This is a genomic window from Rhodococcus sp. Leaf247 (genome assembly GCF_001426185.1).
Taxonomy (GTDB): domain Bacteria; phylum Actinomycetota; class Actinomycetes; order Mycobacteriales; family Mycobacteriaceae; genus Rhodococcoides.
Genome location: NZ_LMRP01000002.1, coordinates 1 through 57,671 on the forward strand (window position 1 = coordinate 1; position 57,671 = coordinate 57,671).

The 57,671-nt window shown below is 67.2% G+C and carries 56 protein-coding genes and 1 tRNA gene (1 of these 57 running past the window's edge); 15 read left to right on the top strand and 42 right to left on the bottom strand.

Annotated elements, in window-relative coordinates; genetic code table 11:
- Nucleotides 1-425 precede the first annotated feature (425 nt).
- Nucleotides 426-1,127, bottom strand: a complete 702-nt coding sequence (locus tag ASG64_RS09460) for a pyridoxamine 5'-phosphate oxidase family protein (protein ID WP_200933453.1) — start codon at nt 1,125-1,127, stop codon at nt 426-428.
- 92 nt (nt 1,128-1,219) lie between these two features.
- Between ASG64_RS09460 and pdxR the strand changes: the two genes are divergently transcribed.
- Nucleotides 1,220-2,635: a MocR-like pyridoxine biosynthesis transcription factor PdxR gene (gene pdxR / locus ASG64_RS09465; RefSeq protein ID WP_056073055.1), complete on the top strand. Its 1,416-nt coding sequence runs from the start codon at nt 1,220-1,222 to the stop codon at nt 2,633-2,635.
- A 25-nt stretch (nt 2,636-2,660) separates the two neighbouring features.
- Here the strand turns inward: pdxR and murA are convergent, their stop codons facing one another.
- On the bottom strand, nt 2,661-3,914 hold the full coding sequence (gene murA, locus ASG64_RS09470) for a UDP-N-acetylglucosamine 1-carboxyvinyltransferase (RefSeq protein ID WP_056073058.1): 1,254 nt from the start codon (nt 3,912-3,914) through the stop codon (nt 2,661-2,663).
- Nucleotides 3,915-3,979: 65 nt separating this feature from the next.
- Between murA and ASG64_RS09475 the strand changes: the two genes are divergently transcribed.
- The gene (locus ASG64_RS09475; protein ID WP_056073061.1) at nt 3,980-4,564 is read left to right on the top strand and encodes a cob(I)yrinic acid a,c-diamide adenosyltransferase; all 585 of its coding nucleotides are present in this window, start codon (nt 3,980-3,982) and stop codon (nt 4,562-4,564) included.
- A 9-nt stretch (nt 4,565-4,573) separates the two neighbouring features.
- Here the strand turns inward: ASG64_RS09475 and ASG64_RS09480 are convergent, their stop codons facing one another.
- The 20 genes from ASG64_RS09480 to argS form a co-directional block, all read right to left on the bottom strand.
- Nucleotides 4,574-5,011 carry a DUF2550 domain-containing protein gene (locus ASG64_RS09480; protein WP_235579553.1) on the bottom strand — a complete coding sequence of 146 codons (438 nt, stop codon included), beginning with the start codon at nt 5,009-5,011 and terminating at the stop codon, nt 4,574-4,576.
- A 45-nt stretch (nt 5,012-5,056) separates the two neighbouring features.
- On the bottom strand, nt 5,057-5,425 hold the full coding sequence (locus ASG64_RS09485) for a F0F1 ATP synthase subunit epsilon (protein ID WP_042575504.1): 369 nt from the start codon (nt 5,423-5,425) through the stop codon (nt 5,057-5,059).
- A 6-nt stretch (nt 5,426-5,431) separates the two neighbouring features.
- Entirely contained in the window at nt 5,432-6,883 is a 1,452-nt protein-coding gene (atpD, locus tag ASG64_RS09490) for a F0F1 ATP synthase subunit beta (RefSeq protein ID WP_042575505.1), read from the bottom strand.
- Between the two features lie 2 nt (nt 6,884-6,885).
- On the bottom strand, nt 6,886-7,860 hold the full coding sequence (locus tag ASG64_RS09495; protein ID WP_042575506.1) for a F0F1 ATP synthase subunit gamma: 975 nt from the start codon (nt 7,858-7,860) through the stop codon (nt 6,886-6,888).
- 35 nt (nt 7,861-7,895) lie between these two features.
- A complete protein-coding gene (gene atpA / locus ASG64_RS09500; protein ID WP_056073066.1) occupies nt 7,896-9,539 on the bottom strand; it encodes a F0F1 ATP synthase subunit alpha in 1,644 nt (547 codons plus the stop codon).
- 112 nt (nt 9,540-9,651) lie between these two features.
- Nucleotides 9,652-10,482, bottom strand: a complete 831-nt coding sequence (locus tag ASG64_RS09505; protein WP_197074790.1) for a F0F1 ATP synthase subunit delta — start codon at nt 10,480-10,482, stop codon at nt 9,652-9,654.
- Nucleotides 10,479-11,042: a F0F1 ATP synthase subunit B gene (locus ASG64_RS09510; RefSeq protein WP_042575508.1), complete on the bottom strand. Its 564-nt coding sequence runs from the start codon at nt 11,040-11,042 to the stop codon at nt 10,479-10,481. The genes ASG64_RS09505 and ASG64_RS09510 overlap by 4 nt, the downstream gene beginning before the upstream one ends.
- Nucleotides 11,043-11,047: 5 nt before the next feature.
- A complete protein-coding gene (locus ASG64_RS09515) occupies nt 11,048-11,290 on the bottom strand; it encodes an ATP synthase F0 subunit C (RefSeq protein WP_042575509.1) in 243 nt (80 codons plus the stop codon).
- A gap of 71 nt (nt 11,291-11,361) precedes the next feature.
- Nucleotides 11,362-12,048 carry a F0F1 ATP synthase subunit A gene (gene atpB / locus ASG64_RS09520; RefSeq protein ID WP_442970542.1) on the bottom strand — a complete coding sequence of 229 codons (687 nt, stop codon included), beginning with the start codon at nt 12,046-12,048 and terminating at the stop codon, nt 11,362-11,364.
- Between the two features lie 515 nt (nt 12,049-12,563).
- Nucleotides 12,564-13,016: a hypothetical protein gene (locus tag ASG64_RS09525; RefSeq protein ID WP_042575510.1), complete on the bottom strand. Its 453-nt coding sequence runs from the start codon at nt 13,014-13,016 to the stop codon at nt 12,564-12,566.
- 10 nt (nt 13,017-13,026) lie between these two features.
- Nucleotides 13,027-14,202: a glycosyltransferase family 4 protein gene (locus ASG64_RS09530; RefSeq protein ID WP_042575618.1), complete on the bottom strand. Its 1,176-nt coding sequence runs from the start codon at nt 14,200-14,202 to the stop codon at nt 13,027-13,029.
- A gap of 32 nt (nt 14,203-14,234) precedes the next feature.
- Nucleotides 14,235-14,897, bottom strand: coding sequence for an L-threonylcarbamoyladenylate synthase (locus ASG64_RS09535; protein WP_042575619.1), 663 nt, complete (start codon nt 14,895-14,897; stop codon nt 14,235-14,237).
- Nucleotides 14,898-14,968: 71 nt separating this feature from the next.
- Nucleotides 14,969-15,850 (bottom strand): peptide chain release factor N(5)-glutamine methyltransferase, encoded by an 882-nt coding sequence (gene prmC / locus ASG64_RS09540; protein ID WP_056074271.1) that lies wholly within the window; start codon nt 15,848-15,850, stop codon nt 14,969-14,971.
- A gap of 22 nt (nt 15,851-15,872) precedes the next feature.
- Nucleotides 15,873-16,952, bottom strand: coding sequence for a peptide chain release factor 1 (gene prfA, locus ASG64_RS09545; RefSeq protein ID WP_042575511.1), 1,080 nt, complete (start codon nt 16,950-16,952; stop codon nt 15,873-15,875).
- 103 nt (nt 16,953-17,055) lie between these two features.
- Nucleotides 17,056-17,289, bottom strand: coding sequence for a 50S ribosomal protein L31 (gene rpmE / locus ASG64_RS09550; protein WP_042575512.1), 234 nt, complete (start codon nt 17,287-17,289; stop codon nt 17,056-17,058).
- Between the two features lie 160 nt (nt 17,290-17,449).
- Nucleotides 17,450-19,678: a transcription termination factor Rho gene (gene rho, locus ASG64_RS09555; RefSeq protein ID WP_442971132.1), complete on the bottom strand. Its 2,229-nt coding sequence runs from the start codon at nt 19,676-19,678 to the stop codon at nt 17,450-17,452.
- A 291-nt stretch (nt 19,679-19,969) separates the two neighbouring features.
- Nucleotides 19,970-20,902, bottom strand: a complete 933-nt coding sequence (thrB, locus tag ASG64_RS09560) for a homoserine kinase (RefSeq protein ID WP_056074273.1) — start codon at nt 20,900-20,902, stop codon at nt 19,970-19,972.
- A 61-nt stretch (nt 20,903-20,963) separates the two neighbouring features.
- On the bottom strand, nt 20,964-22,271 hold the full coding sequence (locus ASG64_RS09565) for a homoserine dehydrogenase (protein WP_082518456.1): 1,308 nt from the start codon (nt 22,269-22,271) through the stop codon (nt 20,964-20,966).
- 59 nt (nt 22,272-22,330) lie between these two features.
- Nucleotides 22,331-23,752 carry a diaminopimelate decarboxylase gene (gene lysA / locus ASG64_RS09570; protein WP_056073069.1) on the bottom strand — a complete coding sequence of 474 codons (1,422 nt, stop codon included), beginning with the start codon at nt 23,750-23,752 and terminating at the stop codon, nt 22,331-22,333.
- Nucleotides 23,749-25,401, bottom strand: a complete 1,653-nt coding sequence (gene argS, locus ASG64_RS09575; RefSeq protein ID WP_056073072.1) for an arginine--tRNA ligase — start codon at nt 25,399-25,401, stop codon at nt 23,749-23,751. Before argS ends, lysA begins: the two co-directional genes overlap by 4 nt.
- A gap of 156 nt (nt 25,402-25,557) precedes the next feature.
- On the opposite strand from argS, the gene ASG64_RS09580 reads away from it, so the two are divergent.
- The 3 genes from ASG64_RS09580 to ASG64_RS09590 all read left to right on the top strand — a co-directional run bounded on the left by ASG64_RS09580 (nt 25,558) and on the right by ASG64_RS09590 (nt 27,271).
- Nucleotides 25,558-26,448 (top strand): DUF3105 domain-containing protein, encoded by an 891-nt coding sequence (locus ASG64_RS09580; RefSeq protein WP_056073075.1) that lies wholly within the window; start codon nt 25,558-25,560, stop codon nt 26,446-26,448.
- A complete protein-coding gene (locus tag ASG64_RS09585) occupies nt 26,445-27,137 on the top strand; it encodes a DUF305 domain-containing protein (protein ID WP_056073078.1) in 693 nt (230 codons plus the stop codon). Before ASG64_RS09580 ends, ASG64_RS09585 begins: the two co-directional genes overlap by 4 nt.
- A gap of 58 nt (nt 27,138-27,195) precedes the next feature.
- Nucleotides 27,196-27,271: transfer RNA gene (locus ASG64_RS09590), tRNA-Arg, on the top strand.
- On the opposite strand, the gene ASG64_RS09595 is transcribed toward ASG64_RS09590, so the two are convergent.
- Nucleotides 27,272-27,907 carry an alpha/beta hydrolase family protein gene (locus ASG64_RS09595; protein ID WP_056073080.1) on the bottom strand — a complete coding sequence of 212 codons (636 nt, stop codon included), beginning with the start codon at nt 27,905-27,907 and terminating at the stop codon, nt 27,272-27,274.
- A 69-nt stretch (nt 27,908-27,976) separates the two neighbouring features.
- The gene (locus ASG64_RS09600; RefSeq protein ID WP_056073083.1) at nt 27,977-28,786 is read right to left on the bottom strand and encodes a hypothetical protein; all 810 of its coding nucleotides are present in this window, start codon (nt 28,784-28,786) and stop codon (nt 27,977-27,979) included.
- Nucleotides 28,787-28,984: 198 nt separating this feature from the next.
- Here ASG64_RS09600 and ASG64_RS09605 point away from each other — a divergent pair, with 198 nt between their 5' ends.
- Nucleotides 28,985-29,515, top strand: a complete 531-nt coding sequence (locus ASG64_RS09605; RefSeq protein WP_042575519.1) for a MarR family winged helix-turn-helix transcriptional regulator — start codon at nt 28,985-28,987, stop codon at nt 29,513-29,515.
- Between the two features lie 70 nt (nt 29,516-29,585).
- Here the strand turns inward: ASG64_RS09605 and ASG64_RS09610 are convergent, their stop codons facing one another.
- The 7 genes from ASG64_RS09610 to ASG64_RS09640 all read right to left on the bottom strand — a co-directional run bounded on the left by ASG64_RS09610 (nt 29,586) and on the right by ASG64_RS09640 (nt 38,677).
- Nucleotides 29,586-30,371 carry an enoyl-CoA hydratase gene (locus ASG64_RS09610; RefSeq protein ID WP_056073086.1) on the bottom strand — a complete coding sequence of 262 codons (786 nt, stop codon included), beginning with the start codon at nt 30,369-30,371 and terminating at the stop codon, nt 29,586-29,588.
- Nucleotides 30,368-31,264 (bottom strand): 3-hydroxyisobutyrate dehydrogenase, encoded by an 897-nt coding sequence (gene mmsB, locus ASG64_RS09615; RefSeq protein ID WP_442971144.1) that lies wholly within the window; start codon nt 31,262-31,264, stop codon nt 30,368-30,370. Before mmsB ends, ASG64_RS09610 begins: the two co-directional genes overlap by 4 nt.
- Complete coding sequence (locus ASG64_RS09620; RefSeq protein ID WP_056073089.1) at nt 31,258-32,343, bottom strand: enoyl-CoA hydratase/isomerase family protein; 1,086 nt, start codon at nt 32,341-32,343, stop codon at nt 31,258-31,260. The genes mmsB and ASG64_RS09620 overlap by 7 nt, the downstream gene beginning before the upstream one ends.
- The gene (locus ASG64_RS09625; RefSeq protein ID WP_056074276.1) at nt 32,340-33,479 is read right to left on the bottom strand and encodes an acyl-CoA dehydrogenase family protein; all 1,140 of its coding nucleotides are present in this window, start codon (nt 33,477-33,479) and stop codon (nt 32,340-32,342) included. Before ASG64_RS09625 ends, ASG64_RS09620 begins: the two co-directional genes overlap by 4 nt.
- An 11-nt stretch (nt 33,480-33,490) precedes the next feature.
- Nucleotides 33,491-34,999 (bottom strand): CoA-acylating methylmalonate-semialdehyde dehydrogenase, encoded by a 1,509-nt coding sequence (locus ASG64_RS09630; RefSeq protein WP_056073092.1) that lies wholly within the window; start codon nt 34,997-34,999, stop codon nt 33,491-33,493.
- A 69-nt stretch (nt 35,000-35,068) separates the two neighbouring features.
- Entirely contained in the window at nt 35,069-35,830 is a 762-nt protein-coding gene (locus tag ASG64_RS09635) for an SWIM zinc finger family protein (RefSeq protein ID WP_056073095.1), read from the bottom strand.
- Nucleotides 35,831-38,677, bottom strand: a complete 2,847-nt coding sequence (locus tag ASG64_RS09640; protein ID WP_056073098.1) for a DEAD/DEAH box helicase — start codon at nt 38,675-38,677, stop codon at nt 35,831-35,833.
- A gap of 76 nt (nt 38,678-38,753) precedes the next feature.
- Between ASG64_RS09640 and ASG64_RS09645 the strand changes: the two genes are divergently transcribed.
- The gene (locus ASG64_RS09645; protein WP_442971133.1) at nt 38,754-39,476 is read left to right on the top strand and encodes an HNH endonuclease family protein; all 723 of its coding nucleotides are present in this window, start codon (nt 38,754-38,756) and stop codon (nt 39,474-39,476) included.
- Between the two features lie 18 nt (nt 39,477-39,494).
- The gene (locus ASG64_RS09650; protein WP_056073101.1) at nt 39,495-40,313 is read left to right on the top strand and encodes a shikimate 5-dehydrogenase; all 819 of its coding nucleotides are present in this window, start codon (nt 39,495-39,497) and stop codon (nt 40,311-40,313) included.
- A gap of 3 nt (nt 40,314-40,316) precedes the next feature.
- Here ASG64_RS09650 and ASG64_RS09655 read toward each other — a convergent pair whose 3' ends face one another.
- From ASG64_RS09655 to ASG64_RS09670, 4 genes are read right to left on the bottom strand one after another with little or no spacing between them, the layout of a single operon-like run.
- Entirely contained in the window at nt 40,317-41,120 is an 804-nt protein-coding gene (locus ASG64_RS09655; protein ID WP_042575526.1) for an SDR family NAD(P)-dependent oxidoreductase, read from the bottom strand.
- Nucleotides 41,121-41,152: 32 nt separating this feature from the next.
- A complete protein-coding gene (gene nagB / locus ASG64_RS09660; protein ID WP_056073104.1) occupies nt 41,153-41,932 on the bottom strand; it encodes a glucosamine-6-phosphate deaminase in 780 nt (259 codons plus the stop codon).
- Nucleotides 41,913-43,085, bottom strand: a complete 1,173-nt coding sequence (locus ASG64_RS09665) for an N-acetylglucosamine-6-phosphate deacetylase (RefSeq protein WP_082518370.1) — start codon at nt 43,083-43,085, stop codon at nt 41,913-41,915. Before ASG64_RS09665 ends, nagB begins: the two co-directional genes overlap by 20 nt.
- Nucleotides 43,082-44,308 carry a PTS transporter subunit EIIC gene (locus ASG64_RS09670; RefSeq protein ID WP_235579600.1) on the bottom strand — a complete coding sequence of 409 codons (1,227 nt, stop codon included), beginning with the start codon at nt 44,306-44,308 and terminating at the stop codon, nt 43,082-43,084. The genes ASG64_RS09665 and ASG64_RS09670 overlap by 4 nt, the downstream gene beginning before the upstream one ends.
- A 245-nt stretch (nt 44,309-44,553) precedes the next feature.
- Between ASG64_RS09670 and ASG64_RS09675 the strand changes: the two genes are divergently transcribed.
- Nucleotides 44,554-44,784 (top strand): glucose PTS transporter subunit EIIB, encoded by a 231-nt coding sequence (locus tag ASG64_RS09675; RefSeq protein ID WP_042575529.1) that lies wholly within the window; start codon nt 44,554-44,556, stop codon nt 44,782-44,784.
- On the top strand, nt 44,781-45,239 hold the full coding sequence (locus ASG64_RS09680) for a PTS sugar transporter subunit IIA (RefSeq protein ID WP_056073107.1): 459 nt from the start codon (nt 44,781-44,783) through the stop codon (nt 45,237-45,239). The genes ASG64_RS09675 and ASG64_RS09680 overlap by 4 nt, the downstream gene beginning before the upstream one ends.
- Nucleotides 45,240-45,286: 47 nt before the next feature.
- Here the strand turns inward: ASG64_RS09680 and ASG64_RS09685 are convergent, their stop codons facing one another.
- On the bottom strand, nt 45,287-46,132 hold the full coding sequence (locus ASG64_RS09685; protein WP_235579554.1) for an SDR family NAD(P)-dependent oxidoreductase: 846 nt from the start codon (nt 46,130-46,132) through the stop codon (nt 45,287-45,289).
- Nucleotides 46,133-46,187: 55 nt separating this feature from the next.
- Nucleotides 46,188-46,931 carry a GntR family transcriptional regulator gene (locus ASG64_RS09690; RefSeq protein WP_042575629.1) on the bottom strand — a complete coding sequence of 248 codons (744 nt, stop codon included), beginning with the start codon at nt 46,929-46,931 and terminating at the stop codon, nt 46,188-46,190.
- Nucleotides 46,932-47,068: 137 nt separating this feature from the next.
- Between ASG64_RS09690 and ASG64_RS09695 the strand changes: the two genes are divergently transcribed.
- Both ASG64_RS09695 and ASG64_RS09700 read left to right on the top strand, forming a co-directional pair.
- Nucleotides 47,069-47,509, top strand: a complete 441-nt coding sequence (locus ASG64_RS09695) for an acyl-CoA thioesterase (protein ID WP_056073110.1) — start codon at nt 47,069-47,071, stop codon at nt 47,507-47,509.
- Nucleotides 47,506-48,732 (top strand): benzoate/H(+) symporter BenE family transporter, encoded by a 1,227-nt coding sequence (locus tag ASG64_RS09700; protein ID WP_056073113.1) that lies wholly within the window; start codon nt 47,506-47,508, stop codon nt 48,730-48,732. Before ASG64_RS09695 ends, ASG64_RS09700 begins: the two co-directional genes overlap by 4 nt.
- On the opposite strand, the gene ASG64_RS09705 is transcribed toward ASG64_RS09700, so the two are convergent.
- From ASG64_RS09705 to ASG64_RS09720, 4 genes are all read right to left on the bottom strand, one after another.
- Nucleotides 48,686-49,687, bottom strand: coding sequence for a phosphotransferase family protein (locus tag ASG64_RS09705; protein WP_056074280.1), 1,002 nt, complete (start codon nt 49,685-49,687; stop codon nt 48,686-48,688). The genes ASG64_RS09700 and ASG64_RS09705 overlap by 47 nt on opposite strands.
- A gap of 47 nt (nt 49,688-49,734) precedes the next feature.
- Nucleotides 49,735-50,952, bottom strand: a complete 1,218-nt coding sequence (locus ASG64_RS09710; RefSeq protein ID WP_027507258.1) for an acyl-CoA dehydrogenase family protein — start codon at nt 50,950-50,952, stop codon at nt 49,735-49,737.
- A gap of 1 nt (nt 50,953) precedes the next feature.
- The gene (locus ASG64_RS09715; RefSeq protein ID WP_056074281.1) at nt 50,954-51,781 is read right to left on the bottom strand and encodes an SDR family oxidoreductase; all 828 of its coding nucleotides are present in this window, start codon (nt 51,779-51,781) and stop codon (nt 50,954-50,956) included.
- 71 nt (nt 51,782-51,852) lie between these two features.
- Nucleotides 51,853-53,337 carry a cryptochrome/photolyase family protein gene (locus ASG64_RS09720; protein ID WP_056073116.1) on the bottom strand — a complete coding sequence of 495 codons (1,485 nt, stop codon included), beginning with the start codon at nt 53,335-53,337 and terminating at the stop codon, nt 51,853-51,855.
- A gap of 260 nt (nt 53,338-53,597) precedes the next feature.
- Between ASG64_RS09720 and pdhA the strand changes: the two genes are divergently transcribed.
- The 3 genes from pdhA (at nt 53,598) to ASG64_RS09735 (ending at nt 56,422) form a co-directional block, all read left to right on the top strand.
- Complete coding sequence (pdhA, locus tag ASG64_RS09725) at nt 53,598-54,677, top strand: pyruvate dehydrogenase (acetyl-transferring) E1 component subunit alpha (protein WP_042575535.1); 1,080 nt, start codon at nt 53,598-53,600, stop codon at nt 54,675-54,677.
- A complete protein-coding gene (locus tag ASG64_RS09730; protein ID WP_082518371.1) occupies nt 54,674-55,702 on the top strand; it encodes an alpha-ketoacid dehydrogenase subunit beta in 1,029 nt (342 codons plus the stop codon). Before pdhA ends, ASG64_RS09730 begins: the two co-directional genes overlap by 4 nt.
- A gap of 69 nt (nt 55,703-55,771) precedes the next feature.
- Nucleotides 55,772-56,422, top strand: a complete 651-nt coding sequence (locus ASG64_RS09735) for a hypothetical protein (protein ID WP_156388339.1) — start codon at nt 55,772-55,774, stop codon at nt 56,420-56,422.
- A gap of 39 nt (nt 56,423-56,461) precedes the next feature.
- Here the strand turns inward: ASG64_RS09735 and ASG64_RS09740 are convergent, their stop codons facing one another.
- On the bottom strand, nt 56,462-57,671 hold the 3' portion of the coding sequence (locus ASG64_RS09740) for an NAD(P)(+) transhydrogenase (Re/Si-specific) subunit beta (RefSeq protein ID WP_056073117.1). 233 nt of this gene lie beyond the right edge of the window; 1,210 of the gene's 1,443 nt are visible here — the last part of the coding sequence; its start codon lies beyond the right edge, outside the window; the stop codon is at nt 56,462-56,464.

The window sequence follows — 57,671 nt, forward strand, 5'->3', positions numbered from 1 at the left end:
CCAGCAAACCAAAACAAAATATTGGCACTGACATTCATCGACACACTGTTGAGTTCTCAAAGAACACGCACACACCACCACCACCCACACACAGCGGGARGATCCGGGGCAACCGTTCCAGCCTAACCACACCGCGACACCCGAGTCAAACACCARGCACCACATGGATCAGGAAATTGGACTGTACGCTCAGCCTACACGAGATGCAGACGAACCTTTTCTGTCCGATCGGCCATGCGACTCCGTCCCACCTCGTTCGCCCAGCCCCTGAAGGCCTTCGGTCGGTGTCCGTGTCGCTCTGACTCGAAGAAAGTTACGCCAGCAGTCGACGTCATGCAAATCGGCAGGTCGACTGAGCTCAGGACTGCGTTTCTGCAGGTGGCAGCACCCGATCTCCACCAGGTCGACCAGCAGCGCCGCAGGAATCAAACTATGACGCCGCTCACAGCAGGCCCGGCGTCGGCCCCCGCTCGGTCCAGGTCGGCCGCCGCCACGGCCGCACCCAGGTGTTCCGAGATGGGGAGGACGCCTGCCCACACTCCCCCTGCCACCACGTCGACGTCGTCGTCGACGGGACCACCTGACCGCGCCTTGACCGACGCCTCGTACAGCGGCACTGCCACCACACGGGTCGCCGCCAACTCCTTGCGCGTGTTCGCCCGGACCACCTCCGTGCGACCGGGGACCAGCTTGTTCACGATCAGGTCCAGGGCGACGGCGCGCTCCTCCTCGTCCGCGACCACCCTCGGCGTTCCCCGCACGACAGCACTTCGGTAGTTCATCGAGTGGTGGAACGCGGATCGGGCGAGGACGAGGCCGTCGAGCACGGTCACCGTCACGCATACCTCACCCACCACACCGAGGGTCGTGGCGGCTACCGACCCGTGCAGGTAGAGCGTCCCTTCTCGATCGGGGCCGTCGAGGTCGAAGGCGAATGCGGTGGGGACCACCAGTGGGGCGCCGTCCACGATCACCCCGAGATGGCACAGCCGCGCTGCCGTCAGAACGTCGACGAGCTTGGACCGATCGAGCTGCGCCCGAATCCTGTTGCGTCTCAGCGTCGTTCGCGCCGTTGGCGAGAGGGGCTCGGTGTCGATGGTGTCGGGCAGAGTCGCGTTCTCGGTCATGAGCATCAGTCTGTTCGACGATGTGGTCCCCCGTCACGGTCCACTTACGTACTATTTCCCTGAGCCACTTCACGGACGAGAGCAGGAGGCCCATGGCGCCGCAGGCACTTCCCCTCTGTGTCGACCGATCCTCCTCACGACCACTCCCCCTGCAGATCGCCGACGCCCTGCGGGACGCCATGTCGGGCGGCGTCCTTGCTCCCGGCTCCCGACTCCCCTCTACCCGCGCACTTGCATCCGACCTGGGGGTTTCCCGCGGCGTCGTCGATCAGGCCTTCGACCAGTTGGCCGCGGAGGGCTGGACCGAAGGACGTGCGGGGTCCGGGACGTTCGTCGGTTCCGATATACCGGCGCCGACAGCGCCGAGGATTGTCACGACTACGCCCTCGCCCGACACCGGCACTCCGCAGACTCCGTCCATTGCGCTGCGGCCCGGTATCCCCTGGACGCCTCCCTCGGCGACCGCGGCCTGGCGCCGAGCGTGGCGGACTGCCGGGGCGGACACCAGTCCGCACGCGTATCCGGATCCCGCCGGCCCCCTGGCACTGCGGCGCAGCGTCAGTTCTCTGCTCGCACGAGCGCGGGGCTTGACCGTCGAACCCGATCGGGTGGTGATCACGACCGGCGCAACTCATGGACTGACGCTGGCATTGGCCGCGGTCCGCGCCGACGGCTCTGCGGGCAACGGCATGAAACCTGTTCTGGCGATGGAAGATCCGGGATATCGAACGGCGGCATCGGCAGCGATCGCGATGGGATGGACCCTGCACGACGTGCCCGTCGACGCCGGGGGCATCACAGTCGACGCACTCGCCTCGGCGCCCCGCGGCACACGAGCCGTCTACGTCACCCCCTCTCACCAATACCCCACAGGAGGGACGCTCGACGTAGGACGACGCGCCGCTCTCATCGACTTCGCCCGCCGACACGACACCGTGGTGGTGGAGGACGACTACGACTCCGAATACCGATACGACGTCGCCCCACTGCCCGCCCTGGCCCACCTGGATCCCGATCGCGTCGTCTACCTCGGCACCATCGCGAAGACCCTCGGTGCCGGTGTACGCCTGGGATGGATGGTCGTGCCGGCGGCTCTGGTCCGACCGGTTCTGGACCATCGCGTCGCTGTCGGGGACTTCCCGTCGACACCGCTCTGCACCGCTATGACGTCGCTTCTCGACGACGGCGAATGGGACCGGACAGTACGCGCGGCGCGGCGCCGATACCGCGATCGCGATGCGGCAGTGCGTGATTCGCTGTCCGAGTTCGGTGAGCTGCGAGGACTGGGAGCCGGTATGCACACCACCCTGATCCTGACCCCCGACCGCGCCGAGGCCGTTGCACGCGGCGCCGCGCGGCAGGGTGTGGAGATCCCGACTGTTGCACCGTCCGCTCGAACGAATGTGGGCGTGGGCGGGTTGGTGATCGGTTACGGCCGAGTCGACGAGGCAGAGCTACGCCGGGCACTCGCCGTTCTCGCCGACGAACTACGCCGGCACCGCGACTGACGCATGCCGTCGACCGGACGACGTGTCACTGCACCCGTTCGATATCTCCGCCGAGGCTCTGGAGCTGCTCGACGAATCGGGGATAGCCCCGATCGATGTGGTAGACGTCGTGGACCTCGGTCGTACCGTCGGCCACGAGACCGGCCAGGACCAGTCCCGCTCCGGCGCGGATGTCGGACGACCAGACCGGGGCACTGGACAGGCGCGGCACTCCCCGCACCACGGCATGATGCCCGTCGGTCCGAGCGTCGGCACCCAGCCGGATCATTTCCTCGACGAAGCGGAAGCGTGCCTCGAAGACGTTCTCGGTGATCATCGACGTACCGTTCGCCACCGCGGCAAGCCCGATAGCCATCGGTTGAAGGTCGGTGGGAAAGCCCGGGAACGGCAGAGTTGCGAAGTTGACGGCGACGGGTCGTTCGTTCTGGACCACCCGGAATCCGTCCGGCAGCAGCGTGACGGTGGATCCCGCCGACTTCAACTTCTGCAGGACCAACGACAGGTGCTTGGGGTTGACTCCCGTGACGGTCACGTCACCGCAGGTCATCGCCGCCGCGATGCCCCAGGTCGCGGCAACGATGCGGTCACCGATGACACGATGTTCCGTGGGCTTCAGACTCGGGACGCCGATGATGGTGAGCGTGGGACTTCCCGCACCCTCGACGCGAGCACCCATCTTGTTCAGCATCGCGCACAGGTCGGCGATGTCCGGCTCCCGCGCGGCGTTGTCGATCACCGTCTCCCCGTCGGCGAGCACGGCAGCCATCAGGATGTTCTCGGTAGCCCCCACCGACGGAAATGCCAGTCGGATCGTCGCGCCGTGCAATTTCTCGGCGGTAGCGACGACACATCCGTGCTCGATCTCGCTGTGCGCACCGAGCAGGCGAAGTCCCGACTGATGCATGTCCAGGGGACGCGAACCGATGGCGTCACCACCGGGCAGTGCGACGACCGCCTTCCGACAGCGTGCAACCAGCGGTCCGAGCACACAGACGGATGCGCGGAATTGACGGACCGCGGCGAAATCCGCGTGGTACTTGGGCTCCGCCGGAGTGGAGATTCGCACGGTGTCCCCGTCGATCTCGACATCGCACCCGAGACCCCGCAACACCTCCGCCATCAACGGAACGTCCAGGATGTCCGGGCAGTTGGTGAGTGTCGTCGTTCCCTCGGCCAGCAACGCCGCGGCCATCAGCTTGAGCACGCTGTTCTTAGCCCCGCCGACGGACACATCGCCGGAAAGACGACTGCCGCCGGTCACCAGGAAACGTTCACTCACGGGGACAAGACTAGAGGCACGGCCGGTCGACGAGTGCATCGGCCGACTGCCGGTACGGTTGCCTGATGGCTGTTCACCTGACGTCGATCTATACCCGGACGGGCGATGACGGGACCACGGGTCTCAGCGACTTCTCCCGAGTGTCGAAGAACGACCCGCGGGTCATCGCCTACGCGGAATGCGACGAGGCCAACGCGGCCATCGGCATGGTTCTCTCCCTGGGATCGCCGCCCGTCGAGGTCGCGGACGTGCTGCGGTCGATCCAGAACGATCTCTTCGACGCCGGCGCCGACCTGTCGACCCCGATTCAGGAGAATCCGCAATATCCCCCGCTGCGGATCACCGCCGAGTACGTGACGCGACTCGAAGAGTGGTGCGACGACTTCAACGGACGGCTCACGCCGCTGACGTCGTTCGTTCTTCCCGGCGGTACTGCCGCGTCGGCACTGTTGCACAACGCACGCACGATCACTCGTCGGGCCGAGCGAGCGGCATGGGCGGCTGTCGACGCACACCCGGACACCACGGGAACCCTGCCCGCCACATATCTGAACAGGTTGTCCGATCTGCTGTTCATCCTCGGGCGCATCACGAATCCCGATGGGGACGTGTTGTGGAAGCCCGGGGCCAACAGACCTACCGAAGAGTGACGCGACCGATCAGGACGTGCCGGTGCCTCCGGGGAACTGGCGCTGCGAACGGCCGGACGGCCGCGATTCCAGCCAGGACGTGAATGCCGTGAACGCGCCGCGTTCGAACGCGATCTCGTAACGCCGCTCGCCGGCTTCGAGCGACACGACGGCGATCTCGTCGCTCATGATGTCGAGCTCGGATCGCTCCGGACGACGACGATCGCCCAACACCAAGGTCTGGCGGGGCATCCGGCGATCGGGTCCCGGTCGCAGACTCGACAATTTGTAGAACAGCAACACGTCGTCCCCGTATCGGACGATGCCGTGCCGCCACCCGCTGCCCTCGGACGCCGGAATCGACCGCAGAATCACAGCGGTACCCCCTCGCCGCAGAATGACGAGACGGTACAGAAAAGCCGCGGCGAGCCCTCCGAGCAGCACGACCAGAACGACAAGCACTGTCATCCAGGACGCCATCTCTTCGGAACCCGCCGCGGCTGTCTGTGGAACCTAGGCCCGCTCGACCGCGCGGACACGTCCGCGAGCGATCGCGAGCGCCTCCTCGTCGTCGGAACCCTCGGACAACACGGACCGTGCTGCCTCGACATCGATGTCCTCGGCGAACTCCGCCGACTCAGCGAGGATCGTGACGGTCTTACCCGTCACCGACAGGAAGCCACCGTGCACAGCAGCCACACGACGCTCACCGTCGGTCGTGGTGATCGCGACGGTGCCGCCCTCGATCAGCTGACCGAGAACCGGCTCGTGACCGGCCATGATGCCGATCTCGCCCTCGGTGGTCTGCGCGCTGACCAGCGTGGCCGTTCCCGACCACAACCGCTCTTCGACGGCCACCAGTTCGACATCCATCTCAGCCATTGCCGACTACTTTCCGGAGATCTTCTTGGCTGCGGCCTCGACGTCGTCGAGTCCACCGCAGCTGTTGAAGGCCTGCTCGGGAAGGTGGTCGTACTCGCCCTTGGTGACCTTGTCGAATGCCTCGATGGTGTCCGAGAGCGAGACGACGGAACCCTCTTCACCGGTGAACTTCTCGGCGACGATGAAGTTCTGGCCGAGGAACTTCTCCAGACGACGGGCACGGGACACCGTGACCTTGTCCTCTTCGGAGAGCTCGTCCATACCGAGGATGGCGATGATGTCCTGCAGTTCCTTGTACTTCTGCAGGATGCGCTTGACCTCGTTGGCGACGCGGAAGTGCTCGTCACCGACGATCGACGCCTCCAGGATGCGCGAGGTGGACGTCAGCGGATCGACAGCCGGGTAGATACCCTTCTGCGAAATCGGACGCGACAGCTCGGTGGTGGCATCGAGGTGGGCGAAGGTCGTCGCCGGTGCGGGGTCGGTGTAGTCGTCGGCGGGCACGTAGATGGCCTGCAGAGACGTGATGGAACGACCACGCGTCGAGGTGATGCGCTCCTGGAGCTCACCCATCTCGTCGGCGAGTGTGGGCTGGTAGCCCACGGCAGACGGCATACGACCGAGAAGCGTCGAGACCTCGGAGCCGGCCTGCGTGAACCGGAAGATGTTGTCGATGAAGAGCAACACGTCCTGGTTCTGCACATCGCGGAAGTACTCGGCCATGGTGAGGGCCGAGAGCGCGACGCGCATACGCGTGCCGGGCGGCTCGTCCATCTGACCGAACACCAGGGCGGTGTCCTGCAGAACGCCCATCTCCTCCATCTCGAGGTGGAGGTCGGTGCCCTCACGGGTGCGCTCACCGACGCCGGCGAACACCGACGTGCCGGAGAACTCACGAGCGATACGGGTGATCATCTCCTGGATGAGCACGGTCTTGCCGACGCCTGCGCCGCCGAACAGACCGATCTTTCCGCCCTTGACGTACGGGGTGAGGAGGTCGATGACCTTGATGCCGGTCTCGAGGATCTCGGTCTTGCCCTCGAGCTGGTCGAAGGCTGGGGGCTTGCGGTGGATGCCCCACTGCTCGCCGTCGCGGCCGAGGCCGGGGCTGTCGAGGCAGTCACCGAGGGCGTTGAACACGTGGCCCTTGACGACGTCTCCGACAGGAACGGAGATCGGCTTGCCGGAGTCGCGCACGGGGGTACCGCGCACCAGTCCGTCGGTGGGCTGCATCGACACGGTGCGCACCAGGTTGTCGCCGAGGTGCTGCGCGACCTCGAGCGTCAGCGTCTTGGCGACGGCCTTCAGCTCGATCTCGGCGTGCAACGCATTGAACAGTGCGGGGATGGACCCGCGCGGGAATTCGATGTCGACGACGGGACCGATGACGCGCACGACGCGCCCGTTCTCGGACGACTTGGCGCCGGAACCCGTGCTATCGGTTACTGCTGCGGTCATGTTCAGTCTCTTCCTGAGCTCGCGGCAAGCGCGTCGACGCCGCCGACGATCTCGCTGATTTCCTGGGTGATCTGAGCCTGGCGTGCCTGGTTGGCCTGGCGTGACAGGGCATTGACCAGATCGTTGGCATTGTCCGTCGCGGCCTTCATCGCCGTACGACGGGCAGCCGATTCGGATGCAGCCGCGTCGAGCAGTGCGGCGTAGATGCGGGTGCTGATGTACTTCGGCAGCAACGCGGATAGGAGAGTGTCCGCCTCCGGCTCGAAGTCGTACTGCGCCGTGACCTCGGTGGAGGACTTGGAGTCGCTGAGCATGTCTGCACCCAGTTCGATCTCCTCGTCGTTGAAGTCGATCTCCAACGGAGCCATCCGTCGGACGGTGGGCTTGAGCGACAGCATCGACACGAACGTGGTGTAGACGATGTGCAACTCGTCGACGCCCTCGACGGTGCCTTCACCGTTGGGAGCCTCGATCTCGTCGCCCGAGCCGGCCATGAACAACTGCACGAGGTGCTTCGCGGCCTTGGCGGCATCGCCGTAGGTCGGCTGCTGCGAGAACCCGGTCCACGCACCCTTGACGTCGCGGTCGCGGAATGTGTAGTACGTCAAGCCCTTACGGCCCAGGACGTAGATGACCGGTTCCTTGCCCTCGGACTTGAGCAGCTGCTGGAGCTCCTCCGCCTCGCGCAGGATGTTCGAGTTGTATCCACCGCACTGACCCGAGTCACTGGTGACGACGAGTACCGCGGCACGCTTCGGCTCCGACCGCTCGGTGAGCAGCGGATGGTCGAGCGAACCCGACGCACTGGCCAGGGCGGAGAGCACCTTCGTGATCTCGGTGGCGTACGGCTTGGACGCCGCGACACGTGCCTGCGCCTTGGTGATGCGCGACGTGGCGATCAGTTCCTGCGCCTTGGTGATCTTCTTGATCGAGTTCGTCGATCTGATCCGGGAGCGCAACTCACGAATGCTGGGCATCTGTCACCTCACTCCCTGCTCGAAGGTAACCCGCATCACTTGCTGACAGTCTTGCGGTTGACGGTGACCTTCTCCTGGTCGACCTCGCCCTTGTCCAATGCCTCGGCCTCGGCCTCGTTGACGATGCGCTCGCCCGACGAGGTGAGGAAGCCCTGCTTGAACTCGTCCGTCGCCTTGGTCACGACGTCGGCAGCCTCGTCCTTGAGCACCTTGCCGCCGGAGATGGCGTCGAAGGCGCTCGAGGCGTTGCGGTGCAGATCCTCGAGGAGCTCGCGGTTGAAGCGGCGAACGTCCTCGACGGGGACGGTGTCGTAGTAGCCGGCGTCGACGAGGTAGATCGAGACGATCTGGTCCTCGACGGAGACGGGGCTGTACTGGTCCTGCTTGAGCAGCTCGACCCAGCGCGCACCGCGCTCGAGCTGAGCCTTGGACGCAGCGTCGAGGTCGGATGCGAAGGCGGAGAACGCCTCCAGCTCACGGAACTGAGCCATTTCCAGACGCAGCGAACCGGCGACCTTCTTCAGACCCTTGGTCTGCGCCGCGCCACCGACGCGGGACACCGAGGTGCCGACGTTGATCGCGGGACGGACACCCTTGTTGAACAGGTCCGACTCGAGGAAGACCTGGCCGTCGGTGATGGAGATGACGTTGGTCGGGATGAAGGCCGAGATGTCGTTGGCCTTGGTCTCGATGAGCGGCAGACCGGTCATCGAACCGCCACCGAGCTCGTCGGACAGCTTCGCGCAACGCTCCAGCAGACGGGAGTGCAGGTAGAACACGTCACCCGGGTATGCCTCGCGGCCCGGCGGGCGACGCAGCAGCAGGGAGATGGTGCGGTAGGCCTCGGCCTGCTTCGTCAGATCGTCGAACACGATCAGAACGTGCTTGCCCTGGTACATCCAGTGCTGGCCGAGGGCCGAACCGGTGTACGGGGCGAGCCACTTGAAGCCGGCGGAGTCGGATGCGGGAGCCGCGACGATGGTCGTGTACTCCATGGCGCCGTGCTCGTCCAAGGCGGACTTGACGCCCGCGATGGTCGAACCCTTCTGGCCGATGGCGACGTAGATGCAGCGCACCTGCTTGTCGGCGTCGCCGGACTCCCAGTTGGCCTTCTGGTTGATGATGGCGTCGACGCAGACGGCGGTCTTGCCCGTCTTGCGGTCGCCGATGATCAGCTGACGCTGGCCACGACCGATCGCGGTGAGGGCGTCGATGGCGGTGATGCCGGTGGCGAGGGGCTCCTCGACGGGCTGACGCTCGAGGACCGATGCTGCCTGGAGCTCGAGGACACGCTGCTCGTTGGACTCGATGTCGCCGAGGCCGTCGATGGGCTTGCCCAGCGGATCGATGACGCGACCGAGGAAGTTGTCACCGACGGGGACCGAGAGGACCTCGCCCGTGCGCTTGACTTCCTGGCCTTCTTCGATGTCCTGGTAATCACCGAGGATGACGGCGCCGATCTCGCGATCGTCCAGGTTCAGGGCCACGCCGAGAATGCCGCCGGGGAACTCCAGCAGCTCGTTCGACATAGCCGACGGAAGACCCGTGACGTGAGCGATGCCATCGCTCGTGTCGGACACCAGACCGACCTCTTCACGAGAGGACTCCGGTGCGTAGTTCGCCGTGTAGCTCTCGATTGCGCTACGGATCTCGTCGGAGGAGATCGTCAACTCCGCCATGTTTTCCTGCTCTCACTGTTCTGGTTGTTCCGTGTCCGGGCCGGATGAGCGGCCGCGTCGCGGAACGTGGGTGGGACGTGCGTACCGAACTAGGTGGTGCGGTGTTCTCTGATCACCTGAGCGATTTTCTCAAGGATGCGAGACGGCCCGCACCGCTGCCGTCGATGACTTCGTCGCCGACACGGACGACCAGTCCGCTCAGGAGTTCCGGATCGACCTCGACGTGGACGGTCACGGACTTGCCGTAGATACCTTCCAGCGTGGACGTGAGCCGGGCGACCTGGTCGGCGCTCAACTCGGTGCTGCTGCGGACGTGAGCGACCTCTTTGTCACGGCGGGTAGCCGCGAGCGCGGACAGTTCGCCGAACACCGTCGCCGGTGCCACACCGCGCAACCGGCCGACCGCCTGGACGGCGAGCGCCTCGGTGATCGCGGTGACCTTGCCGTAGAGCAACGTCGACAGGAGTGAGCCCGACGCCTCGGCCGGCTTGGAGCGATCCGACAGCGCCTGCTCGAGAGCAGGATCGCCGGCGATGATGCGTCCGAGCCGGAACAGCTCGTCCTCCACGGTGCCCACCTGGTCCTGATCCTGCGCGGCACGCAGGAGGGATTCACGGCCCAGGAGTACGAGCGAGTCGGTGAGGTCACGTGCCGACGACCAGTTCTGAGCGACTGCTGCCTGGAGGGCAGCGGTAGCGGCCGAGCCGATCTTGCCGTCGAACAACTTCCCCGCCAGCGCACGTCGCGCGTCGGGTGCTGCCGACGCGTCGGCCAGCGCTGCGCGCAACGGACGCTGTCCGTCGAGCACGGTCACGACACCGAACAGATCGGAGCCGGCGCCCGCCGCGGCGGACGTCGGATCCGAGGCCGAATCGAGCTCGGAGGCGAGGACCGTCCGGGCCTCGGCGAGAGCTTCACGACTCGCTGCGTACATGGTGCTCACTTCCCGCTTGCGGAATCTGCGCCGACAGAATCGAGTTCGTCGAGGAACCGATCGATCGTCCCGGCGCGCTTGACGTCGTCGGACAGCTGCTCGCCGATGACCTTCTCGGCCAGTTCGACAGCCGTACGGCCGAGGTCGGAGCGCAGTTCGGTGACGATCTGCTGACGCTGAGCCGCGAGCTGCTGGTGGCCGGAAGCCACGATGCGGTCGCTCTCGGCCTGTGCACTGGTCTTCATCTCCGCGAGGATCTGCTGGCCCTGTGTGCGTGCGTCTTCACGGATCTTGGCGGCTTCCTGGCGTGCATCGGCCAGCTGGGCGCGGTACTGCTCGAGCGCCTCCTTGGCTTCTGCCTGCGCCTCTTCTGCGCGCTTGATCCCGCCTTCGATCTTCTCCGACCGCTCCGAGAGCACCGTCTGGAAACGTGGGAGCACGTACTTCCAGAAGAAGAACCCGATGACGGCGATGCAGACCGCAGACCAGACGATGTCGTAGATCTCGGGGATCAGAGGATTGATGTCCTCTTCCCCCTCTGTCGCTGCGAGGACTGCGAATGTCGACATGGCGATCAGAAAATGAAGCCGGCGACGAGGCCGATCAGCGCGAGGGCCTCGGTGAACGCGATACCGAGGAACATGTTGGTACGGATCTGGCCGCTGAGCTCGGGCTGACGGGCGATGCCCTCGATGGCCTTACCGACCACGATGCCCACGCCGATGCCGGGGCCGATCGCTGCGAGGCCGTAACCGATGGCTCCGTAGCCTCCGCCGGTGATTTCCTGTGCTTCCTGCGCGAGGTAGCTGAGGCTCATTGTGTTTCGTTCCCTTTCTGTTGCCCACGACCGGACGGCAGCGGGTCAGGTTCTGTCGAGTGGTAGGTGGGTCAGTGAGAGTCGGCGTGCAGAGCGAGGTCTATGTAGACCGCGGTCAGCAATGCGAAGACGTAGGCCTGCAGGAAGATGACCAGCAGCTCGAACAGCGTGAAGCCGAATCCTGCGACCAACGAGAACAGTCCGAAGACCTTCATGCCGGTCGCCGCTTCGAAGAAGAAGAACTGCGTCGCGCTGAAGAACAGCACCAGCATGATGTGGCCGGCGAGCATGTTGGCCATGAGTCGCACCGTCAAGGTGAACGGGCGAAGAATGAAGGTCGAGATGAACTCGATCGGAATCAGCAGCAGGTGGAGCGCGATCGGGACGTTGGGGACCACGATGCTGCTCTTCACGTACTTGAAGAAGCCGTACTTCTTGATGCCGACGTAGTTGAAGACCACGTACGCCAGCGCCGCGAGCACGATGGGCATACCCACTCGTGCGTTCGAGGAGATGTTGATGAAGGGAATGACGCCCGAGAAGTTGAGGAAGAGCACCGCGAAGAAGATGGTCGCGATGACGGGCAGGAATCGCTTGCCCTGTTCCTTGCCCAGTACCTCGTCGGCGATCTGATCCTTGACGAAGCCCAGGGCCATCTCACCGACGTTCTGGATACCGCGAGGCACGATCTTCGGGCTGCGCATCGCGAGGCTGAAGAAGGCGAGCAGCACGACCGTCATCAGGATGCGGACCAACATCAACCGATCGAGTTCGAACGGGGTGCCCTCGAACAGGACGGCCGGTGGGAAAAAGTCGGTCAATGACGGCGGATGGAACTCCGCGGCCAGGTTGGTGACGCTCAGCGGTCTCTCCCGTGTTCGGCCGCAGGCGAAGGACACCCACGGTTCGATCGGACATATGGCGGTCGGGCACGATCGGGCTCGGACGAACTAGCAAGTCGACTCGGGTCGGCTCGAGTAGTCGTCAGCCGCGAAGGGCCATGATGGCCCCGCGTCTGTCGGGTGTCGGCGACTTCGTCGACTCGGTGACGTAACGCCGTCCGGGCGCTCCATCGTCGTGTCCACACTCTCACATGGGCTGCACAACAGGAAACGGCTCCGGTGACGTCGATCACCTGCAAGAACCGTCCCGCACGCAACAATTGTGTCCGTTACGCCCGGTAAGCCCTTGCTCGAAGTGGAACTTTATCAACACAATGCCGTGCGCTGCGTCGGGGGTGGTTCCGACGGAGACTCTACTACAAAAGGTCGTACTACTCGACGTCCGAGTCGGGGTCTCCCGCGGGCGAATCGACGTACGGAACACGCTGACGGAAGATGCCGTACATCTCCGCGCCGAGCACGATCACCAAGGCCGCGAGCACCACGATGCCCAGCGTCGGCCGGTTGTAGAAGTCCATTCCCCGGAGCAGTCCGAGCACGATGACGGCGATCAGCATCTTGACGATCCAGCCGCCGAGAAGCACCGCGCCCACAGCGGTGGGCTGCAATTTCGCCGACAGCAGCACCGACACCGCGGTCGCCAGGATGAACAGACCACCCACGGCGGAACCGAGAAGCGCGCCCCACAGACCCTCCAGGCCTGCAGCCAGGACGGCGACGACCGACGCGACGACGGCGAGCGCGATCAACGCGATCACCCCGTAGCGGACGGCGGCGCGCAACGGTGCGGTCGAGGACGGAATCGGCGAGGGCGAGAAAGTCACGGCGTGAAGGCTACCGGCGCCGCGGGTCGCGGATGGACGGCACGGCCGTGACGACCAAGGCGAAGACCAGCCCTCCGGCCAGCAGGAGAACCACGATGCGCCGGTCGATCAACGACGCGCCGACCGCTCCGAAGGCCAGCACCCCGACCCACAAGTAGATGAGCAGGACGACTCGTCGGTGCGAGTGGCCGATCTGCAGCAGACGGTGGTGCAGGTGCATCTTGTCCGGGCTGAAAGGGCTGCGACCTGCGCGTGTGCGTCGGACGATGGCCAGGAGGAGGTCGAGGATCGGGATGAACGTGATGGCGCCGACCAGGAGCAACGGCGTCAGCAGACCGAGAAGATCGCGTGTTCCGTACGCGCTGAGACTGATCCGGCCCGACGCGCTGGTCGCGACGGTGGCCAGCATGAGTCCGATGACCATGGAACCCGAATCGCCCATGAAGATCCGTGCCGGCTGGAAGTTGTGTGGCAGAAATCCCAGGCAGGCGCCGGCCAGTGCGGCGGCGATCATGGCCGGTGGGTACGCGCTCACGTCGCCGCCCTGCTCGTGCAGAAGACCGACGGAGAAGATGCAGATGGCCACGGCGGCGATCAGACCGACACCCGCGGCAAGGCCGTCGAGACCGTCGATGAAGTTCATCGCGTTGATCATCACCACGGCGATGAGCACCGTGACCAGACCTGCCTGGAGTTGGTCGAGGATCAGCGTCGACCCCTCGCCCCACGGTAGGTAGAGCAGGTACCAACTGACACCCATCAACACCAGCACACCCGCTGCGGTGACCTGGCCGGCGAACTTGGTCAGCGCGTCCAGTCCCCACCGATCGTCGACGATGCCGACGGCGACGATGATCGCGCCGGAGACCAGTGCCGCCTGCACGTCGGTGGTGAACTCGAAACCGCGAGTCAGCGCCGGCAGCTTCTGCGCGAAGAGCAGCGCGACCAGCAGACCGAGGTAGATACCGATGCCGCCGAGCCGCGGCGTCGGCGTCACGTGGACATCGCGTTCGCGTGGGATGGCGACGGCACCGAACTTCAGCGCGACGATGCGGACAGCGCCGGTGACAAGGAACGTGACGACGGCCGCCGTCAGCATCACCAGCAGCAGCTCACGGATGGGAACGCCGGCACCGCCGTCCGACTGCGCCAGCAGCGCACTCGTGTGCGCGGGCGCCGCCGTCAGCACGGACGGACCGCGGTCGACGCCGTCATGCGTCAGGCGCTTCCGGCGACGAGCGACTCCGCGGGAACGCCGAGAACCTCGGCGATCTCGGAGGTCGACACGGCGCCGACCCGGAGGATGCGAGGAGTGTCCCCGGTGAGGTCGACGATGGTCGACGCGAGAGCGTGTTCGGCGGGGCCACCGTCGAGGTAGACCGCTGCCGATCCGCCCAACTGCGCCTGAGCGTCCGCTGCCGTGACCGCGGGGGGTCGACCGGAGATGTTCGCGCTCGACACTGCGAGGGGGCCGACGGTGCGCAGCAACTCCAGCGCGACCGGATGCAGGGGCATGCGCAACATGACGGTTCCGCGGGCGTCACCGAGGTCCCATGCCAGCGACGGCGCCTGATGCACGACGAGGCTCAATGCCCCGGGCCAGAACGCGCGAATGAGGTCGCGCGCGGCCTGCCGCACGCCCAGGACCAGCCCGTCGATGGTGTGCCACGACCCGACCAGAACCGGAACGGGCATGTCCCGACCTCGTCCCTTCGCCCGGAGCAGGTCGGTGACAGCACTGCTGTCGAAAGCGTCCGCAGCGAGGCCGTAGACGGTGTCGGTCGGCATCACGACCAGTCGGCCGGACGACAACGCGCGGTGCGCGGCATCGAGACCTGCCGCGCGAGAGGCGGAATCGGAGCAGTCGTAGACGGTGGACACCCGGCCCATCTTGCCACTGAGCCTCTCCGACCACGGCGGGCCGGTGAGCGGTGTCGAAACGTTCCGGTCGGTCAGGTTGCCCGGCGACGTCGACGAGCGACGACGAAGCGAGGACGATCCGCCAGATCACGGTGCTGCGAGACGTCGCCGAACACCGCGCGGCGCTCCATGAGATCGACGACCCGATCGCCGTGCGAGTCGTCGTGCTCGATGCCCACTCCCCCGTCGATCGAGAGCCATCGGGCGATGTTCGCGATCATCGGCTCGATGACCGAGAGGCCGTCGGCTCCTCCGAACAGGGCGATGTGGGGATCGTGGTCGACGACCTCCGGATCCAGTGCCGCCCCGTCCGGTATGTAGGGCGGATTGGCGACGATCAGATCGACGGTGCCGTCGAGTTCCGTCAGCAGGGTCCGGTCCGTCACGTCGCCGTGGTGCAACGTGATCGGTGTGTCCCCGTCGGAGGCACGGAGATCGGCATTGCGCCGGGCCCATGCCAAGGCGTGCGGATCCTTCTCGACGGCGTGGACGACGGCGTCGGGGCGGGCATGCGCGATCGCCAGCGCCAACGCCCCGCTCCCCGTGCACAGATCCAGCACGACCGGCGGGTGCCGTCCGGCGGACTCGAGGAAGGCCAGCGCCCATGCGAGAAGCAGCTCGGTCTCGGGCCGCGGCACGAACACGCCGGGGCCGACCTCGACGTCGATCTCACCGAGCGGAGAGGTACCGATGATGTGCTGCAACGGGATTCGCTTCGCCCGTTGCGCGACGGTGGCGCGATAGGCCTCCGCGATCTCCGGCTCGACCAACGGCGTCAGACCGAGTCGACCGCGAGGAACCGACAGAAGATGCGACGCGAGAAGTTCCGCGTCCACTCGTGGACTGGGGACACCTGCCTCGGTCAGCACACGGGTTGCCTCGAGAATGGCCAGACGTAACGGAACGCGACTCACGTCCGTCAGCATCGCACCCGGGTCACTCGGCCTGGAGACGCGCCTGCCTGTCCGCGGCCGCGAGCGCGTCCAGCAGAGCGTCCATGTCGCCGTCCAGCACCGCGTCGAGGTTGTGCGACTTGAACCCGATGCGATGGTCCGTGATGCGGTTCTCGGGGAAGTTGTAGGTCCGGATGCGCTCGGAACGGTCCACCGTACGAACCTGACTCGCACGCCCGGCCGCGGCTTCCTTGTCCGCCGCTTCCTCCGCCGCGGCCTGCAGCCGTGACGCGAGCACCTGCATCGCGCGCGCCTTGTTCTGCAGCTGCGAACGCTCGTTCTGGCAGGTGACGACGATGCCCGTCGGCAGATGGGTGATGCGGACGGCCGAGTCTGTCGTGTTGACGCCCTGGCCACCCTTGCCCGAGGACCGGTAGACGTCGATGCGCAGATCCGTCTCGTCGATCTGGACGGCTTCGACCTCGTCCTGCTCGGGGTAGATGAGGACACCCGCCGCAGAGGTGTGCACGCGGCCCTGCGACTCGGTGACGGGAACGCGCTGCACGCGGTGGACACCGCCCTCGAACTTGAATCGCGACCACACCCCGTCGGCGGTGTCGGTGCGGGCCTTGATCGACAACGTCGCTTCCTTGTAGCCGCCCAGATCGGAGATGTTCGCGTCGAGGATCTCCACGCGCCACCCGTGTCGCTCGGCGTAGCGCACGTACATACGCGCGAGATCCGCAGCGAACAACGCGGACTCTTCGCCGCCCTCCCCGGACTTGACCTCGAGCACGACGTCGTCGGCGTCGTGGGGGTCGCGAGGAGCCAACAGATCGGTGAGCGCAGTGTCCAGCTGCAGCACGGTCGCCTCGAGGGCAGGGATCTCGGCAGCGAAACTCGCATCGTCGGCGGCCAACTCACGGGCGGCCTCGAGATCGTCCCTGGCGGCGGCGAGTTTGGCGTGCACGCTCATGATCGGGGCGAGTTGCGCGAACCGCTTACCGGCGCGACGGGCGGCAGCGGGGTCGTCGTGAAGCGAGGGGTCGGACAGGTCGCGCTCGAGTCCGGCGTGCTCCGCCAGGATGTCGTCGATCGCGGACGGTGTCGCGGAGGCGGCCACGGTGTTCTCCCTGTCGAACCCTGAATGAAGCTGGCGAGAAATGGTGCGGAAACGACCGACGCCCGCTCCGAGAAGAATCTCGGAACGGGCGTCGGTGTGAGAGCTAGCTGTCTGCGTCGGCCTTCTTGCCGGCGCGCTTGCCGTAGCGAGCCTCGAAGCGTGCAACGCGGCCGCCCGTGTCGAGGATCTTCTGCTTGCCCGTGTAGAACGGGTGGCACTGCGAGCAGACCTCGACGTTGATGCGATCCGCCGAGTTGGTGCTGTGCGTCTCGAAAGTATGTCCGCAGCCACAGACGACGGTTGTCGCCGTGTACTCGGGGTGGATTCCTGCCTTCATGGGTGTCCCTTTCATGGTCGCCGGGTCGCCTCGACTGTCGAGTGCGTGAACCGGAACCGGACTCGGCCGTTCAGTATGCCAGAGCCACTCTCTGCCCTGGTAATCGTCTCAACGTCGGTGAGGAGGCTGCGTATTCCTCACCGACGTCGAGTGCTGTCCGTCAGTCGTTCGACGAACCGGGAGCGGTCTTCGAAACTTCCATCAGGAATTCGAGATTGTTCTTGCTCTTCTTGAGCCGGTCGACCAGAAGGTCGATCGCCTGGTGCGAATCCAGACCCGACAGCACGCGACGCAGCTTGTGCACCACGGCGGCCTCGTCGGGTGCCAGCAGCAACTCGTCGTGACGGGTGCTCGACGGGTTGATGTCGACGGCCGGGAACACGCGACGCTCGGCGATCTTGCGATCGAGCTTGAGCTCCGCGTTACCGGTGCCCTTGAACTCCTCGAAGATGACCGTGTCGCCGGTGGAGCCGGTCTCGACCATGGCGGTCGCGATGATCGTGAGCGATCCGCCGTGCTCGATGTTGCGGGCTGCACCCAGGAAACGCTTCGGCGGGTAGAGCGCGGTCGAGTCGACACCACCGGAGAGGATGCGGCCCGATGCCGGTGAGCTGTTGTTGTATGCACGACCCAGACGGGTGATCGAGTCCAGGAGCACGACGACGTCGCGGCCGTCCTCCACCAGACGCTTCGCCCGCTCGATGGCGAGTTCCGCCACCGAGGTGTGATCGCCCGGCGGGCGGTCGAACGTCGAGGCGATGACTTCGCCCTTGACGCTGCGCTGCATGTCCGTGACTTCCTCGGGACGCTCGTCCACGAGGATGACCATCAGGTAGCACTCCGGGTTGTTGATCGCGATCGCGTTGGCGATGCTCTGCAACACGCTGGTCTTACCGGCCTTGGGCGGGCTCACGATCAACGCGCGCTGGCCTTTGCCGATGGGCATGACCAGGTCGATGATGCGCGTGGTCAGGATGTTCTGTTCCGTCTCGAGGCGCAGTCGCTGGTTCGGGTACAGCGGTGTCAGCTTGTTGAACTCGGCGCGCTTACGCGTGCCGTCCGGCGCCGCACCGTTGACCGTGTCCAGCCGCACCAGCGGATTGAACTTCTGACGCGCACCGTTCTGCTCACCCTCGCGAGCGACCCGCACCGCACCGGTCAGCGCGTCACCGCGACGCAAACCGTTGCGACGCACCATGTTCATCGACACGTACACGTCGTTCGGTCCCGCGAGGTATCCCGAGGTCCGGACGAAGGCGTAGTTGTCCAGGACGTCGAGAATTCCGGCGACGGGCTGCAACACGTCGTCGTCACGAAGTTCGGGCTCGCGCTCGCGGTCGCGCTGGTTGCCGCCGCCGTCGGGGGCACCGTCACGATCGCGTCCACGGCGACGCTCACGGAAGCGACGACCTCTGCGGCCGCGGCCCTCGCCGTCCTCGTCTCCCCGATTGTCGTCACGAGGTCCGTTGTCGCGCGGACCCTGGTTGCGGTCACCCTGGTTGCGATCGCGGTCGTTGCGATCATTGCCCTGGTTCCGGTCACCCTGGTTCCGGTCGTTGCGATCGTTGCCCTGGTTCCGGTCGCCCTGGTTCCGGTCGCCCTGGTTGCGGTCGCCCTGGTTGCGGTCGTTCTGATTGTTCTGGTTGCGACCCTGACGCTCGCGACGGGGACGCTCACCGTTCTGACGGTCACCCTGGGCACCGTCGTTCTGGCCGTTGTCGCCCTGGTTGCGGTCGCCCTGATTGCGGTCGGCCTGGTTGCGATCACCCTGGTTGCGATCACCCTGGTTGCGATCACCCTGGTTGCGATCACCCTGGTCACGATCGGCCTGCTGGCGGACGTTCCGGTTGTCCGTCTCGGACGGCGCGTCGGCGACGGGAGCGGTAGCCGGCGCGTCGGAGGCGGCGGGTGCCGAGGCACCGTTCTCGGACGTGTCGGACGTCGACTCGGCGGCACCTGCGCGGCGGGTCGCTCCTCGGCGGCTACGCGTGCGGCGCGGCCCCTCCGAGTCGTCGGTGTCCTGGCGCGAGTCCGTCGACTCGGGCGACGAGGTCGGTGTCGAGTCGGCGGGCGCCTTCTCGGCGGGCGGGGCGGACTCGACGGCAGGTGTGCCGGAGTCGGTTCGTTCGGGGGCGGCAGATCGGCTCACCCGCGGCGCGCGCGACGGCGCCTCGGTGGCGGCAGCCGAGGCAGGGACCTGCTTCGACTGGATTGCGGCGACCAGGTCGCCCTTGCGCATACCGGAGACTCCCTTGATCCCGAGTTCGGAGGCGAGGCCCCTGAGTTCGGTCAACACCATCCCGGACAGTCCGGCGCCGCGACGCGCGGACGTGCGCGAACGGGTCTCGGATTGCGGTGCAGGCGCAGTAGTCATATCCGTATCGGTCACGGAGGTCCTTTCCTTCCCTCGCGCGCCAGGTGCGCAGATCGAGGGTTCGTCCCGCAGTTCGACTCGCATGTCGAACTCGGATGCCGCGTACGTTCGCGTCGCACAGAAGAGCGAAGGCTGATCCAGGATGTGACATCACTGGTGACCGTGACACCGATCCGAGAGGAGTGCGGCGCCGTCGGAGCAGGAGGCCGGAAAGAAATGCCCTGGAGAAATCGGCGCTGACTGCGCACGATGTACGGACGCGAACCACAATAGCCGTGATCACGGGTACGGGCAAGAATCCGCGTGTCAGCGCGTCGCGACCCCGTCGGCGATGTCGAGTTCCATCACGGTCATGCCGTCGTCCTCCGCGCGGGAGACGAGGTCCCGGCCGATCGACGACGTTCCGAGCACCAGGACCGTCGGGCCGGCTCCGGACACCGTGGCGGCGTGGCCCTGTGCGCGCAGTGTCTCCATCCATCGCGTCGTCAGCGGCAGCGCCGAGGCGCGGTAGGGCTGATGGAGCCGATCCTCCGTCGAGAGCATCAGCAGATCCGGCCGGGACGTCAACGCGATCACCGCGAGCGCGGACCTACTGGCATTGAAGGCGGCATCGCGGTGCGGCACCAGGTCCGGCAGCAACCCACGAGTCTGTGCGGTGGACGACCGTTCGGTCGGGATGAACACGGTCGCACCGATGTCGGGGTGCACGGACAGCCGTTCGGCCGAATACGAGCGGGGGCCTTCCGGCGGACCGGATTCGTGACTCCACGACACGACGGCCCCACCGAGAACACTGGCCGACGCGTTGTCGGGGTGCCCCTCGAACTCCGATGCGAGTTGCACCATCTGGGCCGGGGACAGCGCCAGCGAGGGATCGACGGACGCTGCGAGGCAGTTGGCCGCGGCCAGCCCTCCGACGACGGCCGAGGCGGACGAGCCGAGGCCCCGTGAATGCGGAATCCGGTTGTGGCAGCGGACTTTCAAGCCGTCGGCCCACACTCCTGCGGACTCGAGACCGCGCTCGATGGCCCGCACGACCAGGTGGGACGGACCCCAGGGAACCTCGCGCGCGCCCTCACCGTCGACCTCGATGTCCAGCCCGGATTCTGCGACGGTGACCGTGACGTCGTCGTGCAGACCCAGCGCCAGCCCCAGAGTGTCGAAACCCGGGCCGAGATTCGCACTCGACGCGGGTACCCGGGCATGGGCGACCGTTCCGGTGGCCAACGTCCTCGTCACGGTGTGCGGCCCGTTCACTACGCCGGCTCGGGGAGCGCGGCGCGTCCGCCGATTCGCCGGGTCATTCGGACGTGCCCTCCAGGCGCAGGACACTGGTCACGGACGTCACGATCTCGAGCTCGGTCAAGGCGGCGACCGTCGCGGCCAGCGCCGATTCCTTCGCGCGGTGTGTCACGACGACGAGACGTGCGTGCTCGCTCGCGCCCTCCTGACGCACCGTGGAGATACTGACGTCGTTCTTCGCGAACTCTGCTGCGACGGCGGAGAGAACGCCCGCGCGATCGGCTACCTGCATGTTCACGTGGTACCGAGTGGGCGTGTCCCCCATCGGTGCGACGGGGAGCTTCGCGTAGGTGGATTCTCCGGGTCCGCGGCCGCCGTAGAACTTGTTGCGCGCCGCCATCACCAGGTCGCCCATCACGGCCGATGCCGTCGGTGCTCCGCCTGCGCCCTGACCGTAGAACATCAGTCGCCCGGCAGCTTCGGCCTCGACCACCACGGCGTTGAACGCACCGGACACCGAGGCGAGCGGATGCGACAACGGCACCAGGGACGGGTAGACGCGAACGGAGATGCGGTCGTTGCCCTCGTCGTCGGTCACTCTCTCGCACAGGGCGAGCAGCTTCACGGTGCAGTCGAAGGCACGAGCCGTCGCGATGTCGGATGCGGTGATCGAGGAGATGCCCTCGCGGTACACGTCGGCCGACGTGACGCGGGTGTGGAACGCCAGCGATGCCAGGATCGCTGCCTTGGCCGCGGCGTCGTAGCCCTCGACGTCGGCGGTGGGATCGGCCTCGGCGTAGCCCAGGCGGCCTGCTTCGACGAGGGTGTCGGCGTAGTCCGCGCCCGTCTCGTCCATCGCCGACAGGATGAAGTTCGTCGTGCCGTTGACGATGCCGACGACCCGGTTGACGCGGTCCCCCGCCAGCGACTGCATCAGCGGACGCACCACCGGAATGGCCCCGGCCACAGCAGCTTCGAAGTACAGATCAGCGCGGTGCTTCTCCGCCGCATCGGCGAGCTCACCGGTGTACTCGGCGAGCAGCGCCTTGTTCGCCGTGACGACGGACTTCCCCGCGTTGAGCGCGGCCAGGATGAGTTCGCGTGCCGGTTCGATGCCGCCGAGCACCTCGACGACCAGGTCGACGTCGTCGCGGGCGACCAGTGCGTCGACGTCCGTCGTCAACAGCTCGGGATCGATGCCGCGATCCTTGTCGAGGTCACGGACCGCCACGCCCCGAAGAATCAGCGGGGCACCGACGCGCGCGGTGAGGTCGGTGGCGTGCTCGAGCAGGATCCGCACGACCTCGCTGCCGACGTTTCCCATGCCGAGTACGGCGACGCCGATGGGCTTGTCGACGGGGCTCACGAACGCCGCGGCCCCCGTGGCCTGTGTCGAATCCGTGGACTGTGTCGCTTCTGGTGCGGTCACCGGTCTACCTCCAAGCTGAGCAGGTCGTCGAACGTTTCGCGGCGGAGCACGAGGCGTGCTTCGCCATCCCGCACGGCGACGACGGCCGGACGAGGCAAGAGGTTGTACCGCGAGGACATCGAGTAGCAGTACGCGCCGGTGGCACCGACAGCGAACAGGTCGCCGGGACCGAGGTCCTCGGGCTGCCACGTGTCGCGGATGACGATATCGCCGCTCTCGCAGTGCTTTCCGACGATTCGAGCCAGAACTGGGGAGGCTTCGGACGTACGCGAGGCAAGCAGTCCGACGTACTCGGCCTGGTACAGCGAGGTACGGATGTTGTCGCTCATACCGCCGTCGACGCTGATGTAGCGACGGGTGCGGTTCGAGTCGACCGTGACGTCCTTGACGGTGCCGACCTCGTACAGCGTGACCGTTCCGGGGCCGGCGATGGCGCGACCGGGCTCGACAGCCAGTGTCGGAGTGGCGATACCGGCAGCAGCGGACTCGGTCTCGACGATGTGGGTGAGCTTCGCGGCGAGCTGATCGACCGGCGGCGGATTGTCGCCCGTCACGTAGTGGATTCCCATGCCGCCACCGAGGTCGACCACCGTGATCTGCGACGTCTTCTCAGGTCCGAACTCCGCCTTGATGTCTCGGAGGAGACCGATCACGCGATGCGCCGCCAGCTCGAAACCGTCGACCTCGAAGATCTGGGAACCGATGTGCGAGTGCAGTCCGACCAGTCGCAGATTGTCCGTCTCGAACACCCGTGCCACGGCGCGCAGTGCACTGCCGTCGGAGAGCGAGAAGCCGAACTTCTGGTCCTCGTGAGCGGTGGCGATGAACTCGTGCGTGTGCGCCTCGACGCCGACGGTGATGCGGATCAACACGTCCTGCACGGTGCCTGCGGCGCCCGCGATCTCGTCGAGCCGGTCGATCTCGATCATGGAGTCGAGCACCACGTGCTCCACCCCGGCGCGAACTCCGGCGTCGAGCTCGGCACGGGACTTGTTGTTGCCGTGCATGGCAATTCGATCGGCCGGGAAACCTGCGTTCAGAGCGATCGCGAGCTCACCACCGGAACACACGTCGAGCGAGAGACCCTCGTCGGCGACCCACCGGGCGATCTCCCCGCACAGGAACGCTTTCGACGCGTAGTGCACGCGCTCGGGTGCACCGAAGGCCTCGGCCATCTCGCGGCACCGCGACCGGAAGTCGTCCTCGTCGATGACGAACAACGGGGTGCCGTACGTCTCGGCCAGCTCCGTCACCGACACTCCCGCGAGCGTCACCACACCGTCGTCACCACGAACAGCATTGCGAGGGAACACCTTCGGATGCAGGTCGGTCATACCGGCTGCGTTCGCGGGACGTTCGGGAGTTCCGGATCCGGTGGCCGGCTCCGCGTGACGCGGGCCGGCGGGATGCGCGCTCACATCTTCTCCGGTGCGCTGACGCCGAGCATGGCGAGGCCGTTGGCCAGGACCTGGCGGGTGGCGTCGCCGACGGCGAGGCGGGCGGTGTGGACGGGCATCGGTTCCTCGTCTCCTCGGGGCAGGACACGGCATGCGCCGTAGAAGCGGTGGTACGCGCCCGCCAGTTCCTCGGCGTACCGCGCGATGCGGTGCGGCTCCCGCAGAGCTGCGGCGCTGGCGACGACGCGGGGGAACTCTCCGATGGTGCGGATGAGATCACCTTCGGCGGCATGGGTCAGCAACGAGAAGTCCGGGTTCTCGGCGGAGACACCGAGTTCCTCGGCGCCGCGTGCGAGAGAACACAACCGGGCGTGCGCGTACTGCACGTAGTAGACCGGGTTGTCGTTGCTCCTGCTCGCCCACAGGGCGAGGTCGATGTCGATGGACGAATCCACCGACGAGCGGACCATGACATACCGCGCGGCATCGATACCGATGGCGTCGATGAGATCGTCGAGCGTGATCACCGTGCCGGCGCGCTTGCTCATCTTGACGGCGACACCGTCGCGCACGAGGTTGACCATCTGACCGATGAGAACCTCGACCGTCGCCGGGTCGTCGCCGAAGGCGGCAGCGGCGGCCTTCAGGCGACCGATGTAGCCGTGGTGGTCGGCGCCGAGCATGTAGATGCAGAGGTCGAACCCGCGCGAGCGCTTGTCCTGGAAGTACGCGATGTCACCTGCGATGTACGCCGCGTTCCCGTCGCTCTTGACGACGACGCGGTCCTTGTCGTCCCCGTACTCGGTACTGCGGAGCCACCAGGCTCCGTCCTTCTCGTACAGGTTGCCGGAACTCTTGAGCGTCTCCACGGCGCGGTCGACGGCACCGGACTCGAAGAGCGAGTTCTCGTGGAAGTACACGTCGAAGTCGGTACCGAAGTCGTGCAGATCCGACTTGATCTTCGTGAACATTGCGTCGACACCGATGGCGCGGAACACTTCCTGCCGCTCGTCGTCGGGCAGATCCATGACGTCCGGACGCTGCGCGAGGACGGTTGCGGCGATCTCGGTGATGTACTCCCCCGCGTACCCGTCCTCCGGCGCCGGCTGTCCCGAGGCGGAGGCGACGAGAGAGCGTGCGAACCGGTCGATCTGCGCGCCGTGATCGTTGAAGTAGTACTCCCGCGTGACGGCTGCGCCGCGCGAGGTGAGGATGCGTCCGAGCGCATCGCCGACCGCAGCCCACCGGGTACCGCCCAGGTGCACGGGACCGGTGGGGTTGGCCGAGACGAACTCGAGGTTGATCGAGGTGCCCGTGAGCTCGTCGGACCAGCCGTACTGCACACCTTGGCGCTGGACGCGCTCGACGATGGCACCCTGCGCGGACTTCGCGAGTCGGATGTTGAGGAAGCCGGGGCCGGCGACATCGACCTCGTCGACCGCGTCGGCAGCAGCGAGGGCCTCGGCGAGCCAGCCGGCCAGATCGCGGGGGCTCACACCGGCTTTCTTGGCCACCTGCATCGCCACGTTGCTGGCGTAGTCGCCGTGTTCCGGGTTACGCGGACGGTCGAGCGTGACGGTCTCGGGCAGCACGGCAGGGTCGAGTCCGTGCTCGGTGAGCACGGTCGCCGCGGTAGCACGCAGCAGTTCGGCGAGATCGGCGGGAGTCACGGGGCCTTATCCTATGGTCTCGCCACACCGCGGCCCGACCGCGGTCACCACTGGTCGTCCGCGGTGCGCATCAGCACACGCTCAGACTCGCTCCGTACAGTGGTGCTGCCTCGAGTAAGTGGCCACTCATTCCTCGATCGAAAGAGCGCTCCGACCATGCCAAGCGGTTCCGACAAGAAATCTGGAAAGTCAGCCAAGGCCATCAAGGCTGCCAGCAAGACCGGCACCCGGAACAAGGGTGGCGTTCCCTCCAGTGTGGGGTCGGGCAAGCGTCGTCAGATTCCGTGGCTCACGATCGCGGCGACCGTCGTGGTCGTCGCGCTGATCGGCGCCCTGGCCTGGAACCTGGTGCCCAAGTACCAGGACCGTGCGGAAGCGCAGAAGTTCGCGCCGACGGAGCAGAACCAGGATCCCTCGACCGGTATCGACGGCGTCGTCAAGCAGGACTACCCCGCTGCTCTGCACGTCACGGGTGCGCAGCGCGTCGCGTACGACCAGTCACCGCCCTTCGGCGGACCGCACGACCAGGTCTGGGCCAACTGCATGGGCACCGTGTACCCGGACGGGCTGCGCACCGAGAACGCCGTGCACTCGCTCGAGCACGGCGCCGTGTGGATCGCCTACAACCCGGACGAGCTCAGCGAGGATCAGATCGCGACGCTGTCGTCCAAGGTCGAGAACCAGCAGTACATGCTGATGTCCGCGTACCCCGGCCTCGACTCCCCCATCTCCCTGCAGTCGTGGGGCCACCAGCTGAAGCTGGACAGTGTCGACGACCCGCGCATCGACCAGTTCATCTCAGCCCTGCGCCTGAACCGGTACGCGTACCCCGAGGTCGGCGCCAGCTGCTCGACGACGCCCGAGACGTTCGATCCCGACAACCCGCCGCCCTTCGACCCGTCGGCTCCCGGCGCGGACGCAGTCCCGATGAGCGGTGAGGGCATCGCGCCCGACACGTCCGAGATCACCGGCACGGACCAGCTGCCCAGCGGCCTGCAGCTGCCCAGTGACGTGCAGCTGCCCAGCGGGACGGTCCCCACACCGTGACCACGACGGCGACGCAGGACGCACCACCCGGGCAGCGGAGCCAGCGCTCCGCCCTCCTGGTACTCGGGGCGGTCGCGCTCCTGGTGGTGGGATTCGCCATCGGCTTCCTCGCGCAGACACCCCTTCGTGACGACGCCGCGCCGAACCCGGGTGCGGACTCCGTCGACGTCGGCTTCTCGCAGGACATGACCGTGCACCACAACCAGGCCATCGAGATGGCCACCCTCGCGCTCAGCGGGGCATCCGACCCCCTGGTGAAGAACCTGGCGTACGACATCCTGACCACGCAGCAGAACCAGGCCGGGCAGATGCAGGGATGGCTGGCGCTCTGGGACGCCGCTCCGCTTCCGACCGGTGGCTACATGGGCTGGATGACGGACGACGGCGGGCACTCGATGTCCGGCATGGGCGGATCGTCGATGACCGGGCCGGTGCAGACGATGCCGGGAATGGCCTCCACTCAGGACATGACGGACCTCCGCGCCGCGTCGGGACCTGCGCTCGACGTCCTGTTCCTGCAGTTGATGCTTCGTCATCACCAGGGCGGGCTGACGATGATGCAGTACGGCGAGGTCCATGCCGAGACACCCGCCGTGCGGAACCTGGCTCGGACGATGGTGAACACCCAGACGTCCGAGGCGCAGTTGATGACGCAGATGCTCACGGAGAAGGGCGCTGCGCCGCTCTGACTCGAGCATGCGCTACTCTTGGGTCTGCCCGAACGGCACGCCGGAATTCTTCCGGTGCGCCCCCGTAGCTCAGGGGATAGAGCGTCCGCCTCCGGAGCGGAAGGCCGCAGGTTCGAATCCTGCCGGGGGCACCATCACTCGCGATCCGCGAGCATCTGCATCACCGCATCCGCCGCACGGCGGGCCGTCGGCTTCCTGGTCGGAGCCAGATCGTGTCCGGCCTCCTCGATCGTCACGACGGTAACGGGTGCGCCGATGAGCGCAGTGTGCTCCGCCATTTCCTCGCCGGTCGCGAAGGTGTCCCGCGAGCCGTGCACCACGACCGTCGGCACCCGAATGTCCGGGAAGTGCTCCGTGCGCAGAGTCTCCGGCTTCTTCGGTGGATGCAGCGGATAGGACAGCGCCAGAAGCCCGTCGGCGATCCGAGGTTCCTCGGCGACGAGCATCGAGGCCTGCCGTCCCCCGTACGAGTGCCCTCCCACGATCATCGGGACATCGGATCGCATCGCGGTCACCGCGGCAGCGATTCCGGCGCGGTCGGCCGCCGCGCCCGCCCGGTTCGGAGGCCCCTTGGGCCGGGCCTGCCGGAACGGGAGATCGATGCGAGCGACTCGAATGCCCCGCTCGGCCAACTCGGTGGCCACGTGCACGAGAATCGCTGCGTGACAAGTGCTTCCGGCCCCGTGCGCCAGCACTGCCGTCGCGACGACAGGCCCCACCGGATCGTGGATCACCCCGGAGATGCCGTCCGCCGTCCAGTCGCGAGTCATCCACGGGACGGTAATGCAGAACGGGCACCGACCGCAGTGGTCGATGCCCGTCCGCTCGCGCGTCGGATGTCAGGGAACCTGCGTCAGCCCCACGGTGGGGAAGAAGGCGCAGGTCTTGCCGTCGTGGGACACCTGCCCGAAGACCGCGGAGAGCACGGTGCCGGAACCCGTCGCGACGGGCGCGAGGCGCACGCCGGCGTTGGGGAACTTGGAGAGGTTGTTGTTCAGCAGGTCACGGCCGATGGTCTTGAACGGTTCGCCGAGCGGCTCGATGATCTCGGAGAGGATCACGTCGGTGAGCCCGCCCATGTCCGCGAACCCGCCCTTCAGGGAGTTCACGTTGAACCACGCCACCTGCATGCCGGACTTGTCGGCGCCGTCGTTGACGATGCCGCCCGGTGCGGGGACGAAGGCGTACAGCGTCTCGCCGGGATCGGCGATCGTGGTGTCGATGCCGGGGAGGGACGGGATGCTGACACCCGGAACCTTCGGGGTGTACGGCCCGGGAGCAGCGCCGGCCACAGCGGGAACGATGCCCAGCGGTGCGCCCGGCAGCGCCGAGCAGTTGATGGCCGCCGTCGGGTAGAAGAACGGGGTCAGGCCGAATCCGCTGAGAAGACCGTTCGCGGCGTTCAGCAGGGCCAGGGGGTCGGTACCGGCCGGTTCGGCGACATCGACGCTGGGCGCAGCTCCGGCGACGGCCCTGGCGGCAGCGAGCGCGGCATCACCCGGAGCGGCGGAGCCTTCGAGCGTGGACAGGGCCTGCTGCAGCGGATCCGCTGCCGGGACGACAGGTTCAGCGGATGCAACGGCCGGGAACACGAGGGCTCCGGCACAGGCGATGGCCATGACGGCGATCGACCGACGTGATGAACGCATGGGGTACTCCTCGAACTGGGGGGCAGATGCGGGGTTGGGGGAACCGCCTGGTCCGATTCGACCACGAGAATCGTCAGGTCACGGTCGTCGAGACTGCATTGATACCAAAGTGTCGCATGATGCTGATGTGACGGACGTGGTTCGACGGCACCCGCACGCTGTCGGCGCTCGAGGCCCCCGACGTGGGAAGATCACGTCATGTCGTCAGCACCCAAGCTCCCGCTGGACCCGATCGCGGAGGCTCACCGTCAGTGGCTCCGACACGGATGGGCGGACGCAGCGGACGGGATGGCTGCGGTCACCTCGATCATGCGGGTGCAGCAGATCATGATGGCGCGCGTCGAGGAAGTGCTCAAGCCCACCGGTCTCACCTTCGCGCGCTACGAACTGCTGACGCTCCTCACGTTCACCAAGACGGGCGCGTTGCCGATGGCGAAAGCCAGTGCCCGCCTGCAGGTTCACCCCACCTCGGTGACCAATGCCGTGGACCGACTCGAAAAGGCAGGCTTGGTCCGGCGCGTGCCTCACCCCACCGACCGTCGCACCACGCTGGTCGAGATCACCGACACCGGAAGAACTCTCGCGGTGGCCGCCACCGAGGACCTCAACGACCGTGTGTTCGGACTGCCCGGTGCGGACGGCGCGGACCTGGACAAGCTCGTCTCCATCCTCGCCGGGATCCGGCGGCGGGCAGGCGACTTCGACGACGAGGGCGCATCCGGCTGGTGACGCACAACGATCCGGTGCGGAAACCGTCGCTGAGCGAGGGATTCTGCACCGGATCGTCGGCTGATGACACTCAGCGGTGCCGGAACTCCGGTTGACGCTTCTCGGTGAACGCGGTCATGCCTTCGGTCTGATCCTCCGTGGCGAACGTGGAGTGGAACAGGCGGCGCTCGAACCGCACTCCCTCCGCCAGGGTCGATTCGAAGGCACGGTTCACCGCTTCCTTCGCCATCATCGCGATGGGAAGCGACTTCGCCGCGATGGTCTCGGCCGTGGCCAGAGCATCGTCGAGCAGGTCGGCGGCCGGCACGATGCGCGACACCAGCCCGGCACGTTCGGCTTCCTCGGCTCCCATCTTGCGACCGGTCAGGCACATCTCCATGGCCTTCGCCTTGCCCACGGCCCGCGTCAGGCGTTGCGATCCACCGATTCCCGGGATGACACCGAGCGCGATCTCCGGCTGACCGAACTGCGCAGTGTCGGCGGCGATCAGGATGTCGCACATCATGGCCAGTTCACATCCACCGCCCAGGGCGTACCCGGCGACGGCCGCGATGGTGGGTGTGCGGACCGCTGCGAAGTCGTCCCACTGCGCGAAGAAGTCCGTCGTGTACACCTCCATGTACGTCTTGGACTGCATCTCCTTGATGTCGGCTCCGGCCGCGAAGGCCTTCTCCGATCCCGTCAGCACGATGGCCCCGATACCGGTGTCGTGATCGAATGCCGTCGCGGCAGCCACCACCTCGGTCATCAGCCGAGAGTTCAACGCGTTCAGCGCTTTCGGGCGGTTCAGCGTGATGATGCCGACGCGCCCCTGCGTGCGGACCTCGATGGTCTCGTAGCCGGGTGTCCCGCTCATGCCGTGCCTCCGGACCGCTCGCGGATCTCCTGCACGATGCCCGAGAAGTCCTTGTCACCGTGCTCGGCGGCATAGTCGTCGTACATCTTCGCCGCAAGCATCCCCAACTCCGCCTCGACACCGTTCGCGCGCACGGCATCCGAGACCAGCCCGAGATCCTTGCGCATGAGAGCGGCGGCGAACCCCGGCGTGTAGTCGTTGTTCGCGGGACTCGTGGGGACGGGTCCCTGTACTGGGCAGTTGGTGGTCAGCGCCCAGCACTGCCCGGACGCGGTGGAGGCGACATCGAAGAGCGCCTGATTGGTCAGGCCCAACTTCTCGCCGAGGACGAACGCCTCGCTCACCGCGATCATCGACACACCGAGGATCATGTTGTTGCACAACTTGGCGGCTTGGCCGTTACCGCTCTGTCCACAGTGCACGATCTTGCGACCCATGATCTCGAGCAGGGCGTTCGCGTCGGCGACGTCGGTGTCCTCGCCCCCGACCATGAAGGTCAGGGTTCCGGCCGTGGCGCCGCCGACACCGCCGGAGACCGGAGCGTCCACGGCCCGGTGTCCGCCCGCACGGGCAGCGTCCGCCGCCGACCGGGCATCCGCGACGTCGATGGTCGAGGAGTCGATGAACAGCGTGCCGGCCTGCGCGGCCGGAACGACCTCCGCGTAGCAGTCGAGCACATGCTTGCCGCTGGGAAGCATCGTGACGACCACCGCAGCCCCCTGAACGGCGTCCACAGCAGACGACGCGACGGTGATGCCGTTGGCGCGAGCCTGCTCCAACGACGCCGGGACGAGGTCGAACCCTCGGACGTCGTGCCCGGAGGCCGCGAGGTTGGCGGCCATGGGCCCGCCCATGTGACCGAGTCCGAGGAATGCGATGACCGAGCTCACGATGATGGTCCTTTCGATGCGAGACCCAACTCGGCGTCACCGAGGGGTGCGAAGAAGCGGTCGACGTCGGCCGGGGACACGTCCTTCAGGCGAGGCGGTGACCACGTCGGCTGCCGGTCCTTGTCCACCACCTGCGCCCTGATGCCCTCGACCAGGTCCGGGCTGTCGAGGCACGCGATGGACACGCGGTACTCGTCGTCGAGCACCTCGTCGAGCGACGACGCGGCAGCAGCCCGGCGCAGCGAGCGCAGGGTGACGGCAACGGAGGTGGGCGACTTCGACTCGATCGCGTCGGCCGCCGCCACCGCGTCGTCGTGGCCCAACGCGCGAAGACGCTCCACGATCGCCGACGCGTCCTCCCCCGAGTAGGCCTCGTCAATCCAGGAGCGTTGCCCGATCAGCGCGGACTCCGGGGCCGCAGAGGCGAGCGAGAGGGCCGTGTCGACGGTGCCCGTGTGGAGCGCCTCGACGAAGTCGGCGAGAGACTCCGTCGGGATGTACGTGTCGGCGAAACCGGCGGCGATGGCGTCACCGGCCGTCATGCGCGCCGTGGTCAGAGCCAGGTGTGTGCCGATCTCTCCCGGAGTGCGGGCGAGCAGATACGTCCCACCGACGTCGGGCACGAAGCCGATGCCGACTTCCGGCATCGCGATCTTCGACTTCTCGGTGACGATGCGCTCGGATGCGTGCGCCGAGATCCCGACACCGCCTCCCATGACGGCACCGTCCATGATGGCCACGATCGGCTTGGTGTACCGGCTGATGCGGGAGTTCATGATGTATTCGTCCCGCCAGAACCGTGCGGTGGCGGAGCCCGTCGGCCAGTTCTCCCCCGCCTTCGCCTTCGCGTCGTCGTGGATGGCGACGATGTCGCCGCCGGCGCACAGACCGCGCTCACCGTTTCCCTTGATCAGAACGGCGCGGACACTCGCGTCAGTCTCCCACTCGACGAGTGCCGCGTCGATACTGCGCACCATCTCGTGAGTGAGAGCGTTGATGGCGCGGGGGCGATTCAGCGTGACCGTGGCGATACCTCGGTCGACGGTGAGGAGAACGTCGGACTCGGATGCGGTGTCGCTCACGCGGCACCCACCACCGATCGAGCGATGACGATACGCATGACCTCGTTGGTTCCTTCCAGGATCTGATGAACTCGGAGATCGCGGACGATCTTCTCCAGACCGTACTCACTGAGATAGCCGTATCCGCCCAGCAATTGGAGCGCGTCGTTGGCGACGGTGAACCCGACGTCGGTGGTGAACTTCTTCGCCATGGCGCACAGCTGCACCTTGTCGGGAGCATCGGCGTCGAGCGCACTGGCTGCACGCAGCAGGAGTACACGTGCGGCTTCGAGGTCCGTGCGCATGTCGGCGAGCCTGAACTGCAACGCCTGTGCGTCGAGAAGCCTCGATCCGAATGCTCGCCGATCGGCGAGGTAGCGGACCGCGATGTCGAACGCGGCCGTCGCGCCGCCCAGCGAGCAGGCCGCGATGTTGATGCGGCCGCCGTTGAGCCCGTTCATCGCGATGCGGAACCCGTTGCCCTCGCCGCCGAGCAGATTCTCGGCCGGCACCGTGACGTCCTCCAGGATCACCTGGCGAGTGGGCTGCGCGTTCCAGCCCATCTTGGCCTCGTTGGCGCCGAACGACAGTCCCGGCGTGTCCTTCTCGACGACGAACGCCGAAATCCCGGAGGGTCCCGCGCCGCCGGTTCGCGCCATGACGACGTAGACGCCGGACTCGCCGGCACCGGAGATGAACTGCTTGACGCCGTTCAAGACATAGGTGTCGCCGTCGCGCACCGCCTTGGTGGACAACGCGGCGGCATCCGACCCGGCGCCGGGCTCGGTCAGGCAGTAACTGCCCAGCGTGTCCATCGTGCACAGAGCCGGAAGCCACTGTCGCCGTTGATCGTCGGATCCGTACGTGTCGATCATCCACGCGACCATGTTGTGGATAGACAGGTAGGCAGCGATCGACGGATCACCGGCGGCGAGCTTCTCGAAGATCCGCACGGCGTCGACCCGGCGTAGACCGGAGCCGCCGACGTCCTCGGCGATGTAGATCCCGCCCATGCCCAGTGCCGCCGCCTTGCGCAGGACGTCCACCGGGAAGTGCTTGGTCCGGTCCCACTCCACGGTGTTCGGAGCGAGGAACTCCGCGGCGAAATCGGCTGCCGTCTCGCTGATCGCGCGCTCGTCCTCGTCGAGCGCGAAGATGTCCGCCACCGTCAGTCCATCGTCGGGATGACGAAGTGGTTCTGCGCCACAGCTTCCTTGCGGCCGCTGGGCCACCGCTGGGTGACCGTCTTGGTCTTGGTGTAGAACCGCACCGAATCCGGGCCGTGCTGGTTGAGGTCGCCGAATCCGGACCGCTTCCAGCCGCCGAAGGTGTGGTACGCGATCGGCACCGGGATGGGAACGTTGACGCCGACCATGCCGACGTTGACCCGCGCGGTGAAGTCGCGCGCCGTGTCACCGTCACGGGTGAAGATCGCCACGCCGTTGCCGTACTCGTGAGCCGACGGCAGGCGCAGAGCCTCCTCGTAGTCGTCGGCACGCACGATCTGCAGCACCGGCCCGAAGATCTCCTCCTTGTAGATGCGCATGTCCGTCGTCACCTTGTCGAACAGCGTTGCGCCGGTGAAGAACCCATTCTCGTGCCCGGCGAGAGAGAAGCCGCGGCCGTCGACCACCAGGTCCGCACCCTCGTCGACACCGATCTGCACGTAGGCCGTGACGCGCTGGACGGCCTCGGCCGTGATGAGCGGTCCGAAGTCGCTGCCCGCGTCGTCGCTGCGTCCGACGCTGAGCTTCTCGACGCGCTCGACCAGCTTGGCGCGCAGGGCTTCGGCTGTCTCCTCGCCGACGGGTACGGCGACGGAGATGGCCATGCAGCGCTCTCCGGCGCTGCCGTAGCCGGCACCGATCAGCGCGTCGGCGACCTCGTCGAGATCGGCGTCGGGCATGACGATCGCGTGGTTCTTGGCGCCACCGAAGCACTGTGCCCGCTTGCCGTGCGCGGCGGCGGTCTCGTAGATGTACTGCGCGATCGGGGTGGAGCCGACGAAGCCCACGGCGCTGATGCGGGGGTCGGTCAGGATCGCGTCGACTGCTTCCTTGTCGCCGTTGACGACGTTGAAGATGCCGGGAGGGCCACCTGCCTCGAGGAACAGCTCGGCCAGGCGCAGCGGCACGGAGGGGTCCCGCTCGGACGGCTTGAGGATGAACGCGTTGCCGCAGGCGATGGCGGGCGCGGCCTTCCACAGCGGGATCATCGCGGGGAAGTTGAACGGGGTGATGCCGGAGACGACGCCGAGAGGTTGGCGCATCGAGTACACGTCGATACCCGTTCCGGCACTGGCCGTGAACTCACCCTTGAGCAGGTGCGGGATGCCGGTGGCGAACTCGACGACTTCGAGTCCGCGCTGAATGTCGCCCTTGGCGTCGGCGACGGTCTTGCCGTGCTCGGAGGAGAGCAGCTGGGCGAGCGGCTCCATGTTCTCGTTGATGAGCGCGAGGAAACGCATCAGGACGCGAGCGCGCTTCTGCGGGTTCTGCAGCGCCCACTCGACCTGCGCCTCTTCGGCATTCGCCACGGCTGCCTGGACCTCCGCCGTACTGGCGAGGGGGACGCGGGCCTGCACGTCGCCGGTGTTGGGGTCGAACACGTCGGAGAATCGGCCGGACTCCCCCGACACGTGCTTGCCACCGATGTAATGAGTGAGTTCTCGGGTCACGGATCCACCTTCGTCGTTGAGTCAGGTAATCCTATAGTCGGACGTCCATGTATGTCCAGAGTCGATGCGCTACGTTCCGCCCATCCGTCGGTAGAGAGCATCCAACTCGTTCATGCCCGAGCGGACAGCCCTCTCCTCCACATCGGCCGTGCGGAGCGCAATGCGTAGCAATGACGCCTCGAGGTCGTCCGAGGCAGGGACGAACGCCGGCTCGGGCAGCGCCGGGAGCACCGTGCGATCACCGAAGTGGTCGTCCGGGTCGACCGTCTGCTCGGCCTCCTCGACCACACCGATCAGCGCGTCGAGGTCGATACCGCGCAGCGTCAACAGCCTCGTCGGGTCCTCGTCGATCTGCTCCGCGGCGAGATAGGTCAGCGCAGCAGCGTGTTTGCACGGCCACCCGCTGTCGGGGCACGAACAGTCGAAATCCAGCTGGGACGCACTCGACAACAGAAGTCGCGGGCCCAGCGCGCGCGGAACGGACCCCGACGCCAACTCGGTCAGCATCCCCGGCGACTCCTGCACCGCCGACACCAGTTCGTCCAGATCGAACGGGTCGAGAACGGCGATCGTGACCGACGCCGAGAACGGCTCGACCTGGCTGCCCTGCACGTCGCCGTCGATACGACCTGCACGCATCTGCATCGAGATGACCTGCCCGCCGCGGGCATACGTCCGTCCACGAGCGAGGCGTCCGGCGTCGGCGATGGACTCGATGGTGTCGACGAACTGCTTGCCCCACCACGTCCGACCGAAGGCACCGCGCGTGGTCTTCGCCGAGATGCCGTCGCTGATGCGCCGACGGGGACCGAACTGATCGAACTGCGCCATCTAGTCGCCCACCGCATCCTCGGACAGTGTCAGCAGGTCCCTCAGCTCACCCGTCGACAATTCCGTGATCCAACTCTCGCCGGAGCCGACAGCGAGATCGGCCAAGTCCTTCTTCGTGGTCAGCATCGCGTCGATCCGTTCCTCGACCGTGCCGACACATAACAATTTCCGGACCTGGACGTCCTTGCGCTGACCGATACGGAACGCGCGATCCGTCGCCTGGTTCTCCACGGCGGGATTCCACCACCGATCCAGGTGCACGACGTGGTTGGCCGCGGTCAGGTTCAGTCCCGTCCCGCCCGCCTTGAGGGAGAGCAGCATGATCGGCGGGCCGTCGGCGGTCTGGAACTGCTCGACCATCGCGTCGCGACGTCCCTTGCTCACCCCGCCGTGCAGGAACGGCACCGGGACACCGAACCGTCGCTCGAGGTAGGGGGCGACCATCGACCCGAACGCCGTGAACTGGGTGAAGAGCAACGCCTTCTCGCCGTCTCCCAGCACCGAGTCGAGGATGTCGTCGACCAACGCGAGCTTGCCCGACCGGTGCTTGCCTCGACGCAGGATCGTCGACCCGTCGTCCAGGAAGTGCGCCGGGTGGTTGCACACCTGCTTGAGCCGCGTCAGCGCACCCAGTACGGCACCCTTGCGCGCCATGCCCTCGGTCTCGGAGATCTGACGCATCATCTCGTCGACCACCGCCTGGTACAGACTCGCCTGCTCGGAGGTCAGGTTCGATCGCACCGTCATCTCGAACTTGTCGGGAAGATCGGCGATCACGGTCTTGTCGGTCTTGACGCGCCGCAGCACGAACGGTGATGTGAGCGAACGCAATCGAGCTACCGCGCCCTCGTCCTTCTCACGCTCGATCGGAACGGCGAACCGCGCGCGGAAGGTCGAGACGCTACCGAGGATGCCGGGATTGCAGAAGTCGAAGATCGAGCGGAGTTCGTCCAGCCGGTTCTCCACCGGCGTGCCGGTCAGGGCGATGCGGTGCGCTGCGGGAACGGCCCGTGCAGCGCGCGCCTGGGCCGTGTTGCTGTTCTTGATGTGCTGCGCTTCGTCGAGCACCATCCTGCGCCAGGTCTGGGCGGAGAGCTCCGTGACGTCCCGCGCCAGCAACGCATACGTCGTCACCACCAGATCGTGACGGCGCACGGCGGCGGCGAACTCCTCGCCCGACGCGCGGTCGGGCCCGTGATGGACGTACACCCGCAGGCCGGGAACGAACTTCGCCGCCTCCCGTTGCCAGTTGCCGACCACCGACATCGGAGCGACGAGAAGCGTGGGGCTCCCGTCTGCGTCCGTACGCCCGACGCGTTCGTGCGCGAGCAGGACGAGCAGCTGCAACGTCTTGCCCAGTCCCATGTCGTCGGCCAACACGGCGCCCAGTCCGGCGGAGCTCATGAAAGCCAGCCATTCGACCCCACGCTGCTGATAGGGCCGCAACGTGGCGTCGACGGACGCGGGCACCTCCACCGGCTCCGGCCGCCTGTCCGGGTCGAGGAGCTTCTCGGCCCAGCCGGTGGCGACGATCTCCTCGACGGGCAGGGGCGGTGGCACCTCGGCCGAGAGCTGACCGAGAACTGCTGCCAGCGGTAACGACCGATCCCGGTTCTGCTTCTTCACGTACTCGATGGCACGACCGAGTACGGCGCCGTCGGCCTGGACCCACTTGCCGCGCAACCGGACCAGGTCACCCTTGGAGGACGACAGGCGTGCCATCTCCTCCGGGGTGAGCACCATGTCCCCGATCGCGAGTTGCCAGTCGTACGCGACGATCTCGTCGAGGCCGACTGCCCGATTCTCCGCCGTGGGAGACGGCGGTGTGTCGACCTTGAGACGCAACGACGCGTCGAGGGCGCTCCACGCCCGCGGCAACAGCACCCCCACCGAGGCCGCCCGCAGCTTTTCGACGCCGTGCAGGACGAAGTCGGTGACAGCCTCGGTCGGGAGCAGCATGTCGAGCGAGCCGGGATCGGTGTCCATTCCGCGGAGCGGCTCGTAGGCGGCCATCGCCTCGCCGAGCTTGGCCACCGCGACCCGGAACGACTCCGCGTCTCGGATCCCACCCTCGCCGGCACCCGAACCGCGGTGCAGCACCACGTGTCTCGGAGCTTCCCCCTCCGCTCGGAGGAGGACCTCGAGGGGCCACAGCGGGTTCTCCTCCCCGTCGTCCTCCGGTTCCGTCAGGCGGAGGAGGAGATCGGGTTCGTCGCTGCGGAGACTGGCACGCCATTGTTCCAGCGCTGCCTCGGATCTGGCCGACCCGTCCTCGTACGGCTCCTCCTCCACCAGCGACACCAACAGGGGGTGCTCGACGTCGGGGCGTCCGATGACCCGTCGCACGACGGGGTCTGTGATCTCGGAGAGGATGTCGTCGAGGACCGCGCGCGCTCCGCCCTCCGCCGACTGCACCGGGGGCATCGCGGCCGCCAGTTCGGCGCGCCACGCACGTTGCGGCTCACCGCCGACGAGCGTCCACCGCGTCCACCACTGCGAGTCCTCACGCGTCTGCCTCGGCACGACGCGCCCGGCCCGGACCCACCGCTCCACTCCCGCCGCGAGTACTGCGAGATAGCGGAGATCACCGGAGATGCCGCGGTGGTCGGTGGGCACCCGCAACAACGCCTCCGCGGCGTCGACCGGGGCCAGCGCCACGGCCGGCATCGACACGACGGTGTGACCGCCGGGCGAGGGCAGCGTGACGTTCGCCCGGTGCCGCATCCGCCGGGAGACGATCTTCGCGAGGTACGGGGGAAGCTCGCCCGCCTCGTCCGACCCGCCGGCAGCCACGTCGTCTTCCCACAGCATGAGACCCGAACCGGGTGTCCAGAGGCCGTGCAGCATGGCCCCATCCAATCATCGAGCGGCCTGTGCACGGAGGTGCCGTTCGTGTCGGACCCACCCGGCATACTCGGTTCCCGTGACCACTTCCACGACCGGGCCGATCCGTCGCTACGGATTCGCTCTCGCCGCCGTGGTCGTTCTGGTTCTGACTGCCGGATGCTCGACACTGCTGGGCGCACCGATCCCCGCGCCGGGGAGTCCGCCAACATCGCAGATCGATTCGCTCCTCGCGCAGACGGCGGTGGTCGATTCCCGGCCGGACGTCCCCGGCTACGAACGCAGCTGCAAGCAGGGCGACGGCTGCGTCTTCGGCCCGGCGTGGACGGACGACTACGACGGCCCCGGTGGTCACGACGGGTGCGGAACCCGCGACAACGTGCTGCAGATCGCCCTCACCGATGTCCAGTTCCGTCCGGGCACGAACGACTGCGTCGTCGTCGCAGGGTCGTTGAACGACCCGTTCACCGGCTCGGTGCTCCCCTTCACCAAGCAGGACGCCGGCGCGGTGCAGATCGACCACACCTACCCGTTGGCCGCCGCCTGGGACATGGGCGCGTGGCAGTGGCCGATCGAGCAGCGCATCCGCTTCGCCAACGACATCACCTACAACCTCATGGCGGTGTCGGGGCCGGAGAACCAGTCCAAGAGCGACAAGACTCCGTCGGAGTGGATGCCGCCCAACGGCGCGTACCACTGCTTCTACGCGGGCCGCTTCCTCACCGTCGCGGTGCGATACGGCCTGCCGATCACCACGGCGGACAGGGACGTGTTGACGACGGTCTCGGAATCCTGTTCCTAGATCCGTAAGCTTCCGTTCATGTCGCGCGTGTTCACCAAAGACACCCAACTCTGCATGTCGTTGTCCGGGCGGCCCAGCAACATCGGGACCCGTTTCCACAACTACCTGTACGACGAGCTCGACCTGAACTTCGTCTACAAGGCCTTCACCACCACCGACCTTCCGGCGGCCGTCGCGGGCATCCGCGCGCTCGGCATCCGCGGGTGCGGTGTGTCCATGCCGTTCAAGGAAGCCTGCATCGAGCACATCGACGTGATGCACGATTCCGCGTCCGCCATCGACTCGGTCAACACCATCGTCAACGAGGACGGTGTCCTGCACGCGTACAACACCGACTATCAGGCCGTCGTCGACCTGGTGGCCCGCTCGGCGTTCGACACGTCCTGGTCGGTGGCCGTCACCGGCAGCGGCGGCATGGCCAAGGCCGTCGTCGCGGCACTGCGCGACTCGGGATACACCGACGGCACCGTCGTCGCCCGCAACGAGACGACGGGTCCGGCGCTCGCGGACAGCTACGGCTATCGATGGGCCAGGTCAGCCGACGAGGTCGAGGCCGACCTGCTGGTGAACGTCACTCCCGTCGGAATGTCCGGCGGACCCGACGCGGACTCCCTCCCGTTCTCGACGGAGCAGATCGCGTCGGCACGCGGGGTGATGGACGTCGTCGCGGTGCCGAGCGAGACTCCGTTGATCGTCGCGGCGCGAGCAGCAGGAAAACCCGTCGTGACCGGCGCCGACGTGGTGGCCCTCCAGGCTGCCGCTCAGTTCACGCTCTACACGGGCGTGACACTGCGCAGCGAGCAGATCCAGCGCGCGTCCGAGTTCTCCCGCCGCTGACCTTCACTTCGAGAACATGCGGGCGGTCACTTCCAGCGCTGCCCAGCGAGGAAGCAACCGCACGCCGGCGGACTGCAACTTGTTGCTCACACCGGACACCACGGACGCCGGAGGACGCTTCGATTCGAGAGCCGCGAACGTGGTGTCGATGACCTGGGTCGCCGTCTGCATGGCACCGAAGGCCGCGTCGTCCCCGCCGACCACCTCGAAGAACTCCGTCTCGGTCGGACCGGGCGAGACGGCCATGACCGTGACGCCGGTGCCGCGGGTCTCGACGGCCAACGCCTCGGTGAAACTCAGGACGAATGCCTTGGTCGCGGCGTAGACCGCCATTCCCGGCAGAGGCTGGTACGCCGCGGTACTGGCCAGCGTCAGCAGCACACCGGACCCGTGCTGGAGCATCTCGGGCAGGAACGCCCGCGAGAGATCGACGACTGCACCGACATTGACCGCGATCTCGTTGCTCAGCGTCACCGGATCCTCGTCGACGAACGGCTGGTGTGTGCCGAAGCCCGCGTTGTTGATCAAGGAGTGCACCGTGATGCCCTGATGGCTGAGCGACGCCTTCAGGGCAGACCCTGCACCGGGAACCGCCAGATCGGCAGCCACCGGCGTCGCGGTGATCGCATGCCGTGTCGACAGTTCCGACGCCAGCTTCTCGAGCCGGTCCAACCGCCGGGCGACGAGAACCAGATCGCAGCCGTAGGTGGCGAAGCGGCGAGCGAACTCGACACCCAGCCCCGAGCTGGCGCCGGTGATCAGAACTGTGCTTCCGCGGAGACGTTCACGCAGGGTATCGACGGTCATGCGCTCACTCTAGGAGGCGGCGCCCACTCCGATCAGAAGTGCTGCCATGTGGGCTTCTCCGACAATGCGTACCGGTAGTAGTCACCGAGCCTGAGCCGGGACGCCGCGCCCTCGTCCACAACGACCGTGACGTGGGCGTGCATCTGTACCACCGAAGCCGGACAGAACGCGGCCAGCGGACCTTCCACCGCATCGGCGAGCGCGGACGCCTTACCCTCGCCCAACGCGATCAGTACCAGGTGGCGGGCCTGGAGGATCGTGCCCAGACCCTGCGTCATCACGTGATGCGGTACCTCGGCCGGCGACGAGAAGAACCGTGCGTTGTCCTGTCGGGTCTGCTCGGTGAGCGTCTTGACGCGCGTGCGCGAGACCAGGGACGAGCCCGGCTCGTTGAATCCGATGTGCCCGTCGGTCCCGATGCCCAACAGCTGGACGTCGACACCCCCCGCCGCTGCGATGGCGGCGTCGTACCGTGCGGCCTCGGCGGCGATGTCCGACGCTTCGCCGTCCGGACCGTCGATCGATTCCGGATCGATGTCCACCTCGGCGACGAACTCGTCCCGGATCACCGACCGGTAGGACTGCGGATGCTCCGCCGGCAGACCGACGTACTCGTCGAGGAGGAAGGCGCGGCTCTGCGCGAACGACAACCCCTCCTCGCGGCATCGCCTTCCCAGTTCGCGATAGGTGCCCAACGGCGTGGACCCCGTGGCGAGACCCAGAACCGCGGGACCGCCGCGTACCCGTCGGTCGAGAATGTCCGCCACGGTCCGGTGCACCGCATCCGCGTCGTCACGGATGACGATCTCCATTCGGCTCGCCTCCTTCGAGATGACCTGCTCGGTAGATATCGGTGGGGATCAGGTGACCGTCGGTGACCACCACGTCGGCACGCCACCCGGCGGCGAGCCGTCCGACGCTGTCTCCGAGCCCCAGGAACGCTGCGGGTGTCGTCGATCCCATTCTCACCGCGGACACCAGGTCGACACCCGACTCCGCCACGGCGCGGCGAACGATGTCCAGCACGGTCGACGTCCCGCCGGCGATCGCGCCGCCCTCGGACAACCTCGCGACCCCGCCGACCACCGTCACGTCCAGTGCCCCCAAGCGATACGCACCGTCGTCCATGCCCGCGGCCGCCATCGCGTCGGACACGAAGACGACGGCGTCCGGACCGACGAGGTCGACCACCATCGACACGGTGTCCGCGTCGAGATGCACTCCGTCACCGATCAACTCGACGACCATCTCCCCGCGCGCCGCCGCGGCCAGGCACGCGGCGACCGGGCCGGGCGCACGATGGTGAAGCGGCGGCATGCCGTTGAACAAGTGCGTTGCGCTGACCGGCGCGCCGAACGACGAGATCGTCGACCGCACAGTGGCCGCATCCGCCTCGGTATGACCGACGCCGAGGCGCACGTCCGCCCGCTCCATCGCCCGGGCGAGAGCCGACATGTTCGGTGTCTCCGGCGCCACGGTCATCGACCGCACCGCTCCCCCGCCCGCGTCCACCACCGCGTCGAACAGCTCGGGGTCGCCGGGAACGATCGACGCGGGATCCTGTGCACCACAGCGGCTCACAGCAAGGAACGGTCCCTCGAGGTGGATTCCCGCGATCTCGCCCCGGCGCCACAACTGCGCCAGCATCGAGGCTTGGCGCACCAACACCTCGGCGGGCGCGGACACCAGGGACGCGAGCATCGTCGTGGTTCCGCTGCGACGATGGTGCGCAACCGCCGCGCCGACGGTAGCGCCGGTCGCGTCGGGAAAGCTCGCTCCGCCGCCGCCGTGGCAGTGGAGGTCGACCATGCCCGGCAGGATCGTCGACTCCGACCGCGGCACGGACAGATCGGGCCGCGCCGCGGCGTCGCCCACCCAGGAGATGCGCTCGCCGTCCAGTTCCACGATGCCGTCGTCGAGGACGGCATCGACCGTCACGACCCGGCCGCGCAGATGCCGGATCACGCGGTGTCGGTACCGGTCGGCGCGTCGGGGGTGCCGTCGGCGACGGGCTTGGCGGTGCCGGTGGTGGCCGTGGCGGTGTCGTCCAGGGTGACGTCGTCCTCCCGGCCGGGTGTGCGCAGGTTCCACTTCTTGATGACGAAGCTGAAGAGGACGTAGTAGATGACCGCGTAGACGAGGCCGATCGGGATCAGAAGCCATGCCTTGGTGGCGATTCCGTAGTTGAGCAGGTAGTCGATACCGCCCGCGGAGAAGAAGAAGCCGTCATGGATACCGAGGGCGTTGGTCAGCGCCATCGACGTTCCCGTGAGCACCGCGTGCACGATGTACAGCGGCCAGGCGACGAACATGAACGAGTACTCGAGCGGCTCGGTGATGCCGGTGACGAACGCGGTGAGACCGGTGGAGAGCATGATGCCGCCGACGAGCTTCTTCTGCGACGGCTTGGCGTTGCGGTAGATCGCGAACGCCGCGGCAGGGAGCGCGAACATCATGATGGGGAAGAAGCCGGTCATGAAGACTCCGGCGCTGGGATCCCCGGCGAAGAAGCGGTTCAGGTCGCCTCGGACGATCTGGCCGCTCGCGTCGGTGTAGTCGCCCACCAGGAACCAGACGACCGAGTTCAGGATGTGGTGCAGACCGGTGGGGATGAGCATCCGGTTGGCGAATCCGTAGATACCGCTGCCGACCACCGAATGGTCGGCGACCGTGTTGCCCACCCAGTTCAGCGCGCTGAAGAACAGCGGGTAGATGAACGACATGATCACGGCGACAAAGAGACCCGTGACGGCGGTGAGAATGGGAACGAGGCGCCGACCGCTGAAGAATCCGAGGTAGTCGGGCAGCTTCTGACGGTAGAAGCGTTGCCACAACATGGCGGACAGCAGACCGATGACGATGCCGGCGAGCACGCCGTAGTCGATGACGGCGGGGTCGCCGTTCGCGTCCACCTCACCGTCGAGCACGACCGGGGACATGGCCGTGAACACGCCGTCCACCACCATGTATCCGACGACTGCGGCCAGGGCCGTGGATCCGTCCGCCTTCTTCGCCCAGCCGATCGCGATGCCGACTGCGAAGATGAGGGGCAACCAGGTGAAGACCGCCTGGCCGGCCGCCGAGATCACGGAGGCCGTGGTCTCGAGTGGTGCGAAGCGACCGAGGAGGTCGGGCTGACCGATGCGGAGCAGGATGCCGGCTGCGGGAAGCACCGCGATGGGCAGCATGAGGCTGCGACCGAAGCGCTGCAGCCCTGCGAGAGCGCGGGAATCCTTCTGCGGGGGAGTTGCTGTCGGTGATTCGGAGGCAGTCTTGCCGGCCATGGCAACCTTCTTCTCGTCGAATGTTGTGGACCGGTTCCGTCACGGGTACTGTCCGGTCATAACCAGTTGTAGTTTGACCAGGTGGAAGCCTGATGTCAAACGCTGAATGTGAGCACGCCCACCCGAACATCTCACCGAAGGAGCACTGCATGTCCAAGGCGGAGGCCATCGTCGCCGGGCTCGGAGGAGCCGGCAACATCGTGGAGATCGAAGCGTGTATCACCCGACTCCGCACCGAGGTCAAGGACGGGTCGTTGGTGAACGAGGCGGCTCTCAAAGCCGCGGGAGCCCATGGCGTGTTCCACAAGGGCACGGCCGTGCAGGTGATCGTCGGACCCGAGGCCGACAACCTCGCCGAGGACATCGACGACATCCTGTGACCGAGACTGCCGTGGGCAGCCCGCTCGCGGGCACCGTCATCTCACTCGCCGACGTACCGGATCCGGTGTTCTCGTCCCAGATGGTGGGGGCCGGCGTGGCCGTCAGACCCGCTCCGGCGACCGGGATGATCGACGTCCACTCCCCCGTGTCCGGCCGCATACTCAAACTGCACCCGCACGCGTTCGTGGTCATGACAGCGGACAAGCGCGGCGTCCTGGTGCACGTCGGTATCGACACCGTCAAGATGAAGGGCGTCGGGTTCGAACTGGTTGCGGCAGAGAAGGACACCGTGACTGCCGGCGACGTCGTGGTGCGTTACGACCCGGCGGCGGTCGCCGCCGCGGGTTACGACGACGTGTGCCCCGTCGTACTGATGGACTCGCCGGCGGACTCGATCGTCACGTCGTCCGTCGGCGAGTCGGTCGCGGTGGGCGACACGCTGTACGCCCTCTGAACGGCACTCAGGCGCTCAGGCGCTCAGGCGCTCAGGCGCTCAGGCGCTCAGGCGAGGCCGACCAGCTTCTCGGACTCCGTCCACAGGCCGTCGACGATTCCCGGCTTGTCGATCTGCCCGTTGACGCGGCCGCGAGCGCTGTTGCGGCTGTAGTAGATTCCCGAGATCTCGGCGTCGGAACGGTCGGCGGCCAGCGCCACCAACGGCTCGGCACCGGACTCGGCGCTGATGGACATCGCGTACTTGAGCGGAGTGCGGTAGATGAGCCGGAACAGCACGTTGTCGTGGCCGAAGTTGCTGCGCACAGCGCCGGGATGCACGGCGACAGAGGTGATGTTCCGATCGGCCCAGCGCGCCGTGGCGCCGTAGGTGAAGCCGATGTTCATCAGTTTGCTGGTGCAGTACGCACGGAACTCGGCCGGCGACGACGCGTCGAACGCGATGTCCTGCAGGTCGATCCGACCGCCGAGGTTCCCCACGGACGACGTGTTGACGATGCGGCTCCCCGCACTCCCGCCGAGACGGTCGAGGAGCAGGTGAGTGAGCAGGAACGGTGACAGGTGATTGATCTGGACGTTCGGTTCGTGACCCTCGGCCGTGCGGTTCTTCGGATCGAACGTTCCGCCCGCGTTGTTCAGCAGGACGTCGATGTGGTCGACGGAGTTCGAGATCTCCTCCGCGACCCGCCGCACGTCGTCGAACGAGGCGAAATCGGCGACGAACGACCGGCCACCGATCTCGGACGCTGCAGCGGCTGTCTTCTCCGGTGACCGCCCCACGATCAGCACGTCGGCACCGCGCCCGGCCAGCGTCCTCGCGGCGATCTTCCCGATTCCGTCGCTCGCTCCTGTCACGACGATGGTGCGACCTGTCAACGAACTGGAACTGGGCACGGGGGACCTTCCGGTCTGCAGAGGGTGAGCGGTCCCCCCGAGTCTACGAGGCCTGTCAGCGACGCTGCGGCCGCCGACCGCCCTGGACCTCCATCGTGAGTTGATATCTGTCGCAGCGATACCAGCTCTCGGTGTGCTCGACCGGACGCTCGCCGCCGAAGGAGACGCGGTCGAAGTACAACACCGGCGCGCCGCGCTTCGTGCCGAGAAGCGTGGCCGTGTCGTTGTCGGCAGCCATGGCGCTGACCGTCTGTTCCGCCCGGTCGATCGTGACGTCGTAGTGCGAGGACATGGCGTCGTAGATCGACCTGCTGAGATCGAGGTCGACGAGCCCGGGCAGCACGGTCGGGTCGAACCAGCCGTCGTCGACGCTGACCGGTTCGCCGTCCGCCAGCCGGAGTCGCTTGATGTGATACGCCTTGCCACCGTCGGACAGGTTGAGCGCCCGCGCCGTTGCGGCGGACGGGTCCTCGAGGCGAGCGAACAGAACGACCGTCGTCGGTTCGAGACCCTGGGCGCGCATCTCCTCGGAGAACGACGCCAGATGGAGCCGGGACTGGACCGGGCGGCTGGCGACGAACGTCCCCTTGCCGCGTACCCGGACGACGTGGCCTTCGTTGACCAGCTGACCGATGGCCTCGCGCACGGTGATCCGGCTGACGCCGTAGTCCTCCATCAGGCGCCGCTCGCTGGGCATCAGATCGCCGGGCTGGAGTTCCTTGGTGCACCGGTGCAGCAGGATCGTGCGGAGCTGCTCGTGCTTGGGCACGGCACTGTCGCGAAGGTGGACGGGCATCACCACGGCGTGTACTCCCGGATTGTCTGCGCGAGCGGTACGGACTGGTCCCGTCCAACTTACTACCGTGGCCATGACGCGCGCGCCTTTTGCGCACCCTGGGATACGCGAAAGGCGCACGGGGATGGAATCCTCACCCCATGAGCGAGAGCGCCGTTCCGTCTGCAGCCGACTGTCCCGTCCTGTGGCCCGTGGCCACCCGCTGGGAGGACAACGACCACTACGGGCACGTCAACAACGTCACCTACTACTCGTACTTCGACACCGCGGTGAACGGGTGGCTCATGAAGAGCACCGGCCTCGACATCCGCGCCCTTCCGGCGATCGGTGTGGTGGCCGAAACGTCCTGCACGTTTCTCAGCCAACTGAGCTTTCCCGACGACCTGCAGGTGGGTATCGCCGTCGAGCGGCTCGGGAACACCTCGATCGTGTACGCGCTGAGCATCTTCCGTGTCGACGACGACGGTCTCACTCCGGCGGCCGTGGGGCGGTTCGTACACGTGTACGTCGACGCGGTGACCCGGCGCCCGGTACCGGTCCCTGCCGAGATCCGCACGGTCGTCGAGGCGCTCGGGCGGTGACCGAGCCGGGGCGGGTGTCCCTCGCGCTGCCGATCGGCGCGGGGGTGGTCACCGCGCTCGTCGGATTCACCAGCTCGTTCGCGGTGGTCCTCACCGGCCTCCGATCCGTGGGTGCCAGCGAGGCGCAGGCCGCCTCCGGGCTCTTCGCCATGTCTCTGGTGATGGCGCTGGGAATCACCGGTCTCGCACTGCGCTACCGCATTCCGATCACCCTCGCGTGGTCGACACCCGGGGCCGCTCTGCTGGCGGGCACGGGAGCGGTTGTGGGCGGGTGGCCCGCCGCCGTCGGGGCATTCGTCACCGTCGGCCTCGCCATCGTGCTGACCGGCGTGTGGTCCGGCCTCGGACGCGTCATCGCGTCCATTCCCGTCCCGCTGGCGCAGGCGATGCTGGCCGGCGTCATCCTGCCGCTGTGCATCGAGCCCGTGCGCGCCCTGGCGGACAACCCCGCAGCGGTTGCGCCCGTCGTGCTCACGTGGATCGTCTTCCTGCGCCTGTCACCGCGGTGGGCGGTCCCGGCGGCGTTCGCCGTAGCTGCTGTCGTCATCGGGATCTCGTTGATCACGAACGGCAGCGCGGTGGACGCCCGATCGTTGCTGCCGAGCCTCGACCTCGTCGCACCCACCTGGACGTGGCAGGCGCTCGTCGGCATCGCTCTGCCGCTCTACATCGTGACGATGGCGTCGCAGAACATCCCGGGCACGGCTGTCATGGCCTCGTTCGGGTACACCGTGCCGTGGCGAGCGGCGATGACCGTCACCGGCGTCGGTACGGCCGTCACGGCGCCGGCCGGTGTGCACGCCGTGAACCTCGCGGCGATCAGTGCCGCCTTGGCGGCCGCGCCCGACGCCCACCCGGACAAGGATCGTCGATGGATCGCTGCGGTGTCCGCCGGCGCGTCCTACCTCGTCCTGGCGGTCGCGTCCGCAGCACTGGCCACGCTCGTCGCCTTGGCCCCGGCCGGCATCGTCGAAACCGTTGCCGGACTGGCCTTGCTGGCCACACTGGCGGCGTCGCTCGCAGCGGCACTCGGCGACGAGGCCGAACGCCTCCCTGCTGCCATCACCTTCGTGGTGGCGGCATCGGGCGTCGGCATCGCCGGGATCGGATCGGCCTTCTGGGCCCTCGTTCTCGGACTCGTCGTCCGCATCGGTCTGTCACGCACGCCGGTAAGTATCAGAGGATCCCGGCCGACTCCGCCGTCGACACCGCCCGCGCGATGATGCCGTCGACCAGGTCCGTGGTCGGCGAGCCGTCACGTGCCCGGTTGCGCTCGTCCTCGATGGCTCGACGCATGACGCCCTCGGCGATGATCGACAGTTTCCACAGCGCCAACGTGTGCCAGTACCCCACGGACGACACGTCGCGCCCCGTGGTCCGTGCGTAGATCTCCACCAGATCGTCGCGCGACGGGAACCCGGGGAGAGTCGAGGACATGAACAGACCCGCCGCGCCGTCGTCCGACTGCGACCAATAGGCCAGCAACGCACCGACATCCGCCAGAGGATCACCGAGCGTGCACAGCTCCCAGTCGACCACCGCGACGATCGCGTCGTCCACGTTGCTCTCACCGACTCCGCTGGTGATGATGTTGCTCAGATGGAAGTCGCCGTGCACCAGCGAGACCTCGGTCTGCTCCGGAGCCGAATTCGCGAGCGCGGTGGCCAGGCGTTCGATGTCCGGGACGTCCCGCGTCTTCGACTGCGCCCACTGCGACGACCATCGCTTCAATTGCCGTGCAGCGTAGGGCTTGTGACTCGCCAGATCGGTGAGGCCGGTGCTGTCGAGATCGACCGCGTGGATCTTGCCGAGCGTGGCGGGCATGGCCTCACCGATCGTCCGACGACGTGCCTGCGACAGCGTCTCCGCGACGGTCGGGCTGTCGATCACCAGCCCGTCCACATGGCTCATCAGGACCAGGGGAGCATCGGTGACCGCCGGATCGTCGGTCAGCGCGATCGTCGTCGGCACCGGAACGGCAGTCTGCTGCAAGGCCGACAGGATGCGGTACTCGCGAGCGACGTCGTGCGCCGACGCCAGCAGCGTGCCCAGCGGCGGACGCCGCAGCACCCACCGACCACCGGCGGCATCGCCGACGGCGAACGTCAGGTTGGACTGCCCGTTGCCGATGCGCTCGAAGGTCAGTGGCCCCGAGACCCCGATGTCGAGGCTCTCCATCCACGCCGTCACCGCGCCGTCGTCGAGGCCCGGTGTCGTTCCCGTCGTCACTTGTCGATCTTCCGGTAGGGCGCGAGCTCGGTGCGTGCGATGGTCCGCTTGTGCACCTCGTCCGGACCGTCGGCGAGACGCAGCGTCCGCAGGTGGGCGTACATGCTGGCGAGCGGGAAGTCGTCGGAGACACCGCCGCCGCCGTGCACCTGGATGGCGCGGTCGACGATCTTCAGGGCCATCGCGGGCGCCGCGACCTTGATGGCCGCGATCTCCACGCGTGCTTCCTTGTTGCTGAACTCGTCCATCATCCAGGCGGCCTTGAGCGTGAGGAGGCGGGCCATCTCGATGTCGATGCGGGCTTCGGCGATCCAGTCCTGGATGTTGGCCTGCGCCGCGATCGGCTTGCCGAACGCCACGCGGGACGACGCACGGTCACACATGAGTTCCAGTGCGCGCTCTGCCATTCCGATCGCACGCATGCAGTGGTGGATACGGCCGGGGCCCAGTCGCGCCTGGCCGATCATGAAGCCGGCACCCGGTCCGGCGAGCACGTCCTTGCCGGGGACGCGAACGTTCTCGAACAGGACCTCGGCGTGACCCTCGCGGTCCTGGTATCCGAACACCGGCAGGCCGCGCAGGACGGTGACGCCGGGCGCGTCGATCGGCACGACCATCATCGACTGCTGCTCGTACGTCGACGCCTCGGGCGCCGTCTTGCCCATGACGATCAGAACCTTGCAGTTCTGGTGCAAAGCGTTGGAAGTCCACCACTTCCGACCGTTCAGGATCCAGTCCTCGCCGTCGGCCACCATGGACATCGCGATGTTCGTCGCGTCGGAGCTGGCGACATCGGGCTCCGTCATGGCGAAGGCCGAGCGAATGGTGCCCTCGAGCAACGGGGCGAGCCACTTCTCCTTGTGCTCGTCCGTACCGAAGCGGGTGAACACCTCCATGTTGCCGGTGTCGGGTGCGGCGCAGTTACAGGCCTCGGGCGCGATCGCGGGGCTACGGCCCATGATCTCCGCGAGCGGCGCGTACTCTGCGTTGGTCAGACCGGGGCCGTAGGCGGGATCCGGGTGGAAGAGATTCCACAGGCCGCGAGACTTCGCGTCGGCCTTGAGTTCCTCGAGGATCGGCGGCTGGAAGTGCGGATCACCGGACTCCAGGATCTGCTGGGCGTAGACCGCCTCCGCCGGATAGACCTTCTCGTCCATGAACGCCAGCAGGCGCTGCTGGTAGTCCTTGCACCGGTCCGAGTACGCGAAATCCATGTCAGCGATCCTGTCCTGGCCGTGCGGCCGTCTCGAGTGAGGTCCGGTACCGACGCATCCCGGCGATCCACCGGTCGTAGTCGGCACTCTTGTGCGAGTAGAACGTGAGCACCTCGGGGTGCGGGAGAACGAGGAACTTCTCGGTCTCCATCGCCTCGAGGACGATGCGAGCGACGTCCTCCGGTTCGAGGACGGTGCCGGCGCCGGTCACGGCGGACGCCGCCACCGAGGCACCCTCGGCGTCACTGTCGAAGCCCGAGTTCAGGAGTGCCGTGTTGACGCCCATCGGGCACAGGCAGCTCACCGCGATGCCTTTGTCGCCGTAGGTGACCGACAGCCATTCGGCGAAGCCGACGGCCGCGTGCTTGGACACCGAGTAGGTGGCCGATCCGATCTGGGTGAGCAGCCCCGCCGCGGACGCGGTGGACAGGAAGTAGCCGTGCGTTCCGCGCTCGATCCACCGCGGGATCACCACGCGCGCAGCGCGCACATGGGCGAGCACGTTGACCGACAACGCGGTGTCCCAGGCGGCGTCGGTGCTGTCGAGCCCCATCCCTGCCGTCGTCCCGGCATTGGCGATGTAGATGTCGAGGGGCCCGAACGCCTCCTCGACCCGCTCGATCATCAGGGCGATCACCGCGTCGTCGGCGACATCGCCGCCGACGGCGATGCACCGCTCGCCCAGTCGCGCGGCGACCGCATCGGCGGCCGCGGCATCGAGATCGGCGACCAGGACCGAGTTCCCGGCCTCGACCAGAGCAGTGGCGAGGGCGGCACCGATCCCGGCGCCACCTCCCGTGACGATGGCGACCTTGTCTGTGACCCGCATCATTCAGATAGTAGGCATGCGGGGTCGGCGGCGGGCCCGCAGGGTCCACGAACTCGAGGTCGACCTCGAGTTCAGAAGTGGGTCCGTGTGCGTTCCTGTTCCACGATCTCGTCGATGTCGCCGAGCCGGTCCATCGAACTGACCGCACGACGCGTGCGCATGTTCTTCGCCAACCGCTCGCGGTGCTTGTGCGTGAAGGCCCAGTACCCCGCCGTGAACGGGCACGCGTCCTCGCCGACCCGCTTCTTCGGGTCGAACGCGCAGCCCTTGCAGTGGTCGGTCATCCGGTCGATGTACGCGCCGCCGGACGTGTACGGCTTGGTCGCGATCACTCCCCCGTCGGCGTGCTGACTCATGCCGAAGACGTTGACCGGCATCACCCACTCGTACCCGTCGACGAAGTGCTCGGTGAACCACCGGGTGAGCGCCCGCGGGTCGTACCCACGTTGCAGCGCATGGTTTCCCAGGATCATCAGGCGTGGGATGTGGTGCACCCACCCGCGATCGTGCACGCCGGCGAGGGCGTCGGACAGACACGCCGCGGTGACCTCCTCCGCATCCAGGGTCTGGAACCATCCGGGCAGCGGAGTGTCGGCATCGAGGGCGTTGGTGCGCATGTAGTCCTCGCCCAGATGCCAGTAGAGGTGCCACACGTACTCGCGCCACCCCAGGATCTGGCGTACGAACCCCTCGACGCTCGCCAGCGGTGCCGTGCCGTCCCGGTATGCCTGCTCGGCGGCGCGCGCCGCGTCCAGCGGGTGCAGCACACCGAGGTTGAACGGCACCGACAGCAAAGAGTGCGACATGGTCCAGTCCGCGGCCATCACGGCGTCCTCGTAGGGACCGAACGTGGCGAGACGGGTGGCCACGAAGGTCTCCAGCGCCGACGCCGCCTCGGCTGCGGTGACGGCGAAGAGACGCGGTCCGTCCTCGCCGGACCAGTCGACGTCCATGGCGTCGAGATCCTTACGCACGCCGGCGTCGATGTCGTCCTCCTCGGGCCACCACGGTTCGGGAACACCGAGTGTCGTCCGCTTCTTCGGCGGCTTCTCCCTGTTCTCCGCATCGAGGTTCCAGGTGCCGCTCACCGGATTCTCGCCGTCCATCAGGATGTCGAACCGGCGACGCTGCTCTCGGTAGAAGTTCTCCATGAGGAACGACTTCTTGCCGCCCGCCCAGTCGGCGAAGTCCGCACGGGACAGGGCGAACGTGGGGGTCGGCACGATCTCCTCGACCAGGCCCTCGTCGGCCAGTCGACGAACGAAGGCCTCCGCTCGCCGCGACGTCGGTTCGTGGACGACGACCGGGCGCCCGACGCGGGCGAGGCCCTCGCGATAGGTGTCGGCACGGATGTACGTCGCTCGATCGCCCAGCTCCTCGGCGAGGTGCCGCATGCCGCTGAGCAACAGATGGGCCTTCTGACGATGACCCCGTCGACGTCCCAACGCGCGCGCGGACTCGATGATGACGACGTCACGGTCCACCATCTCCTCGGACGAGTGGACGTGGGGGCCGAGCTGATCGGCGAACACCCAGAGCGGAGCCGGAGAGGACATGCTCTGCTGTTCCCCGTCCTCCGCGAGGCCAACCGGCCGGGAACCGCTACGCGTGACCGTCCGACACCGTCACCCGACGCCCATCCTGCTCGTTCTGTGCGTGTCGGTGGGGCAACCACCGAGCGAGTTGCTCACTCTCGCAGGTATCACTTGCGCAATGCGGTCAGGCGAGCATGCTGTGAGGTGAGCCACACACGGCTCGTCCACACTGTGCGCCCTCCTCTCACGACGAGGTCCGCGCACCGGCGGAGAGGAAGACCATGACCCGATCGGACACATCACCGCGGGGCGATCGCATCGCGCATCCCGTGCAACTCGTCCAGCCCGACGGCCGACGAGTGCACGACCCCGAGCACTGGCGACTCGTCGCCGACGTCGACGCCGCACACATGCTCGACATGTACCGGGACATGGTGGTGGCGCGCCGCATCGACACCGAGGCGACCGCGCTGCAGCGTCAGGGCGAACTGGGACTGTGGGCACCGCTGCTGGGTCAGGAAGCAGCCCAGGTGGGCTCCGCCCACGCCGTCACCGCCGACGACTACATCTTCACGAGCTACCGCGAGCACGCGGTGGCGTACTGCCGAGGCGTGCCGGTGGAGAAGCTCACCGCACTGTGGCGCGGCACCGCGCACTCCGGCTGGGATCCCGACGAGTACAACATCACCAACCCGGCGATCATCGTCGGCGCGCAGGGGTTGCACGCCACCGGCTACGCCATGGCAGCGCGGCTCGACGGTGCCGAGATCGCCACTGTCGCCTACTTCGGCGACGGCGCTACCAGCGAAGGCGACATCTCGGAGGCGCTGTCGTTCTCGGTGTCGTTCGGAGCCGGAGTCGTGTTCTTCTGCCAGAACAACCACTGGGCCATCAGCGAGCCTGTCGCGCTCCAGAGCCCGCTCCCGCTCGCGTCCCGTGCCGCCGGCTTCGGCATGCCCGCCCTGCGTGTCGACGGCAACGACGCCCTCGCCGTCCTCGCGGTGACGCGCGCCGCCGCGCACCGAGCCCGCACCGGCGGTGGCCCCACCTTCATCGAGGCGATGACCTACCGCATGGGCCCGCACACCACGTCCGACGATCCGACGCGGTACCGCGCCGACGCCGAGCGCGACGTGTGGGCGGCGCGCGATCCGTTGGACCGCCTCGACAGACTGCTCACCCGCGAGGGCGCGCTGACACCGTCTGTGCGCGAGGACATCGCCGCGACCGCGGACGACGTCGCCGCCCGGCTGCGCTCCGCCACGATCTCCGCCGTCGATCCGGAGTCGTCCACCCTGCTCGACCACGTCTACGCCGAACCACACGCTGTGGTGGACCGCCAGAAGGAGACACTGCGATGACCACCGGAACCCTCTCCCGCGCCGGCGCGACCACCGCGTCGTCGGATCTCCACGTCAAGGGCACCCTCGGTGGTGCGATCAACGCAGGCCTGCGTGCATGCCTCGAGGCCGACGACAAGGTCGTGCTGATGGGCCTCGACATCGGCAAGCTCGGCGGTGTGTTCCGCGTGACCGACAGACTGCAGAAAGACTTCGGCGACCAGCGCGTGCTCGACATGCCTCTCGCCGAGTCCGGCATGGTGGGCACCGCGTTCGGCATGGCGCTGCGTGGCTACCGCCCCGTCGTGGAGATCCAGTTCGACGGGTTCGTCTACCCCGCCTTCGACCAGATCGTGTCCCAGGTGGCCAAGATCCGGTATCGCACTGCCGGACTCGTCGGCGCTCCGATGGTCATCCGCATTCCCTTCGGCGGCGGCATCGGAGCGGTGGAACATCACTCCGAGTCGCCCGAGGCGTATTTCGCCCATACGGCCGGCTTGCGGGTGGTCAGCCCGAGCACGCCTCACGACGCCTACTGGATGATCCAGCAGGCCGTGCACTCGGAGGATCCGGTCGTGTTCCTCGAGCCCAAGCGCCGGTACTGGGACAAGGGCGAGTGGGCGACCGATGCGCCCGATCTGCCTCTGAGCGCCGCTCGCGTGTGCCGCACCGGCACCGACGCGACGGTGGTGGCCTACGGATCGATGGTGCAGACGGCCCTCAAGGCCGCCGACGTCGCCGCGCAGGAGGGCCACAGCCTCGAGGTGATCGACCTCCGGTCGTTGTCGCCGCTGGACACCGACACGGTGTGCGCGTCGGTGCGTCGGACGGGTCGCCTGGTGGTCGTGCAGGAGGACACCGGATACCTGGGTGTCGCCGCCGAGATCGCCGCGCAGGTGTCGCAGGAATGCTTCTACTCCCTCGAGGCACCTGTCCAACGGGTCACCGGCTTCCACGTTCCGTACCCACCGGCGCGCCTCGAGCGACATCACCTTCCGGACGTCGATCGGATCCTCACGGGAGTCGACACGGTTCTCGCAGGCTGACGCGCCGCACCGGAATCACTGCGCCGGGTCACAGGAATCTGCCAGCCTCGTGCGCCATCATGGGGAGCCGTGAGTACCGATACGCAACAGATCGTCCTGGCGGTTCGACGCGTGACCCCGCGGTGGTGGGCACTGGCGGGAGCCTGCCTGGCCGCTCTCGTGATCCTGTACGCAGTGGTGCCGTTCGTCGGTGTTCGGTACACGCCGGCGTCGGCAAAGCTCGAAGCGCTCTACGGGCCGTCGAGCACTCTCCTGGACGTCATCGACGTCACCACCGTGCTGGTGCTGCTCGCGGCGTTGGCGGTGGTCGCAGTCGTGCGGAAACTGCCGTACGGCATCGGTGCCGTCCTCACCCTGTCCCTCGGCGCCACGCTCACCGCGGCCGCCGGACGGACGTGGCTGGTCGATCACATCCCGACGTCGGCACTTCCCGACGGCCGACTCGTGGCGGCCGCAGCGGTGATCGCCTCCGCCGCACTGGTGGTACCGGGCGCTGTGCGACCCGCCGTACTCGGCCTCGGCGCCGCACTCGTCGCCGCGGTGGCCCTGGCCGCGTTCGTCACCGCGGGGTCGACCGTCATCGGAATCGTGGGGTCGCTCATGGTGGTCGGCCTGTGGTGGGGCGTGGCCGGGGTTGTCATGGCGCATTCACCGCTCGCCGCCGCCCGTGAGCGGAAGAACCCTCTCGATACAGCAGCCCTGATGCTCCGACGCGACTGAGCGACGTCGGAACACCAGGGCGGTGTGGGCGGGTAGCCGTCAGAGGGCTTTGAGTTCCTCGATAACGGCGTTGACCGACTTCTTGGCATCCCCGAAGAGCATCGACGTGCGATCCGCCGTGAAGAGCGGATTGTCGATACCGGCGTACCCGGAGCTCATCGACCGCTTGAGCACGATCACCGACCGCGACTCGTCCACGTTCAGGATCGGCATCCCGTGGATCGGCGAACTCGGATCGTTGCGCGCCGCCGGGTTGGTGACATCGTTCGCGCCGATGACGAGGGTGACATCGGTGCGGGAGAACTCCCCGTTGATGTCGTCCATCTCCTTCATCGCCTCGTACTCCACATCGGCCTCGGCGAGCAACACGTTCATGTGACCCGGCATGCGCCCGGCCACCGGATGGATCGCGTACTTCACCTCGACACCCTTGCTCTCGAGGATCGACGCCATGTCCTTGACCGCGTGCTGAGCCTGCGCGACCGCGAGACCGTAGCCGGGGACCACGATGACCTGCGAGGCGTACGCCATCTGGATCGCCGCATCCGCCGCCGAGGTGGACTTCACCGTGCCGCCGGCATCGTCGGGGCCACCCACCGCGGCGCCGCCGCCTCCACCGAACGACCCGAACACGATCGCCGGGATCGACCGGTTCATCGCCGTCGCCATCAGGTTGGTCAGGATGGTGCCGGACGCGCCGACGATCATGCCCGCCACGATCATCGCCGTGTTGTTCAGCGCCAACCCCGCCGCAGCAGCCGACAGACCCGTCAACGCATTGAGCAGCGAGATCACCACCGGCATGTCCGCGCCGCCGATCGGGAACACCACGAACAAGCCCATCAGGGCAGCCGCGACGAGCACCAGCACGATCCACCACTGCGAGGTGCCCTCGCCCGGGGTGGCGCGCAGACCGATGTAGACCGACACCGCGACCGCCAAGAGCAGCAGCACGATGTTGGTGAGCTGGAAGATGCGCGCGTTCTTCACGAACGCCTTCTCCACCTTCTTGTTCAGCAGCTCCTGCAGCTTCAGGAACGCCACCAGCGAACCCCAGAACGACACCGACCCGATGACCGCCGCGAACAGCGACCCGATGACGATGTGCACCGTCGGCTCTTCACCGTGCTTGAACGCCGAGAAACCGTCGGTCTCGATGAACTCCGACCACGCGATCAACGCGACCGTGCCGCCGCCCACGCCGTTGAACAACGCCACCAGCTGCGGCATCGCCGTCATCTTCGTGCGC

Coding starts and splice junctions, on each gene's coding strand:
- ASG64_RS09495 (WP_042575506.1), bottom strand. CDS start 7,860: ATGCCCAGCATTCGTGAGTTGCGCTCCCGGATCAGATCGACGAACTCG.
- ASG64_RS09595 (WP_056073080.1), bottom strand. CDS start 27,907: ATGACTCGCGACTGGACGGCGGACGGCATCTCCGGGGTGATCCACGAT.
- rpmE (WP_042575512.1), bottom strand. CDS start 17,289: ATGAAGGCAGGAATCCACCCCGAGTACACGGCGACAACCGTCGTCTGT.
- atpB (WP_442970542.1), bottom strand. CDS start 12,048: ATGTTGGTCCGCATCCTGATGACGGTCGTGCTGCTCGCCTTCTTCAGC.
- ASG64_RS09460 (WP_200933453.1), bottom strand. CDS start 1,127: ATGACCGAGAACGCGACTCTGCCCGACACCATCGACACCGAGCCCCTC.
- ASG64_RS09610 (WP_056073086.1), bottom strand. CDS start 30,371: ATGAGCGGGACACCCGGCTACGAGACCATCGAGGTCCGCACGCAGGGG.
- ASG64_RS09705 (WP_056074280.1), bottom strand. CDS start 49,687: ATGGAGAGCCTCGACATCGGGGTCTCGGGGCCACTGACCTTCGAGCGC.
- atpD (WP_042575505.1), bottom strand. CDS start 6,883: ATGACCGCAGCAGTAACCGATAGCACGGGTTCCGGCGCCAAGTCGTCC.
- ASG64_RS09580 (WP_056073075.1), top strand. CDS start 25,558: ATGCCAAGCGGTTCCGACAAGAAATCTGGAAAGTCAGCCAAGGCCATC.
- ASG64_RS09730 (WP_082518371.1), top strand. CDS start 54,674: ATGACCACCGGAACCCTCTCCCGCGCCGGCGCGACCACCGCGTCGTCG.
- pdhA (WP_042575535.1), top strand. CDS start 53,598: ATGACCCGATCGGACACATCACCGCGGGGCGATCGCATCGCGCATCCC.
- ASG64_RS09675 (WP_042575529.1), top strand. CDS start 44,554: ATGTCCAAGGCGGAGGCCATCGTCGCCGGGCTCGGAGGAGCCGGCAAC.
- ASG64_RS09515 (WP_042575509.1), bottom strand. CDS start 11,290: ATGAGCCTCAGCTACCTCGCGCAGGAAGCACAGGAAATCACCGGCGGA.
- ASG64_RS09710 (WP_027507258.1), bottom strand. CDS start 50,952: ATGGATTTCGCGTACTCGGACCGGTGCAAGGACTACCAGCAGCGCCTG.
- ASG64_RS09720 (WP_056073116.1), bottom strand. CDS start 53,337: ATGTCCTCTCCGGCTCCGCTCTGGGTGTTCGCCGATCAGCTCGGCCCC.
- ASG64_RS09655 (WP_042575526.1), bottom strand. CDS start 41,120: ATGACCGTCGATACCCTGCGTGAACGTCTCCGCGGAAGCACAGTTCTG.
- ASG64_RS09510 (WP_042575508.1), bottom strand. CDS start 11,042: ATGTCGACATTCGCAGTCCTCGCAGCGACAGAGGGGGAAGAGGACATC.
- ASG64_RS09475 (WP_056073061.1), top strand. CDS start 3,980: ATGGCTGTTCACCTGACGTCGATCTATACCCGGACGGGCGATGACGGG.
- ASG64_RS09715 (WP_056074281.1), bottom strand. CDS start 51,781: ATGCGGGTCACAGACAAGGTCGCCATCGTCACGGGAGGTGGCGCCGGG.
- ASG64_RS09635 (WP_056073095.1), bottom strand. CDS start 35,830: ATGGCGCAGTTCGATCAGTTCGGTCCCCGTCGGCGCATCAGCGACGGC.
- ASG64_RS09605 (WP_042575519.1), top strand. CDS start 28,985: ATGTCGTCAGCACCCAAGCTCCCGCTGGACCCGATCGCGGAGGCTCAC.
- ASG64_RS09480 (WP_235579553.1), bottom strand. CDS start 5,011: ATGACAGTGCTTGTCGTTCTGGTCGTGCTGCTCGGAGGGCTCGCCGCG.
- ASG64_RS09670 (WP_235579600.1), bottom strand. CDS start 44,308: ATGCTGCCCATCGCGGTGCTTCCCGCAGCCGGCATCCTGCTCCGCATC.
- nagB (WP_056073104.1), bottom strand. CDS start 41,932: ATGGAGATCGTCATCCGTGACGACGCGGATGCGGTGCACCGGACCGTG.
- ASG64_RS09485 (WP_042575504.1), bottom strand. CDS start 5,425: ATGGCTGAGATGGATGTCGAACTGGTGGCCGTCGAAGAGCGGTTGTGG.
- ASG64_RS09695 (WP_056073110.1), top strand. CDS start 47,069: ATGAGCGAGAGCGCCGTTCCGTCTGCAGCCGACTGTCCCGTCCTGTGG.
- ASG64_RS09650 (WP_056073101.1), top strand. CDS start 39,495: ATGTCGCGCGTGTTCACCAAAGACACCCAACTCTGCATGTCGTTGTCC.
- ASG64_RS09640 (WP_056073098.1), bottom strand. CDS start 38,677: ATGCTGCACGGCCTCTGGACACCCGGTTCGGGTCTCATGCTGTGGGAA.
- atpA (WP_056073066.1), bottom strand. CDS start 9,539: ATGGCGGAGTTGACGATCTCCTCCGACGAGATCCGTAGCGCAATCGAG.
- pdxR (WP_056073055.1), top strand. CDS start 1,220: ATGGCGCCGCAGGCACTTCCCCTCTGTGTCGACCGATCCTCCTCACGA.
- ASG64_RS09600 (WP_056073083.1), bottom strand. CDS start 28,786: ATGCGTTCATCACGTCGGTCGATCGCCGTCATGGCCATCGCCTGTGCC.